The 57424-nt window shown below is 52.1% G+C and carries 56 protein-coding genes, 1 tRNA gene, 1 other RNA gene and 2 pseudogenes (1 of these 60 cut by a window edge); 25 read left to right on the top strand and 35 right to left on the bottom strand.

Going from position 1 to position 57424, the window contains the following annotated elements; all coding sequences use genetic code 11:
• The 3 genes from flgA to flgN all read left to right on the top strand — a co-directional run.
• Positions 1–475, top strand: partial view of a flagellar basal body P-ring formation chaperone FlgA gene (gene flgA / locus FDX11_RS01960; RefSeq protein WP_137397397.1) — the 3' portion only. Its footprint begins 185 nt before the window's first position; 475 of the gene's 660 nt are visible here — the last part of the coding sequence; its start codon lies off the left edge, out of view; it ends in the stop codon at positions 473–475.
• 93 nt (positions 476–568) lie between these two features.
• On the top strand, positions 569–862 hold the full coding sequence (gene flgM, locus FDX11_RS01955; RefSeq protein ID WP_042309206.1) for a flagellar biosynthesis anti-sigma factor FlgM: 294 nt from the start codon (positions 569–571) through the stop codon (positions 860–862).
• A 3-nt stretch (positions 863–865) separates the two neighbouring features.
• Entirely contained in the window at positions 866–1288 is a 423-nt protein-coding gene (gene flgN / locus FDX11_RS01950; protein WP_069323314.1) for a flagella biosynthesis chaperone FlgN, read from the top strand.
• Between the two features lie 83 nt (positions 1289–1371).
• Here the strand turns inward: flgN and murJ are convergent, their stop codons facing one another.
• The 4 genes from murJ to rimJ all read right to left on the bottom strand — a co-directional run bounded on the left by murJ (position 1372) and on the right by rimJ (position 5303).
• Entirely contained in the window at positions 1372–2907 is a 1536-nt protein-coding gene (murJ, locus tag FDX11_RS01945) for a murein biosynthesis integral membrane protein MurJ (protein WP_061381775.1), read from the bottom strand.
• Positions 2908–3113: 206 nt separating this feature from the next.
• Positions 3114–4037: a Gfo/Idh/MocA family protein gene (locus tag FDX11_RS01940; RefSeq protein ID WP_137397396.1), complete on the bottom strand. Its 924-nt coding sequence runs from the start codon at positions 4035–4037 to the stop codon at positions 3114–3116.
• Between the two features lies 1 nt (position 4038).
• Complete coding sequence (locus FDX11_RS01935; RefSeq protein ID WP_137397395.1) at positions 4039–4686, bottom strand: YceH family protein; 648 nt, start codon at positions 4684–4686, stop codon at positions 4039–4041.
• A 32-nt stretch (positions 4687–4718) separates the two neighbouring features.
• Positions 4719–5303, bottom strand: a complete 585-nt coding sequence (gene rimJ / locus FDX11_RS01930) for a ribosomal protein S5-alanine N-acetyltransferase (protein WP_006685101.1) — start codon at positions 5301–5303, stop codon at positions 4719–4721.
• Between the two features lie 259 nt (positions 5304–5562).
• On the opposite strand from rimJ, the gene mdtH reads away from it, so the two are divergent.
• The 9 genes from mdtH (at position 5563) to FDX11_RS01885 (ending at position 12308) form a co-directional block, all read left to right on the top strand.
• Positions 5563–6771 (top strand): multidrug efflux MFS transporter MdtH, encoded by a 1209-nt coding sequence (gene mdtH / locus FDX11_RS01925; protein ID WP_038639676.1) that lies wholly within the window; start codon positions 5563–5565, stop codon positions 6769–6771.
• Between the two features lie 114 nt (positions 6772–6885).
• On the top strand, positions 6886–7446 hold the full coding sequence (locus FDX11_RS01920) for a lipoprotein (RefSeq protein ID WP_042309216.1): 561 nt from the start codon (positions 6886–6888) through the stop codon (positions 7444–7446).
• Positions 7447–7551: 105 nt separating this feature from the next.
• Entirely contained in the window at positions 7552–8598 is a 1047-nt protein-coding gene (pyrC, locus tag FDX11_RS01915; protein ID WP_042309218.1) for a dihydroorotase, read from the top strand.
• 65 nt (positions 8599–8663) lie between these two features.
• Positions 8664–8909 carry a DNA damage-inducible protein I gene (gene dinI / locus FDX11_RS01910; RefSeq protein ID WP_006685106.1) on the top strand — a complete coding sequence of 82 codons (246 nt, stop codon included), beginning with the start codon at positions 8664–8666 and terminating at the stop codon, positions 8907–8909.
• Between the two features lie 340 nt (positions 8910–9249).
• On the top strand, positions 9250–9504 hold the full coding sequence (gene bssS, locus FDX11_RS01905; protein WP_003036154.1) for a biofilm formation regulator BssS: 255 nt from the start codon (positions 9250–9252) through the stop codon (positions 9502–9504).
• 114 nt (positions 9505–9618) lie between these two features.
• Complete coding sequence (gene solA / locus FDX11_RS01900; protein WP_137397394.1) at positions 9619–10734, top strand: N-methyl-L-tryptophan oxidase; 1116 nt, start codon at positions 9619–9621, stop codon at positions 10732–10734.
• A 54-nt stretch (positions 10735–10788) separates the two neighbouring features.
• Positions 10789–10902, top strand: a complete 114-nt coding sequence (locus FDX11_RS01895; protein ID WP_003036148.1) for a YceO family protein — start codon at positions 10789–10791, stop codon at positions 10900–10902.
• Between the two features lie 262 nt (positions 10903–11164).
• Positions 11165–11731, top strand: coding sequence for a cytochrome b (locus FDX11_RS01890; protein ID WP_137397393.1), 567 nt, complete (start codon positions 11165–11167; stop codon positions 11729–11731).
• 1 nt (position 11732) lies between these two features.
• The gene (locus FDX11_RS01885) at positions 11733–12308 is read left to right on the top strand and encodes a YceI family protein (RefSeq protein WP_079224682.1); all 576 of its coding nucleotides are present in this window, start codon (positions 11733–11735) and stop codon (positions 12306–12308) included.
• 47 nt (positions 12309–12355) lie between these two features.
• Here FDX11_RS01885 and FDX11_RS01880 read toward each other — a convergent pair whose 3' ends face one another.
• On the bottom strand, positions 12356–13408 hold the full coding sequence (locus FDX11_RS01880; protein WP_079224684.1) for a rhodanese-related sulfurtransferase: 1053 nt from the start codon (positions 13406–13408) through the stop codon (positions 12356–12358).
• 220 nt (positions 13409–13628) lie between these two features.
• Here FDX11_RS01880 and FDX11_RS01875 point away from each other — a divergent pair, with 220 nt between their 5' ends.
• Both FDX11_RS01875 and mdtG read left to right on the top strand, forming a co-directional pair.
• Entirely contained in the window at positions 13629–14549 is a 921-nt protein-coding gene (locus tag FDX11_RS01875; protein WP_038639653.1) for a Kdo(2)-lipid IV(A) acyltransferase, read from the top strand.
• A 154-nt stretch (positions 14550–14703) separates the two neighbouring features.
• The gene (mdtG, locus tag FDX11_RS01870) at positions 14704–15924 is read left to right on the top strand and encodes a multidrug efflux MFS transporter MdtG (protein WP_042309229.1); all 1221 of its coding nucleotides are present in this window, start codon (positions 14704–14706) and stop codon (positions 15922–15924) included.
• Between the two features lie 64 nt (positions 15925–15988).
• On the opposite strand, the gene FDX11_RS01865 is transcribed toward mdtG, so the two are convergent.
• The gene (locus tag FDX11_RS01865; RefSeq protein ID WP_079226180.1) at positions 15989–17320 is read right to left on the bottom strand and encodes a sensor domain-containing diguanylate cyclase; all 1332 of its coding nucleotides are present in this window, start codon (positions 17318–17320) and stop codon (positions 15989–15991) included.
• 689 nt (positions 17321–18009) lie between these two features.
• On the opposite strand from FDX11_RS01865, the gene FDX11_RS01860 reads away from it, so the two are divergent.
• Entirely contained in the window at positions 18010–18387 is a 378-nt protein-coding gene (locus FDX11_RS01860; protein ID WP_038643106.1) for a MysB family protein, read from the top strand.
• Here FDX11_RS01860 and FDX11_RS01855 read toward each other — a convergent pair whose 3' ends face one another.
• The 3 genes from FDX11_RS01855 to mdoG all read right to left on the bottom strand — a co-directional run bounded on the left by FDX11_RS01855 (position 18388) and on the right by mdoG (position 22748).
• Complete coding sequence (locus FDX11_RS01855; RefSeq protein WP_137397392.1) at positions 18388–18615, bottom strand: YceK/YidQ family lipoprotein; 228 nt, start codon at positions 18613–18615, stop codon at positions 18388–18390.
• Positions 18616–18691: 76 nt separating this feature from the next.
• The gene (gene mdoH, locus FDX11_RS01850) at positions 18692–21220 is read right to left on the bottom strand and encodes a glucans biosynthesis glucosyltransferase MdoH (protein ID WP_042309231.1); all 2529 of its coding nucleotides are present in this window, start codon (positions 21218–21220) and stop codon (positions 18692–18694) included.
• The gene (mdoG, locus tag FDX11_RS01845) at positions 21213–22748 is read right to left on the bottom strand and encodes a glucans biosynthesis protein MdoG (protein WP_087857802.1); all 1536 of its coding nucleotides are present in this window, start codon (positions 22746–22748) and stop codon (positions 21213–21215) included. The genes mdoH and mdoG overlap by 8 nt, the downstream gene beginning before the upstream one ends.
• A gap of 270 nt (positions 22749–23018) precedes the next feature.
• Between mdoG and mdoC the strand changes: the two genes are divergently transcribed.
• Entirely contained in the window at positions 23019–24179 is a 1161-nt protein-coding gene (gene mdoC, locus FDX11_RS01840) for a glucans biosynthesis protein MdoC (RefSeq protein ID WP_042309234.1), read from the top strand.
• Positions 24180–24199: 20 nt separating this feature from the next.
• Here mdoC and FDX11_RS01835 read toward each other — a convergent pair.
• From FDX11_RS01835 to csgB, 6 genes and pseudogenes are all read right to left on the bottom strand, one after another.
• A pseudogene (locus tag FDX11_RS01835) lies at positions 24200–25688 on the bottom strand (phospholipase D family protein).
• Positions 25636–26163, bottom strand: a pseudogene (ymdB, locus tag FDX11_RS01830) (O-acetyl-ADP-ribose deacetylase); the annotation flags it as partial. The pseudogenes ymdB and FDX11_RS01835, both read right to left, overlap by 53 nt.
• A 100-nt stretch (positions 26164–26263) precedes the next feature.
• Positions 26264–26584, bottom strand: coding sequence for a type 1 fimbrial protein (locus FDX11_RS01825; RefSeq protein ID WP_042309240.1), 321 nt, complete (start codon positions 26582–26584; stop codon positions 26264–26266).
• Between the two features lie 148 nt (positions 26585–26732).
• Positions 26733–27065: a curli assembly chaperone CsgC gene (csgC, locus tag FDX11_RS01820; protein ID WP_042309242.1), complete on the bottom strand. Its 333-nt coding sequence runs from the start codon at positions 27063–27065 to the stop codon at positions 26733–26735.
• 60 nt (positions 27066–27125) lie between these two features.
• Positions 27126–27575 carry a curli major subunit CsgA gene (csgA, locus tag FDX11_RS01815; RefSeq protein WP_042309244.1) on the bottom strand — a complete coding sequence of 150 codons (450 nt, stop codon included), beginning with the start codon at positions 27573–27575 and terminating at the stop codon, positions 27126–27128.
• 40 nt (positions 27576–27615) lie between these two features.
• Positions 27616–28071 (bottom strand): curli minor subunit CsgB, encoded by a 456-nt coding sequence (gene csgB / locus FDX11_RS01810; RefSeq protein ID WP_079224689.1) that lies wholly within the window; start codon positions 28069–28071, stop codon positions 27616–27618.
• 762 nt (positions 28072–28833) lie between these two features.
• On the opposite strand from csgB, the gene csgD reads away from it, so the two are divergent.
• The 4 genes from csgD to csgG are packed head-to-tail and all read left to right on the top strand — an operon-like array spanning position 28834 to position 31179.
• Complete coding sequence (gene csgD / locus FDX11_RS01805) at positions 28834–29484, top strand: biofilm master transcriptional regulator CsgD (RefSeq protein ID WP_042309248.1); 651 nt, start codon at positions 28834–28836, stop codon at positions 29482–29484.
• 4 nt (positions 29485–29488) lie between these two features.
• Complete coding sequence (gene csgE / locus FDX11_RS01800) at positions 29489–29881, top strand: curli production assembly/transport protein CsgE (protein ID WP_042309250.1); 393 nt, start codon at positions 29489–29491, stop codon at positions 29879–29881.
• Between the two features lie 25 nt (positions 29882–29906).
• The gene (gene csgF, locus FDX11_RS01795; protein WP_137397390.1) at positions 29907–30320 is read left to right on the top strand and encodes a curli production assembly/transport protein CsgF; all 414 of its coding nucleotides are present in this window, start codon (positions 29907–29909) and stop codon (positions 30318–30320) included.
• A 25-nt stretch (positions 30321–30345) separates the two neighbouring features.
• On the top strand, positions 30346–31179 hold the full coding sequence (csgG, locus tag FDX11_RS01790) for a curli production assembly/transport protein CsgG (RefSeq protein ID WP_003036082.1): 834 nt from the start codon (positions 30346–30348) through the stop codon (positions 31177–31179).
• A gap of 44 nt (positions 31180–31223) precedes the next feature.
• Here csgG and FDX11_RS01785 read toward each other — a convergent pair whose 3' ends face one another.
• From FDX11_RS01785 to ghrA, 4 genes are all read right to left on the bottom strand, one after another.
• Complete coding sequence (locus FDX11_RS01785) at positions 31224–31706, bottom strand: DUF1097 domain-containing protein (protein WP_042309254.1); 483 nt, start codon at positions 31704–31706, stop codon at positions 31224–31226.
• Positions 31707–31807: 101 nt separating this feature from the next.
• A complete protein-coding gene (locus FDX11_RS01780; protein WP_042309256.1) occupies positions 31808–32362 on the bottom strand; it encodes a molecular chaperone in 555 nt (184 codons plus the stop codon).
• Positions 32363–32385: 23 nt separating this feature from the next.
• Positions 32386–33123, bottom strand: coding sequence for a phosphatase (locus FDX11_RS01775; protein WP_042309259.1), 738 nt, complete (start codon positions 33121–33123; stop codon positions 32386–32388).
• Positions 33124–33209: 86 nt separating this feature from the next.
• A complete protein-coding gene (gene ghrA / locus FDX11_RS01770) occupies positions 33210–34148 on the bottom strand; it encodes a glyoxylate/hydroxypyruvate reductase GhrA (RefSeq protein WP_137397389.1) in 939 nt (312 codons plus the stop codon).
• 235 nt (positions 34149–34383) lie between these two features.
• On the opposite strand from ghrA, the gene FDX11_RS01760 reads away from it, so the two are divergent.
• The 3 genes from FDX11_RS01760 to FDX11_RS01750 all read left to right on the top strand — a co-directional run bounded on the left by FDX11_RS01760 (position 34384) and on the right by FDX11_RS01750 (position 35858).
• A tRNA-Ser gene (locus tag FDX11_RS01760) sits at positions 34384–34471 on the top strand.
• A 45-nt stretch (positions 34472–34516) separates the two neighbouring features.
• A non-coding RNA gene (locus tag FDX11_RS01755) (RtT sRNA) lies at positions 34517–34652 on the top strand.
• Positions 34653–35096: 444 nt separating this feature from the next.
• Positions 35097–35858 carry a hypothetical protein gene (locus FDX11_RS01750; protein WP_137397388.1) on the top strand — a complete coding sequence of 254 codons (762 nt, stop codon included), beginning with the start codon at positions 35097–35099 and terminating at the stop codon, positions 35856–35858.
• 238 nt (positions 35859–36096) lie between these two features.
• On the opposite strand, the gene FDX11_RS25065 is transcribed toward FDX11_RS01750, so the two are convergent.
• From FDX11_RS25065 to tssB, 16 genes are read right to left on the bottom strand one after another with little or no spacing between them, the layout of a single operon-like run.
• Entirely contained in the window at positions 36097–36234 is a 138-nt protein-coding gene (locus FDX11_RS25065; RefSeq protein ID WP_156107320.1) for a hypothetical protein, read from the bottom strand.
• On the bottom strand, positions 36234–36713 hold the full coding sequence (locus tag FDX11_RS01745; RefSeq protein WP_137397387.1) for an Hcp family type VI secretion system effector: 480 nt from the start codon (positions 36711–36713) through the stop codon (positions 36234–36236). The genes FDX11_RS25065 and FDX11_RS01745 overlap by 1 nt, the downstream gene beginning before the upstream one ends.
• Before the next feature lie 12 nt (positions 36714–36725).
• Complete coding sequence (locus FDX11_RS01740) at positions 36726–38072, bottom strand: VasL domain-containing protein (RefSeq protein ID WP_137397386.1); 1347 nt, start codon at positions 38070–38072, stop codon at positions 36726–36728.
• Between the two features lie 13 nt (positions 38073–38085).
• Entirely contained in the window at positions 38086–41625 is a 3540-nt protein-coding gene (gene tssM, locus FDX11_RS01735; protein ID WP_137397385.1) for a type VI secretion system membrane subunit TssM, read from the bottom strand.
• 14 nt (positions 41626–41639) lie between these two features.
• A complete protein-coding gene (gene tssA / locus FDX11_RS01730; protein WP_137397384.1) occupies positions 41640–43055 on the bottom strand; it encodes a type VI secretion system protein TssA in 1416 nt (471 codons plus the stop codon).
• 4 nt (positions 43056–43059) lie between these two features.
• Complete coding sequence (vasI, locus tag FDX11_RS01725; protein WP_137397383.1) at positions 43060–43743, bottom strand: type VI secretion system-associated protein VasI; 684 nt, start codon at positions 43741–43743, stop codon at positions 43060–43062.
• Positions 43731–46412, bottom strand: coding sequence for a type VI secretion system ATPase TssH (tssH, locus tag FDX11_RS01720; protein ID WP_137397382.1), 2682 nt, complete (start codon positions 46410–46412; stop codon positions 43731–43733). Before tssH ends, vasI begins: the two co-directional genes overlap by 13 nt.
• Before the next feature lie 8 nt (positions 46413–46420).
• Complete coding sequence (gene icmH, locus FDX11_RS01715) at positions 46421–47167, bottom strand: type IVB secretion system protein IcmH/DotU (RefSeq protein WP_137397381.1); 747 nt, start codon at positions 47165–47167, stop codon at positions 46421–46423.
• A 4-nt stretch (positions 47168–47171) separates the two neighbouring features.
• Positions 47172–48515 (bottom strand): type VI secretion system baseplate subunit TssK, encoded by a 1344-nt coding sequence (gene tssK, locus FDX11_RS01710; RefSeq protein WP_137397380.1) that lies wholly within the window; start codon positions 48513–48515, stop codon positions 47172–47174.
• A 2-nt stretch (positions 48516–48517) separates the two neighbouring features.
• Positions 48518–49036 (bottom strand): type VI secretion system lipoprotein TssJ, encoded by a 519-nt coding sequence (gene tssJ, locus FDX11_RS01705; protein ID WP_137397379.1) that lies wholly within the window; start codon positions 49034–49036, stop codon positions 48518–48520.
• Positions 49033–50310, bottom strand: coding sequence for a type VI secretion system-associated FHA domain protein TagH (tagH, locus tag FDX11_RS01700; RefSeq protein WP_137397378.1), 1278 nt, complete (start codon positions 50308–50310; stop codon positions 49033–49035). Before tagH ends, tssJ begins: the two co-directional genes overlap by 4 nt.
• Before the next feature lie 17 nt (positions 50311–50327).
• Complete coding sequence (gene tssG, locus FDX11_RS01695; protein ID WP_137397377.1) at positions 50328–51362, bottom strand: type VI secretion system baseplate subunit TssG; 1035 nt, start codon at positions 51360–51362, stop codon at positions 50328–50330.
• Positions 51329–53164 (bottom strand): type VI secretion system baseplate subunit TssF, encoded by a 1836-nt coding sequence (gene tssF / locus FDX11_RS01690; RefSeq protein WP_137397376.1) that lies wholly within the window; start codon positions 53162–53164, stop codon positions 51329–51331. The genes tssG and tssF overlap by 34 nt, the downstream gene beginning before the upstream one ends.
• Positions 53165–53169: 5 nt before the next feature.
• Entirely contained in the window at positions 53170–53595 is a 426-nt protein-coding gene (gene tssE / locus FDX11_RS01685; protein ID WP_137397375.1) for a type VI secretion system baseplate subunit TssE, read from the bottom strand.
• A gap of 5 nt (positions 53596–53600) precedes the next feature.
• Positions 53601–55076, bottom strand: a complete 1476-nt coding sequence (tssC, locus tag FDX11_RS01680) for a type VI secretion system contractile sheath large subunit (protein ID WP_137397374.1) — start codon at positions 55074–55076, stop codon at positions 53601–53603.
• Positions 55077–55096: 20 nt separating this feature from the next.
• Positions 55097–55594: a type VI secretion system contractile sheath small subunit gene (gene tssB / locus FDX11_RS01675; protein ID WP_137397373.1), complete on the bottom strand. Its 498-nt coding sequence runs from the start codon at positions 55592–55594 to the stop codon at positions 55097–55099.
• A 577-nt stretch (positions 55595–56171) separates the two neighbouring features.
• On the opposite strand from tssB, the gene FDX11_RS01670 reads away from it, so the two are divergent.
• Together FDX11_RS01670 and FDX11_RS01660 are read left to right on the top strand one after the other, a co-directional pair.
• Positions 56172–56690 carry an Hcp family type VI secretion system effector gene (locus FDX11_RS01670; protein ID WP_137397372.1) on the top strand — a complete coding sequence of 173 codons (519 nt, stop codon included), beginning with the start codon at positions 56172–56174 and terminating at the stop codon, positions 56688–56690.
• A 213-nt stretch (positions 56691–56903) separates the two neighbouring features.
• On the top strand, positions 56904–57424 hold a 521-nt coding region (locus FDX11_RS01660; RefSeq protein WP_249360710.1), incomplete at its 3' end, for a contractile injection system protein, VgrG/Pvc8 family.

The raw sequence follows: 57424 nt of genomic DNA, 5'->3' as shown, positions 1-57424 counted from the left end.
AAGCGTGTCAGGCAACGCGAAACTGTGGGGCAATGTGAACGTGCTGGCCCGCTGCGCCAACGAGAAACGTTATCTGCAGGTGAATGTGCAGGCCACGGGAAACTATGTGGTTGCCTCCGCGCCCGTCGCTCGGGGCAGCGCGCTAACCTCGGCCAGCGTGACGTTAAAGCGAGGTCGGCTGGACCAACTGCCGCCGCGCGCCGTGTTAGATTTGAATCAGGTGCAGGACGCGGTGAGTCTACGCGATCTCGTTCCAGGTCAGCCGATACAGCTTTCAATGTTGCGCCAGGCCTGGCGGATCAAAGCCGGTCAACGCGTACTGGTTATCGCCAACGGCGATGGTTTTCGGGTGAATGCCGAAGGTAAAGCGCTGAATAATGCCGCCGTCGCACAGAATGCGCGAGTGCGGATGATTTCAGGCCAGGTGGTGAGCGGCATCGTCGATTCTGATGGGAATATTCTTATTAACCTATAATAGGTTAAAGATTTTTTAGCGTGTGCCGATAGATAAACAACCAATGATTACAGCGGGCCGCTATAGCGTAACCCCTCGATGAGGATAAACAAAATGAGCATTGATCGTACCTCACCATTGAAGCCAGTCAGTACCGTTCAGCCACGTGAAACCAGCGATGCGCCGGTACAAAAAGCGCGGAAGGAAAAAACCACCGCGACAAACAGCACCAGCGTCATGCTGAGCGACGCCCAGGCCAAACTGATGCAGCCCGGCACCAATGACATCAATATGGAACGCGTCGAAGCATTGAAAACTGCGATCCGTAACGGTGAGTTGAAAATGGATACCGGAAAAATTGCCGACTCGCTTATTCGCGAGGCACAGAGCTACTTACAGAGTAAATAAAGTATGACTCGTTTGTCAGAAATACTTGATCAGATGACAACCGTCCTCAATGACCTGAAAACGGTAATGGATGCTGAGCAGCAGCAGCTCTCCGCAGGATATATTAACGGTAGCCAGCTACAGCGTATTACAGAAGAAAAAAGCTCTTTGCTGGCAACCCTTGATTATCTGGAGCAGCAACGCCGTCTGGAGCATGACGCCACGCGTAGCGCCAACGATGAGATTGCTGAACGCTGGCAGACGATCACCCAAAAAACGCAGCATTTGCGTGACCTCAACCAGCACAACGGTTGGCTGCTGGAAGGGCAGATTGAGCGTAATCAGCAAGCGATTCAAGTGCTGAAACCGCACCAGGAACCGGCGCTGTATGGCGCAAACGGTCAAACCTCTGCTGCGCACCGCGGCGGGAAAAAATTCTCTATTTAATGCCAGCCTGATCGTTCGCAGCTTTCAGGCCAGCGCGTTCTGCAGGCCGGATACGGCGTAACGCCGCCATCCGGCAATGTCTGTTACGCCGTCCGGCGCACAAACTCTTTCACTTTAAAGCCCAGCACAGCAAGTGCGGCGAAGTAAGCTGCAATCCCAGCCACCACGACGGCCATCAGACGCAGTAAACGCCACAACATCGTTCCCTGCGACCAGTCCGGCATAATATTGAGCATCCCGAACAGCACCGCTGACATCACCAGTACGGAAATCACCAGACGCGCCAGGAACCAGGCCCAGCCCGGTTGCGGGGTAAAGATTTTCTGTTTACGCAGTTGCCAGTAAAGCAGTGAAGCGTTCAGACATGCCGCCAGACCAATCGACAGCGACAGCCCGGCATGCTTCAGCGGCCCGATAAACGCCAGGTTCATCACCTGAGTCATAATCAGCGTCACTATCGCAATTTTCACCGGCGTTTTAATATCCTGGCGCGAGTAAAAGCCAGGGGCCAAAACTTTCACCACGATCAAACCAATCAAACCGACCGAGTATGCCACCAGCGCGCGCTGGGTCATGGCGGCATCAAAGGCGGTAAATTTACCGTACTGGAACAGAGAAACCGTCAGTGGTTTAGCCAAAATGCCCAACGCCACGGCGCTGGGTAATGCCAGCAGAAAACACAGACGTAGCCCCCAGTCCATCAGACGACAATACTCATCATGATTCCCGCTAGAAAAGCTTTTGGACAGCGATGGCAGCAGAATGGTCCCCAGCGCCACGCCAAGCACGCCGGACGGAAACTCCATCAGACGATCGGCATAGTACATCCATGAAACCGAGCCGGAGGCCAGAAACGAGGCGAATATGGTATTGATGATCAGTGAAATCTGGCTGACGGAAACCCCGAGTATCGCCGGCCCCATTTGCTTGACGACGCGCATCGCCCCCGCATCGCGGAAGTTCACGCGGGGCAGCACCAGCATGCCAATTTTCTTCAGATGTGGCAGTTGATAAACCAGCTGCAGCACGCCACCGACGGTCACGGCCCACGCCAGCGCCAGCACTGGAGGATTAAAATAAGGCGCGGCAAACAGCGCAAAACCGATCATGCTGATATTCAAAAAGGTCGGCGCAAACGCCGGAATAGAAAAGCGGTTCCAGGTGTTAAGGATTGCGCCGACCAGCGAGGCCAGTGAAATCAGCAGGATATAAGGAAAGGTGATCCGCAGCAGTTGGGTAGTCAACGCAAATTTGTCAGCGGTGTCGGCAAACCCAGGTGCAGTGACTAAAATCACCCACGGCGCAGCCAGCATCCCGGCAACCGTCACCACGGCCAGCGCCAGCGTCAGCAGCCCGGATACATAGGCAACAAACACGCGGGTAGCATCTTCACCCTGCTTACTTTTGTATTCAGCCAGAATAGGCACAAACGCCTGAGAAAATGCGCCTTCAGCAAAAATTCGGCGCAGCAGGTTTGGAAGTTTGAAGGCCACAAAAAAGGCATCGGTCGCCATCCCTGCGCCAAAGATTCTGGCGACAATCGCATCACGCGCAAAACCCAGCACACGTGAAAACATCGTCATCGAGCTGACGGCTGCCAGCGACTTTAATAAATTCATCTATGTTGTATTCCAGACCCTGAGGCAAATCCCCGTATAACCAACATCGCCATCCGGCAATGTCACTATGTCACTGTGCCTGATGGCGACGCCGCAGCGTCTTATCAGGCCTACAAGCCAGCCTATGGTTGAAAAGAGGTGTTATTTTGAGTTGGCATATAGTACCTGGATTACAATGAATTACTACCGCCAGTTGTTACAGGGGGTTATTCAGCCATCGCCTCCCGCCATAGCTTTTCGACAACACGCTGGGCCAGTAGCGCCTGCTCGCCTGTCGTCTGAGGAACCGTCTGATTTTGCACACACTCAATGAAATGCCGCGCACATCCGGCAAAACCTCGCTGTTCTAAGGTCGTTTGCCAGCCTGCTATCGGCTTGTGTACAACACCTTGCCCGCGTTCTTCCCGCCATTCCCGCATATCCGTGACGTCAATCAGGCCCCCATCGGTCACCGCCTGAACGCTCTCACGCTGGCTACCGGCCCGGCGATGCATGCTGGTTGTAATCTGTAGCTGATCGACAGAAAAATGGTGCTCGGCATAAAGCATTGCGCCAGAGTCATTAGTCAGCAGAGTGCCGCTATTTAACTGCGCGTTCCCGCCCGCCAGCCACAGCGCGGTATCGACCACGTGCAGATAATCGTCCAGCAGGGTGAAACGCAGGTCATGCGGTCCCACGCTGTCCGAACGATGCTTATCCATACGTACAGACGCTGCATTGCCCAGATGCGCCTTAAGATCCTGATACAGTGGCGCAAATCGGCGGTTAAAGCCGACCATCAACGTCAGTTTTTTCCGCGCGGCCAGCTCGACCAGTTGTTCAGCCTCACGCAGGTTTTCTGCCAGCGGTTTATCCACACACACATGGACCCCGGCATTCAGGAGTTCACTGACTACCGCAAAGTGCGTCGCGGTGCTGGAATGGACGAAAACCGCGTCGCAGGTTTTCGCCAGATTCACCAGGGAGTCAACGTAGGGTATGCGCCAGGTCTCACAGACACGCAGCGCTTTTTCCTGCGAAGGCGAAAACGCGCCTTGCAGCGTCCAGTCAGCGGAACTGCCCAGTACGGGCAGCCAGGCTTTTTGTGCAATGCCACCCAGACCGACAACGCCGATACGTAATTTAGTCACGTTAGTCTCCCAGGTGCGCCAACAAAGAATCCAGCCGCTGCTTAAGTTCCGCGACTTCTGTTTCCAGGGCTTCAACGCGCGCCTGCAGATCGCCAGACGCAACCAGGAGTTCATCTGCCGCAGCGATGGGCTCATCAACATCACCGCAAAACAGGTGCATATAGCGACTTTCACGTTTACCCGGCTCGCGCGCCAGACGGATCACATAAGGACCATCTTCACGGGTCGCCAGTTTTTCCAGCGTCGACTCCACTTCAGCCATATCGCTGAATTCGTACATTCGCGATGCACGGCTTCGCAGTTCGCCCGGCGTTTGCGCGCCACGCAGCAACAGCGTGGTAACCAGCGCCACCTCGCCCGCACTGAGTTTCAGATTGCCAAATTCAGAGTTGCAGAAACGCTGCTCATATTTCGTGACGCGATTTCCAAAGCCGCTCACCGTACGCAGAAAATGCCGCTTCACCAGGTTATCAAGCTGATCCTGCACTTCCGATTCCGATAGATTCATCACCGGTTCACGATTCGTTTTTTGATTGCAGGCGGTGACGACGCCATTGACAGAAAGCGGATATTGTTCCGGCGTGGTGACCTGTTTCTCTAACAAACAGCCAATCACGCGAGCTTCGGTGGCGGTTAATTCGTATTTCATCGTTTTCTCCATTACTCAGGCTAACCTGAAACTTAGCGGCCAGGGGTCCATTCTGATGTGGTCAACGCCGTCAGCACGTGATCGCGCCACTGCCCGTCAATCAGCAGGTAATCTTTGGCATACCCTTCTTTTTCAAAACCCAGTCGGGCCAGCAAGTCACCACTACGTTTATTGTGTGGCATATAGTTCGCCATAATGCGGTGAATATGCTGCGTGCGCTGCATATAACGAATGGCCGAGGTTAAGGCTTCGTACATCAGCCCCTGCCCCTGCCACTTTTGCGCAATGGAATAGCCGAGATAACAGGCGTGGAAAGATCCCCGCACTACGTTCGAGAAATTCGCGACGCCGATAATCTCTTTTTCTTCCGGATCGAGCAGCGCAAAATAATACGCGGTGCCTTGTTTATGAAACTCAGAGATCATACTCAGACGCGCCTGCCAGCCGGAGGGATAACAGTGGCTTTCATCGCGAATAGGTTCCCAGGGTTTTAAGAAATGACGATTTTCTGCGTAATAATCTGCCAGACGCCAGGCATCACGCTCGTGCACCAAACGCACGACCAGGCGGTCCGTGGTTAAGCGCACTTTTGGCACGTTACTGCGATAGCCAAACATTCTATACCTACTCCTTCCCGTAACGTCTTCAATACGCTATTCGCGATACTATACCTGTGCAAATATGCCCTTTGAAAAGAGCAAATTGCCATTTTTTGAATTATTCACACATTTTGATGAAAACTCTCTATCAAGACGGACTTTTGATAAAAAAATATTGTCCCGCCAAGGGTGGGAAAAGCGATGACGACACCGCAGAATAGGAGGTGCTTATCTTTTAAACTCTAACCAGAGTGACGAGTTTTTCCCGGGAGGGGAAATGTCGCAAGTCTCGCAGGCAAGGAACCTGGGTAAATACTTCCTTCTCATCGATAATATGCTGGTCGTGCTGGGTTTCTTCGTCGTTTTCCCGCTGATCTCAATTCGCTTCGTCGACCAAATGGGCTGGGCTGCCGTTATGGTCGGGATCGCGTTAGGATTGCGTCAATTTATTCAGCAGGGTCTGGGTATTTTTGGCGGCGCTATTGCTGACCGTTTCGGCGCAAAACCAATGATCGTCACCGGTATGCTGATGCGCGCCGCCGGGTTCGCCACCATGGGTATTGCCCACGAGCCGTGGCTGCTATGGTTTTCCTGTTTTCTCTCCGGATTGGGCGGCACGCTGTTCGACCCTCCCCGCTCGGCGCTGGTGGTCAAACTGATCCGCCCGGAAAAGCGCGGGCGTTTTTTCTCTATCCTGATGATGCAGGATAGCGCAGGCGCCGTGGTTGGCGCGTTACTTGGCAGTTGGCTGTTACAGTACGATTTTCGCCTGGTCTGCGCGACAGGAGCCATTTTGTTTGTTCTGTGCGCGGCGTTTAACGCCTGGCTACTCCCGGCATGGAAATTGTCGACGGTGAAAATTCCGGTGCGTGAAGGGATGGGCCACGTGATGCATGACAAACGTTTTGTCACCTATGTTCTGACGCTGGCGGGTTATTACATGCTGGCGGTACAGGTGATGTTAATGCTGCCAATCATGGTGAACGACATCGCTGGCTCGCCTGCCGCGGTGAAATGGATGTATGCCATCGAAGCATGCCTCTCGTTAACGCTGCTCTACCCGATTGCCCGCTGGAGTGAAAAACGTTTTCGCCTTGAACATCGCCTGATGGCCGGTCTGCTGGTAATGTCTCTCAGCATGATGCCCATCGGTCTGGTCGGCAATCTACAGCAGCTATTCACGCTGATCTGCACCTTCTATATTGGCTCGATCATCGCCGAACCGGCGCGTGAGACCCTGAGCGCCTCGCTGGCCAATGCACGGGCTCGAGGAAGTTACATGGGCTTCAGCCGACTGGGCCTCGCCATCGGCGGAGCAATTGGTTATGTCGGCGGCGGCTGGCTGTTTGATATGGGCAAAGCCCTGGCGCAGCCTGAATTGCCATGGATGATGCTCGGTATTATCGGCTTCATCACCTTCCTGGCTTTGGGCTGGCAATTCAGCCACAAACGCCCAACGCGCGGCATGCTGGAACCCGACGCCTGATAGCTAATCCGACGCTCGGGCACTTTTCAGTTTTTTCTGCTGGTGCCCGGGGCGCTGGTACTCGATGATGCTTTGTGTCACGATTACGCCACAAGCATCATGTTGAGGAACCCCATGAAAAAGCTTTTTTTTGCCGCTGCACTGATTGTCGGCGGCCTGTTGGTTGGTTGTAATCAACTTACGCAATACACGGTTAGCGAGCAAGAGATTAATCAGGCGCTGGCGAAGCATAATAACTTTTCAAAAGATATCGGTTTGCCCGGCGTTGCTGAAGCACACATCGTACTGAGCAATCTGGCCAGTCAGATAGGGCGTGAAGAGCCTAATAAAGTGACTCTGACGGGTGATGCCAACCTGGACATGAATTCCCTGTTTGGCAGTCAGAAAGCCACCATGAAGCTGAAGCTCAAAGCCTTACCGGTCTTCAATAAAGAGAAAGGCGCGATTTTTTTGCAAGAGATGGAAGTCGTGGACGCGACCGTGACACCAGAAAAAATGCAGTCGGTACTGCAAACGCTGATGCCGTATTTAAACCAATCGCTGCGTAATTACTTTAACCAACAACCTGCCTACATTCTGCAGGATGACAGCAGCCAGGGTGAAGCGCTGGCGAAAAAACTGGCGAAAGGTATAGAAGTGAAACCGGGCGAAATCATTATCCCCTTCACCGACTAATAAACCAGAGGGCGCTGATGCGCCCTTTTTTTTCGTGCAAACGAAAACGTTTCCGCTTATCCTTTGTTTCCGGCAAAAAAGACAATCCTCAGCCGGAGCATATTGATGACTGCACCATCCCAGGTTTTAAAGATCCGCCGCCCAGACGACTGGCATCTTCACTTTCGCGATGGCGACATGTTAAAAACTGTCGTGCCCTATACCAGTGAAATTTACGGCCGCGCCATTGTCATGCCGAACCTGGCACCGCCCGTCACCACAGTAGATGCAGCTATCGCTTATCGCCAACGCATTCTTGACGCGGTACCTGCCGGACACGACTTCACACCTTTAATGACCTGCTACTTAACGGATACGCTGGATCCCAATGAGCTGGAGCGTGGTTTCAACGAAGGCGTGTTCACCGCCGCGAAACTCTACCCGGCTAATGCCACCACCAACTCAACGCATGGCGTAACCTCTATTGACGCCATCATGCCGGTGCTGGAACGGATGGAAAAATTGGGTATGCCGCTGTTGGTGCATGGTGAAGTGACGCATGCGGATATTGATATTTTCGATCGCGAAGCACGCTTTATTGAGACAGTGATGGAACCGCTGCGTCAGCGTTTGACTGCGCTGAAAGTGGTGTTTGAACATATCACCACTAAAGATGCTGCCGAATATGTGCGCGACGGTAACGAGCTTCTCGCCGCCACTATTACGCCACAGCATTTAATGTTTAACCGCAACCACATGCTGGTCGGCGGCATTCGCCCGCACCTGTATTGTCTGCCAATCCTTAAACGTAACGTCCACCAACAGGCGCTGCGTGAACTGGTCGCCAGCGGATTTAGCCGTGCATTCCTTGGTACCGACTCAGCGCCACATGCGCGTCATCGCAAAGAATCCAGTTGCGGCTGTGCCGGGTGTTTTAACGCCCCGACCGCGCTGGGCAGCTATGCCACCGTATTTGAAGAGATGAATGCGCTGAGCCATTTTGAAGCCTTCTGCTCACTCAATGGCCCGCAATTCTATGGTCTGCCGGTGAATGAGACTTTTATTGAGCTTGAACGCGTGGAGCACCATGTCCCGGAGAGCATTGCGCTGGCAGATGACACACTGGTGCCTTTCCTGGGTGGCGAAACGGTACACTGGTCAGTAAAAAGCTAAAAAAAGTGTAGCCAACTGATTTGAATAACTGTATAAATAAACAGTATATTCAACAGGGGGCTATTATGCGTATTGAAGTCACTATTGCCAAAACTTCACCTTTGCCTGCCGGTGCGATTGACGCACTGGCAGGTGAACTCTCCCGTCGTATTCATCATCATTTTCCGGATAACGAAGGTAACGTTACTGTCCGTTATGCCGGGGCTAACAATCTGTCGGTAATTGGCGCGACCAAAGAGGATAAAGAACGCATCAGCGAGATCCTGCAGGAGACCTGGGAAAGCGCGGATGACTGGTTTATCAACGAATAAATAATGATATGCAGTGATGTTTGTTTGCCGGGTCGCCCCGGCTTTTTTATACGCACAGTTTTTAAAACAAATGCAGATTCAACCTTGCCGGCATTTAATTTAATATTAATTTCCTGGTCATCTTTTAACCAGAACAACAAAATAATTGTGCAACTTGCTAAAAAAAAATGAATGACATGTTGTTTTATTAGTCAGATAACGCTGAAAACCAAAAATTTATGCGCAGCCCTCTTTAAATTTTCAATGAATACCCTTATTTATTGATATACTGAAGTTGCTTCAGAAAAAAATGCATTGAACCTCGAAAACCGTTGTCTAGTAACACGAATTAGGGGGCATGATGGAAAAGAATAATGAAGTCATTCAGACTCATCCGCTTGTAGGATGGGACATCAGCACCGTTGATAGCTACGATGCGCTGATGCTGCGTTTGCACTACCAGACCCCGAATCGACCGGACCCGGATGGGACTGAAGTTGGACAAACGCTCTGGTTAACCACTGATGTTGCCAGGCAATTTATTTCGATATTAGAAGCAGGAATCGCCAAAATTGAATCCGGCGATTACCAGGTAAATGAGTATCAGCGCCATTAAATCTGATACATCCAACCATCAAAAGGCACCTTAACGGTGCCTTTCTTATTTCCAGGTTGAATATTCCGGGTCAGTTATTTACCCTGCTACTATCGCGATTGCAGAGAGAAGCGGATGAAATACGACTTAATCATTATTGGCAGCGGTTCCGTGGGTGCCGCAGCCGGATACTATGCCACTCGCGCCGGTCTGAACGTTCTGATGATCGATGCGCATATGCCACCGCATCAACAGGGGAGCCACCACGGCGACACACGATTAATTCGTCATGCATATGGCGAAGGTGAAAAATACGTTCCGCTAGTGCTGCGCGCGCAAACATTGTGGGATGAACTTTCGACCCAAAATGAAGAATCGATTTTTGTTCGCTCCGGTGTGATCAACCTCGGTCCGGCTGATTCAACCTTCTTAGCTACCGCAGCGCAAAGCGCGAAACAGTGGCAACTCAACGTCGAACATCTTGATGCCGCCGCCATCATGGCTCGCTGGCCCGAGATTCGCGTACCTGAAAATTATATTGGTCTGTTTGAAGCTGAGTCAGGCTTTTTGCGTAGTGAGTTAGCGATTAAAACCTGGATCCGCCTGGCTGAAAAAGCGGGCTGCGCACAGCTGTTTAAATGCCCGGTCACGGCCATTCATCATAGTGATGATGGCGTCACGGTAGAAACCGCCGACGGTGACTACCACTCCAAAAAAGCCCTGGTCAGTGCCGGGACATGGGTGCAGGCATTAGTACCGGAACTGCCGATACAGCCAGTGCGCAAAGTGTTCGCATGGTATCAGGCCGATGGGCGCTACAGCGTTAAAAATAACTTCCCGGCCTTTACCGGCGAATTACCAAATGGCGATCAGTTCTACGGTTTTCCGGCAGATAACGATGAACTAAAAATTGGTAAGCACAACGGCGGACAGGCAATTCACGCTGCCGAAGAGCGCAAGCCGTTTGCTGCTGTGGCCAGCGATGGCTCCGAAGCCTTCCCATTCCTGCGTACAGTTCTGCCAGGCATTGGCTGTTGTCTGCACGGTGCATCCTGCACTTACGATAATTCGCCGGATGAAGACTTTATCATTGATACGCTACCTGAGCATGACAATACCCTGATCATCACCGGACTGAGCGGGCATGGCTTTAAGTTTGCCTCCGTACTGGGGGAAATCGCAGCAGATTTTGCGCAGGACAAAGCGCCAGCCTTTGACCTGACGCCATTCAGGTTGAGTCGCTTTAAGTAATAATGCATTAATGGCCTCATGGTGAGGCCATTTTTAATGACAGGAATAACATTGATGCGGCGCATCTTTCATTATCTGGTAAATAATATTCGTGAGCATCTTATGCTTTACATTATTTTATGGTCGCTGCTGGCAATTATGGATGTGATATATATTATGTTTTTCTGATCGTATCTGGCTGACATTAATTGACAAAAACTGATAATTACTTAATTTTCATTGCAATAAACTGAACAAGAAAAACCCCATTCGCACCGTGTAATAAAGCCATCCCCTCGCACATTCCCTCTAATCATTTGATGATTATGTTCATACTCAATCAATTTAATTGATTTAAAAATAAATATCATCACCATTGTTATTTATTAGTTGCATTAATGTCTTTTACACGCCATTTTTATTCACTCCTGAAATATCTCGCGGTGTTCTTATGCAATACACTAATAGTCCACAGCGCTATGGCGTGGTGTCAGTCGCGTTACATTGGCTGGTTGCGATTGCTGTATATGGCATGTTTGCGTTGGGTTTATGGATGGTCACGCTCAGCTATTACGATGGCTGGTATCACCAGGCCCCTGAACTGCATAAAAGCATCGGAATCCTGCTCATGATGGGACTGGTCATCCGCGTTGCCTGGCGGTTGTTCTCCCCTCCTCCTCCTGCGCTGACAAGCTATTCCCGTTTAACCCGCATCGCAGCGGCAATGGGCCACCTTACACTGTACGCCCTGCTCTTTTCGATTGTTATCAGCGGTTATCTGATCTCGACCGCAGATGGCAAAGCGATAAGCGTATTTGGTTGGTTCGATATTCCCGCCACTCTTGCCAACGCGGGCGCTCAGGCCGACCTTGCCGGCAGCTTGCACCTGTGGCTTGCATGGAGCGTGGTGGTTTTATCGCTTCTTCATGGGCTTATGGCCCTGAAACATCACTTTATCGATCACGACGATACCCTGAAGCGCATGTTGGGAAAATCGTCATCTGACTATGGAGCTTAAAATGAAAAAAAACCTGCTGGGATTGACACTCGCCTCTCTGTTATTCACGGCCGGCTCAGCCATGGCGGCAGATTACAAAATTGACAAAGAGGGACAGCATGCCTTTGTTAATTTCCGTATTCAGCACCTGGGTTACAGCTGGTTGTATGGCACGTTTAAAGATTTCGACGGTACATTCACCTTTGATGAAAAAAATCCTGCTGCCGATAAGGTCAACGTCACCATCAACACCAACAGTGTTGACACCAATCACGCCGAACGTGACAAACACCTGCGCAGCGCAGAGTTCCTTAACGTGGCCAAATTCCCGCAGGCGACCTTTAGCTCCACCAGCGTGAAGAAAGAGGGGAACGACCTCGATATCACCGGTAATCTGACCCTGAACGGCGTCACCAAACCGGTTACACTGGATGCGAAACTGATCGGTCAGGGTGGCGATCCATGGGGTGGCACGCGCGCCGGTTTTGAAGCGCAAGGCAAAATTAAGCTGAAGGACTTCAACATCACCACCGATCTCGGCCCTGCTTCGCAGGAAGTCGATTTAATCATCTCAGTGGAAGGTGTGCAGCAGAAGTAACGTATGAGTGTTGCCGGATGAGGTGACAGCCATCATCCGGCAAAATTTTATTGCGCGGGATCCGGAATACCCAGTTTGGTATTCAGACGACCGCGGGATTTATTAAAGATTTTGTTGCCATTTTCACGCCCGGCGCGACGACGTCGTTGCTCTTCTTCTGGCAACTCACTCTCTTCGCAGCACAGCTCACTGCAGCAGCCTTTATACTGCTGCGCGCAAGCCGGGCACTGAATAAACAGCAGATGGCAGCCATCATTTTTACAATTAGTGTGGCTGTCGCATGCGGTTCCGCACTGATGACAATGCGCGATAACATCTTCAGAGATCCTTTCGCCCATGCGCTCATCAAAAACGAAATTTTTGCCGATGAAACGTACCGGAAGCCCCTGTTCACGCGCCTTGCGGGCATATTCAATAATACCCCCCTCAATGTGCCAGACTTTGCTAAATCCGTTGTGCTTCATCCAGGCGCTGGCCTTCTCACAGCGGATCCCGCCCGTGCAGTACATAACGATCTTTTTATCTTTATGCTCCTGCATCATTTCAACCGCTTTCGGCAACTGGTCACGGAACGTGTCTGCCGGGATCTCCAGCGCATTCTCGAAGTGCCCCACTTCATATTCATAGTGGTTGCGCATATCAATGAATACCGCGTCAGGGTCGTCCAACATGGCGTTCACTTCAGCCGCCTTCAGGTAGTCACCCACGTCGCTGGCGTTAAAGTCAGGATCATCAATCCCATCCGCCACAATGCGTTCGCGAACTTTCATGCGTAGCACCCAGAATGATTTTCCGTCATCGTCCAGGGCGATATTAAGGCGTAATCCATCCAGGGCAGGATCGAACGCATACAGCTGTTGGCGGAATGCATCCACGTTGCTTTGCGGCACGCTAATTTGCGCGTTAATGCCTTCATGGGCAAGATATACACGCCCGAACACATTCAACGCAGTGAACAGTTGGTACAGCGCATCACGCGTATGTTGCGGGTCATCGATGGTGAAATATTTATAAAACGAGATCGTCGTGCGCGGCTCAGTCTCGGCCAGCATTTTGGCTTTGAGCGCGTCGTTTGAAATGCGGTTGTGTAACACTGGCATGGTGTACGTATCCTGCAAATTGGGAGTAAATGAAAATCGGCGGCATAATAAAGCAAACATCGCCAATTTACATCCACACATTTTACGCTACATTTCATACTTCACGATAAAAACACAACAACAATTGCCGATTTAATCACCGTTCTCCCGTCACAAATTTTTGATACGCGCGAAAAAATGCGACAATACAGGGAATTGGTCGTTTGAAGACAGGATAGACATGACGAATTTACCCAAGTTTTCGGCTGCACTACTGCATCCACGTTATTGGTTAACCTGGCTGGGTATTGGCATCCTTTGGTTAATCGTGCAGTTACCCTACCCGGTACTTTATAAGTTGGGCTGTGCATTAGGTCGTCTGGCGTTACGTTTGATGAAACGCCGGGCAAAAATCGTTTCACGTAATCTGGAGCTGTGCTTCCCGCAGATGAGTGAGCAGGAACGCCAGCAGATGGTCGTCAGGAACTTCGAGTCCGTCGGCATGGGCGTGATGGAAACCGGGATGGCCTGGTTTTGGTCCGATAAGCGCATTTCACGCTGGACAGAAGTGATTGGTATGGAACATATCCGTGACGTTCAGGCGCAAAAGCGGGGGATCCTGTTAGTCGGCCTACACTTTCTGACCCTGGAACTGGGTGCGCGTCAGTTTGGTTTGCAGGAGCCAGGTATCGGTGTGTATCGTCCTAATGACAACCCACTGCTCGACTGGTTACAGACCTGGGGCCGCATGCGCTCTAATAAATCAATGCTTGATCGTAAAGACCTGAAAGGAATGATTAAAGCGTTGAAAAAAGGCGAAGTGGTCTGGTATGCACCGGATCATGACTACGGCCCTCGCGCCAGCGTGTTTGTACCGCTGTTTGCCGTTGAACAGGCCGCTACGACCTCCGGGACCTGGATGCTTTCACGCATGTCGAATGCCTGTCTGGTGCCATTTGTTCCTCGCCGTAAGCCCGACGGTAAAGGGTATCAACTGATTATGCTACCGCCAGAGTGTTCACCGCCGTTAGACGACGCGGAAACCACGGCTGCATGGATGAATAAGATCGTTGAACAATGCATCATGATGGCCCCAGAACAGTATATGTGGCTGCATCGTCGCTTCAAGACTCGTCCTGAAGGCGCCCCTTCCCTGTACTAACACGCGGTTGCAGTCCAGTGGGCTGCAACCCCTCCTTACTCGCTTTAGGTTTAACTGCTATCCGCATTGCAGCAACTATCAACCGGGCGCATAATTAGTCTGCTTACTTATATTCAATCGATAGCGCATACAGCGCCTCACACTGCGGATCGTTATGTCACCCTCAGATGCCCCCATAAACTGGAAACGCAACCTCACCGTTGCCTGGTTGGGTTGTTTTTTAACCGGCGCAGCATTTAGCCTGGTCATGCCCTTTTTGCCCTTGTACGTTGAGAGTCTCGGCGTCACGGGCCATAGCGCCCTGAACATGTGGTCAGGTCTGGTGTTCAGCATCACCTTTTTGTTTTCAGCTATCGCCTCCCCTTTCTGGGGTGGCCTTGCCGACCGCAAAGGGCGAAAAATCATGCTGCTGCGTTCCGCGTTGGGTATGGCTATTGTGATGCTGCTGATGGGGCTGGCGCAAAATATCTGGCAGTTCCTGGTTTTGCGCGCGCTGTTGGGTCTGCTCGGCGGTTTCATTCCCAACGCCAATGCGTTGATCGCCACCCAGGTTCCACGCAATAAAAGCGGCTGGGCGCTGGGAACGCTCTCTACCGGCGGCGTCAGTGGCGCACTGCTCGGGCCGCTGGCAGGTGGACTACTCGCTGACCAGTATGGATTGCGTCCCGTATTCTTCATTACCGCCAGCGTACTGCTGGTCTGTTTTATCCTGACGCTATTTTTTATCCGCGAGCGTTTTCAGCCGGTAAGCAAGAAAGAGATGCTGCACATACGTGAAGTCGTGGCCTCGTTAAAAAATCCCAAATTGGTGCTGAGCCTGTTTGTCACCACCTTAATCATTCAGGTGGCGACCGGTTCCATTGCGCCAATCCTGACGTTATACGTGCGGGAATTAGCCGGAAACGTCAGTAATATCGCGTTCATTAGTGGGATGATTGCCTCCGTACCCGGCGTAGCGGCGTTAATCAGTGCCCCAAGGCTTGGCAAACTCGGTGACCGGATTGGCCCGGAGAAGATCCTGATCGTCGCACTGATTATTTCCGTGCTATTGCTGATTCCAATGTCATTTGTACATACGCCCTGGCAATTGGGCGTTCTGCGTTTTTTATTGGGTGCTGCCGATGGCGCTCTGCTCCCGGCGGTGCAAACGCTGCTGGTCTATAACTCAACCAATCAAGTTGCCGGGCGTATTTTCAGTTACAACCAGTCATTTCGCGACATCGGTAACGTAACGGGACCATTAATGGGGGCGGCAATATCCGCCAATTACGGCTTTCGCGCGGTTTTCTGCGTGACCGCGGGGGTTGTACTGTTTAACGCGATCTACTCGTGGAATAGCCTGCGCCGTCGCCGAAGCGTTGAGCTCGCTGGATGATTTGTCTATATTGCCTGAATCCGAAGAGTAAACTTTGCGTTTTCAGGCAGTATTCATTTTACTTTTAATGATAATAGTAACACACCTTATTCCTGCCAGAGTTTTTGGCGTCATACAACGCAGCATCGGCATAAGAAACAACTTTATCCGCCGAATCATCATCAGCTTTGCTACAATATACACCGATGCTGATCGTCATCTTTTCTTTTAAATCATAGGCATTGGGTATGGTCGTTCCATGCTCAACATTTCTTCTGATTCGTTCTGCAACGACAAGAACTTCATCTTTATCCTTGCACTTAAGAAGAATAGCAAACTCTTCACCGCCAATGCGTGCAAAGATATCCGAGTCTCTAATTGACTTGTTGATTATATCAACAATACTTATTATTACCCGATCCCCCTCCTGATGCCCATAGGTATCGTTAATTCGTTTAAATTTGTCGATATCCAGGACCATTACGCAAACCACGCCTTTCGCTAGCGATGTTTTTAACGATCTATAGAACAGCTTTCGGTTGTATATTTTGGTCATGGCATCTTTGATAGCCGAATCCGTTTCTTTTTTTAGAATAATAAAAGTGTTATACATTAATATCGATATTATACAAAGGGTACTGATCACCTCAATCCCTCTGCTGATATACCAAATATACATACTATATTCATCTAAGCTTAATAGCAGTACATTAGTTAATATTCCTGAGCAACACAGTAAGCCGATACTTTTCCATAAAATATTATGTGTTTTAGTTTTAATGACCAAATATAGCAGAACCATCCCCCAGGCAACAATCAGTGAATAAATGTAGCCAATATGCCAGTGTACGGTTACGTTGTCGGGTTTTAAGCTCGTAATCTCAAGGGTCATGCCCGGATTATAACTGGCCAGGCTATGCGCCAGTACAGCGATAGCCAACATTATTAAAAACGCTACCGCTATATAGCATGGTTCTCTTTCTTTAGTTTCAATTACTGTCGAAGATGCTTTATAAGATTTCAAGGATACAAATAACAAGGCAATAAAACTAAGTTGGCGAAAATAATAGAATATAGCGATATCGTTAGTTCTTTTTTCTATCGAAGTGTGATCATTAATTAAATCCTGAACGATATAAATAGTTTCCACAAAGAAAATATTATTGCTAAGAAACGCCATGCCTAAGATCATAAGACACGTTAGATCTTTCCTGCATAAATACTGAAACAACATAAAAAGGAAAATAATTCCATATAAAAAGAACAAGCCTACTATGATAATCAAATATATTGTTTGCGGAACGCTCTGTATTGTTAATTTAAACTGCGTAAGACATAACCCACCAAGAATATAGCTGATTAAGCAAGTTATATAGAACGCCATCAACTTCCTGTTATTTGAATTACTGTTTTCCATAACATCCTTAGGAGTATTCTTGAGTTGGCATTTTATATAATAAAGCATAAGCATTTGCAATCTATATAGCCGTACAACTTCAGTGATATTTATTCATTTATTATTTAATGATTTTTTATCCATTTATAACACCCGGTATTAATCATCTATTATTAAGTATCTTTTTTTAAAACGCCTCACGCCATTAACAGATGTTGCACATGGCGGATACTTAGTCATTACTTTTACGCTTCTTGAGTTCAGTACCCCTCAATAATTACCTCTGTGATTTTTTCACATTAATAAATATTTTTTCCTTTATTTTAATAAGGTTAGACATCCTCTCATCAGAACAATGGGCATTGGCACAATCAAAAACTCGAATAAATACGTATTAAATCTGAAGATTCATTTATATAACAGTATCGTTTATTTATTTGATTTTCATTACGCCACAGCTAACCACACACATTACCTTTTTTTCTCAAATTCGCGGTCGTCCATTACGCCAACTTCAGTATCTCGCATTGTAAATTTTTCCATACCAATCGAAGACGTCATCATAAAACCTTGTCGTCGCTACCAACGGCTGGCATTCATTTGGGTTAGCTCTGCAGTCAATGGGTTTGACGCTCCGCGGATCGAGGTCTATAGATTGAATCATCACCATTTATTGTTCACCTTAGGAGAAGATTATGGCAAAGAATGACATGTATTTTTATGCCACGCTGGAAGAGGCTATTGATGCTGCTCGTGAAGTGTTTCTGGCAGATAACCCGGGGCTGGAGGCTGACGATGCCAGTGTTCAGCAGCTAAGCGTACAAAAATACGTGCTACAGGATGGCGACATTATGTGGCAAGCAGAATTCTTTGCCGATGAGGATGATGTCGATGGTGAATGTCTGCCAATGCTAAGCGGTGAAGCGGCGCAAAGCGTTTTTGATGGTGATTATGATGAGATTGAAATTCGTCAGGAGTGGCAGGAAGAAAACACGCTTCACGAATGGGACGAAGGTGAATTTCAGCTGGAGCCTCCCCTTGATACCGAAGAGGGTCAGACCGCAGCCGATGAATGGGATGAGCGATAATTACTCGTAAGGTCCATGGTGAATGTCGAGCGGTAACAGCAGCGTATCAAACACCAGCGAAAACGGCAGGTCGAGGATGGTGACGTAGCGCCATGCGGAATCCCGGACATCCCACTGTACGCCTGGATAGTATTGGTTGCCGTGCCCTTGTCCTGGGATGGTCCGGCTAATAATGCTGCCGCATCCGCTCAGGAACAAGACCATCATCGCCACTGCCACTATTCGCATCTGGTACCCCATGACTCTTTTTATTAAGTATAAAAAAATACCGGCACCAGGCCGGTATTTTCACATTACAGAACGCTTATTTTTTCCTGAGCGCTAACGGATTCAGGGTCAGACCCTGATAGTAATTCACCCACGAAGAGTACTTATCAGGTGAATTCCAGACGCGATAATGTAAACGCGCCATGGTCACCGGATCGCTTAACAGCACAAGGCGACGATCGCGATTCAGTTTCTCCGGCGTTTCGTTCAGCGCCTGCTCCACATGACGGTCGCGTGCAATCTCAAGAACGTTACTGGCGCGGTGGCGCGCAGTCGCCATTGCCGTCGCCAGCGCGTTAAACGACGGGTTAAACACCGCATGCATAAAGCCGTCGTCCAGCGTACGATTACGGTTCATCACCAGGTAGTTATCTGTATCCACCAACACCTGTGGCGGAGAGTACTCTTCCGGGATCAGGAACAGCTTCCAACGTTTGGTTCGTAACCCAACCGTAGAACGACTGGAAATTACGGAAACAAACGGCGAGAGGATCAGCGAGAAGACAATCGGCGCCAGCCAGAACAGAAAACGCAGATCCAGCCAGGCCATACCCACCGCCCACACCAGCCCCAGCAGTAGCTGAGAACCGTGACGCATAAACGCTTCCCCCCACGGGGTTGAATCGTCATCACGCTGCGGCGAATTCCACACCACTTCCCAACCGAGGAATGCGCTCACCACGAAAACGGTATGGAACAGCATACGCACCGGCGCCAGCAGCACAGAGAACAGAACCTCCAGCAGCAGCGACAGCGTGACGCGAATAAATCCACCGTACTCTTTCGTCCCTTTACACCAGATAAGCAAAATGCTCAGCAGCTTCGGCAGGAACAGCAGCACCATGGTGGAGGCAAACAGCGCGATCGCCAGTTCAGGTCGCCATTGCGGCCATACCGGGAACAGCTGCCGCGGTTGCAGGAAATACTGCGGCTCCGTCAACGCATGGACTACCTGCAAGGCGGTAGACAGCGCGAGGAACATGAACCATAACGGCGCTGACAGATAGGACATAACGCCGGTCAGGAACACCGCGCGGTGAACCGGGTGCATCCCCTTGACCAGGAACAGACGGAAGTTCATCAGGTTACCGTGGCACCAGCGACGGTCACGCTTGAGTTCATCCAACAGGTTTGGCGGCAGCTCTTCATAAGAACCCGGCAGATCGTAAGCGATCCACACGCCCCAGCCGGCACGACGCATTAATGCCGCTTCCACGAAGTCATGGGAGAGGATCGAACCGGCAAATGAGCCTTCACCTGGTAACGGCGCCAGCGCACAGTGTTCAATAAACGGCTTCACGCGAATGATGGCGTTATGACCCCAGTAGTGCGATTCACCCAACTGCCAGAAGTGAAGCCCGGCGGTAAACAACGGGCCATAAACACGGGTCGCGAACTGCTGGCAACGCGCATACAGCGTATCCATACCGGAAGCCTTCGGCGAAGACTGGATAATCCCGGCGTTCGGATTTGCTTCCATCAGACGTACCAGACCGCTGAGACAGTCTCCGCTCATCACGGAGTCAGCGTCGAGCACTACCATATAGCTGTACTGATTCCCCCAACGGCGGCAGAAGTCATCGATGTTCCCGCTTTTGCGCTTCACACGACGACGACGACGACGGTAGAAAATCTGCCCTTCGCCCTGCACTTCAGCAATCAGTTCCATCCACGCTTTTTGTTCCGCTACGCAGATATCTGGGTTGTAGCTGTCGCTCAGGATGTAAACATCAAAATGCTCAGCGTTGCCCGTGGCTTTAACCGACTCCCACGTGGCGCGCAGCCCCGCGAATACGCGGTCAACGTCCTCGTTACAGATAGGCATAATCAGTGCGGTACGGTGTTCAGGATTCAGTGGTTCATCCCCTACCGTTGAGGCGGAGATACTGTACTTATCTCGCCCAATCAGCAGTTGCAGGAAGCCCATCAGCGCGGTCCAGAACCCCGCAGAGACCCAACAGAAAAGTACGGCAAACAAAATCAGAATGCCGGTCTGTAGCATGTAGGGCAGCAGTTGCATAAAGGACACCCACAGGTCCTGCCCCATCATGTCGACCGGATTTATGAATGCCCAACCCTGGTACGGAAGGATCGTCTTCATATACCAAGTTGCTACGACCGTTTGCGCCAGCGTTAAGATCAACAGCGTATAGCGGCGGATTGTGCCAACGGTACGCCATTTTTGCTCGCTCTCTTGTTCTTCTTTCGTCAAACGCGAAAGATAACGCGGAGTCACATCACGTCCACGCAGACGATCCCAAAAACGACCAACCGGGTTGGTACGCCAGGGATCGGGGAACATCGAAGTACGCGTTGCTTTTGGCATCGCCTGAAGCTGATCGCGTCCTTCATCGTCCTTAACCAACTGCTCTTTCGCCAGAGAATCTGGCCATGCTTGCTCAAGGCGAGCTTTCACTGAACCCTGCGGTGAATCATCTTCGCGCGAGTAAGTACGATGCTCGGCATCCAGCGCCTGATGAACGGCGCGGATGTCAGTTTTCGGCAGTGCCGCTTTTTCGATATCCGAAAGCGGCATTGCGTCAATATACTCAGTTGTCTTATTCATTGGCAGGTAACTGGTAGCTCCAGGTTTCACTCAACGTCTGATCGGCATTGACCAGAGCTGCTCGCATTTCAGTGGTTTTCTTCACGTCTTTCACCTTCACGCGCAGCATCAAACGCCAACCTTTAGTGACCGGGTTGTAACGCACGGTGTTTTCAACGATCTCGCCGTTGTCGCCAATGCTGGTTTGTGCGGTAACCGGGGTATCCTGCGGCAGCTTTTTCATGTCTGCGCCGGTAAAATCCACCACAAACGCGATAGTACCGTCTGGCTGACGAATCAGATTGGATTGTTTAACATCACCCGTAGAACGACGAGTCTGCTGTACCCAGGCATTTTCCGGCGCATGAAGCTTGTCTTCATCACGCGTGAACGTCAGGGAGTACTTGAAGTTCATCTCTTTGCCCGCTTCAGGCAGTTGATCCGGCGTCCAGTACGCGACGATATTATCGTTCGTTTCATCGTTAGTCGGAATTTCAACTAACTCAATCTTACCTTTGCCCCAGTCACCTTTTGGCGTGATCCAGGCGCTCGGACGCAGGTCGTAACGATCGTCAATATCTTCAAAACGCGAGAACTGACGACCACGCTGCAACAGACCGAAACCTTGCGGGTTTTCCATGGCAAAGCTGCTCACCGCGAGATGTTTCGGGTTGTTCAGCGGACGCCAAATCCACTCGCCGTTGCCAGCGTGGATAGACAAACCATTAGAGTCATGCAGTTCCGGACGATAGTTCGTTGCCGGAGATGGCTGGTTTGGGCCGAACAGGAACATACTGGTTAACGGCGCCACGCCCAGCTTGCCCACTTTGTCGCGCAGGTAAACTTTGGACTGAACATCAACAACCGTGTCGCGCCCCGGAATAATGACAAAGCGATACGCTCCGGTTGCGCGCGGAGAATCCAGCAAGGCGTAGATGGTTAAACGTTTGTCAGTCGGTTTCGGACGTTCGATCCAAAACTCACGGAAGCGGGGAAATTCTTCACCAGAAGGCAGAGCGGTATCGATCGCGAGACCGCGCGCAGAAAGACCGTAGACCTGGCCTGCGCCGAGAACACGGAAATAGCTGGCACCGAGCATGCTGACGATTTCATCGTTTTTATCTTTGCTGTTGATCGGATACAGCACCTTGAACCCGGCGAAACCGAGATCTTTTACCGTGTCTTTATCATGCTGAACATCGCCAAAATTAAAGTAATCCGGGCTATATTTGATTCTTTTCACCGCAGTGGCGGTAACTTCGTTGATTTTGACCGGCGTGTCGAAGTACATACCCTGGTGGTAGAACTCGAGCTTAAATGGGGTCTTGAGATTGCTCCAGTAAGCTTTATCGCGATTAAACTGGATCTGCTGATAATCCGCATATTTCATGTCGCGGAAAACGGAGGGCAAGTTACTTTTTGGCGCCTCATAGCCTTTACCGGCTAAGGATTGAGCTTGTTTTGCAACATCATCAATGCTGAACGCCCAGCTCGATGATGTGTACAGCGTTAACATGACTGCTGCACCCAACCAACGCATTTTCATCATTTGTAGTTTATGTTTCATAATTAGTAAGCACTTCCCCCTTTGTGTGCTTATATTGATCCGATCCATTTTAATGGATAATCGGGCATTCCGACAACTGAATCCCTGTATTGTTCGCGCGCTGGCTCATGCTTTAAGCAGCTTTGTCTGCTGTTTTCACTTTGCGTGCTTATCCTGGAGACAGGTTGTTGGACTTCGTGTAGGGTTGGCCTCGAATGTAACCATTATTCGTCTTAGGGATAAGACGAAAAGTCTGAGAATACGTAACTGTCTATGAGCTCTGTATCACCACCACGTGAATATTTTCTTGACTCCATCCGTGCCTGGCTAATGTTGTTAGGGATCCCCTTCCATATTTCTCTGATCTATTCCACCCATACCTGGCATGTGAACAGCGCAGAGCCATCGTGGTGGTTGACCCTTTTTAACGATTTTATCCATGCATTTCGCATGCAGGTCTTCTTTGTTATTTCGGGTTACTTTTCGTACATGTTATTTTTGCGCTATCCGCTAAAGCGGTGGTGGAAAGTACGTGTAGAACGCGTGGGAATCCCCATGCTGACGGCGATTCCATTGCTGACGCTGCCGCAATTTATCATGCTGCAATACGTGAAGGGCAAAGCAGACAGCTGGCATACTCTCAGCGGGTACGAAAAGTACAACACGCTGGCCTGGGAGCTTATTTCCCATCTGTGGTTTTTACTGGTTCTGGTGGTTTTAACGACCGTAAGCATGTGGGTATTTACCCAGATGAAAAATAAGACAATGCGTAGCGAAGGGGCTAACCCCTCTTCTGTGTCGATGAGCAAATTAACGCTGATTTTTATTTTATTGGGTATCGGTTATGCCGCCGTCAGGAGGGCGATTTTCATCCTCTACCCTTCAATTCTCAGCGATGGCATGTTTAATTTTATTGTTATGCAAACGCTGTTCTATGTGCCTTTCTTTATGCTCGGCGCACTGGCGTTTATCAATCCTACTCTGAAAGCGCTGTTTACCACGCCATCGCGCGGCTGCACGATAGGCGCAGCATTGGCGTTTGTCGCGTACCTGCTTAATCAACGTTATGGCAATGGCGATGCGTGGATGTATGAAACCGAATATGTCATCACCATGGTCATGGGGCTGTGGATGGTGAACGTCGTCTTTTCGCTTGGTCACCGTTTGTTGAATTTCCAGTCGGCTCGCGTGACCTATTTTGTCAACGCATCGCTGTTTATCTATTTAGTGCATCACCCTTTGACGCTGTTTTTTGGCGCGTATATCACACCGCATATCTCATCGAATCTGCTGGGCTTTTTCTGCGGCCTGCTGTTTGTGGTCGGGATTGCGGTGATACTGTACGAAATCCATTTACGCATACCGGTGCTGAAGTTTCTCTTCTCGGGTAAACCGCCCGTTAAGCAAGATAAAAATAAAGCTGTGGCCGGTTAATTTTTCTCTCATTACGTGGTTCAGAGCAGCCACTCAATGGGTAACACAGATGCAAGCTTCACCAGAACCCGCTTCCAGAATCCTGTGGCGGGTTCTTTTTTCAGTACCTGTTCGCTGCCGGAAGCGCGATCCACCCAATTAATTCTGCCCCAGCGGTCGAGGCGTAGTTGCCAGGCCATGTCACGCTGGCTCTGCATAAAACGTTTATGGATCACTTCAGCCAGCACTTCACTCTCAATCACAAACCCCATTTCCGTATTAAGCAGCGTTGAACGGGGATCAAAATTAAGCGAGCCGATAAATACTTTTCGGCCGTCAATACTGAAGGTTTTTGCATGCAGGCTGGACCCTGAATTACCGGTTAATCCGCGGTCGTGGACCACTGAAACGTGTTCGCGGGTAGGTTTAAGTTCGTATAATTCTACGCCGTAGCGCAGCAGTTTCTTTCGCCATCGCGCATAGCCCGCATGAACAATAGCCACATCATTCGCCGCCAGCGAATTGGTTAAAATAGCAATCTTGACGCCTTTCCTTACCATTCTCAAAAGCTGTGCTACCCCGGCGCGAGTTGGCACAAAGTAGGCGGAAATAATATCAATTCGCTCGCCAGGCGACCCCATCACATCAAACAAACGCTGCGGTAATAACGAATGGCGCGGCGCTTTCCCTTCACCTTTGGCTGGATCATCACTCAGCAAACGCGTTTTCGCCCAAATCAGCGGCAGCGACTGTTGATCAAGACTGGTCATAAACTGGCTGGTCTCCAGCTTGTGCAGATAGCGGCGAGTAATATCATCGTTATACCAGGATTCAGGCAGTTCGATACGCTGCAAGGAATCTGACTCCGACATCTCAAGTACGTTTTGTAACGTTGAAACAGAACGGCAGTGCCAGTAACGCTCAAAATCATCCGCAACATCTTTGACAACTGGCCCAATAGCCATGACGTCCAGATCGGAAAACAGCGGTTGCTCACCCGCCCCAAAATAGGCATCACCAATATTACGCCCGCCCACGATGGTCACCACACCGTCAGCGGTATAACTTTTATTGTGCATACGCCGATTAAGCCGGGCAAAATCGGTCAAATAGCCGAGGGCGCGCAGGATACGAAAGGAAAAGGGATTAAACAGACGAACTTGTATATTAGGATGGCTGTCCAGTAGCCGCAGCGTGTCATCAAGACCCGGCGTGTTGTTGTCATCCAACAGCAAGCGGACCTTCACTCCACGTTTCGCCGCAGCCAACAGGACAGAAAACAACAATAGCCCGGACATATCGTTCTCCCAGATGTAGTACTGCACATCCAGTGTACGTTCCGCCATTTCTGTTAGCCGATAACGAGCAGCAAAGGCATCCAGGCTGTCATCCAACGTAAGAATGCCACAGTCTCCAGGGTGGTTAGCGCAAAGTGGCGTGATAGCCCGCTCAAGTCGTGTCATATCAGTCCGTTATTGTCACCTTGCTGGGCAAGTAGTCTCTTGTAGAGTTGAGCGTTTTCTTCGTCAAAACAAACAAAGTATATTTGATCAGGAAGCGTACGACGGGTAATAAATTTCAACACCGTGTTTACCGCTATTTCTGCCGCTGCTGCGCGGGGATATCCGTAGGCTCCGGTACTGATTGCCGGAAATGCAATGGATTGATACCCATTGGCCAGGGCCAGTTGCAGCGTATTCAGATAGGCCTCTTCGAGACGTTCAGCCTCATGATGCTCTCCACCTTGCCAGACGGGTCCAACGGTATGAATAACCGATTTTGCAGGAAGTGCCCCCGCCAGCGTGATAACGGCATGACCGGTCGGGCATTGTCCCTGTTGCTGAATAACCTGTTTACAAGCCTCCAACAATGCAGGTCCGGCAGCGCGGTGGATCGCGCCATCAACACCACCGCCTCCCAGTAGCGTTGAATTCGCCGCGTTGACAATCACATCAACTGCGATCGTCGTAATATCGCCGTGTAATACATGCACGCGTGATTGCATAACTTCCCCCTGACAAAACACGATTCGTTAAGTGTACAGCAGGGTTTTCCTTGAAATGTCACTTTTTAACCACAAGTTTGCATGTCTAAGCCAGAATGGTTCATTTATATTCAATGTTCAGAATCGCCATGTTTTTCTGTTCATTGAGGTAATGCATTTTTACAGTGGCAATTTGCTGCACATTCTGAGGGGCTGTCGTGACCTGTTGATGATTGTAGAGGGTATTACGGGTAGAGCCATTACGTATACAAGACAATTCGATCTGTTGTTGTCGAGTGCTAACGTCGCAGGGCGCTTCAACTATTGCACCGCGAAAATGAATAACCCCGCCAGACGAGATTTGCTGTGCCACTGCGGGGAGAGTAAAAAAAGATAACGTACAAAAACTGGCGCTAAAAATACGTTTAAAAAATGTACACATAAGGGTTCCTCAATGATTAGTCATCCTTGAGGGATCTGAATGATCCTTCACCGCTGCGAGCTACGATCAAATAAAACGTTGTACGTTTCTATATTCATAGAACAGCACCGCATTCCCAGCCACACCCTTAATGCAAATACGGCAAAAATTATGGCTGACTGGTTGAGTCAGGCCATTGTTGTGACAGATGCAGAGACTGCCCATCCGAAACGGTAACGATAATTTTGACCGAATCCCCAGGTGAAATATTAAAGCTCAGTTTAGTTAGTTCAATCGGCCGATTAGCGGGGACCGAAAGGCTTGTTTTCTGCTGCGATTGGCTTTGTCCCCCCTCCCCCTTACGAACGGCAAGAACTTGTACCTCACATACGCAGGGTTGAGTTAACGTCACCTGTGGAATAATGGTGTACATATCGCCTTGCTGGGTCGTATTGAATGTTATTTGATTTGCCAGCGCGGCAATGAGTAATAACGTATGCATCATATTCTCCCGAAAAAAAACAGGGCTCACGCCCTGTTTATTATCAGTCAGAAAACTGAATTAGTGTTGGTTAGCTGTGGCGTTGTTGCCAAAGCCAACTTGACGAATCAGCACATTGGAATCAGAAGCGGTCTGATTAACCAACGCACCGTTACGGCCACCGAACTGGGTCACGCTAATATCAGCATTTTTTGCATTCCACTGATCGATAGTGGCGCTGTTCTGGAAGCCGGTCTGTTTCAGGTTAATGGTACTGTCATCAGCACCTTGACCTACAACAGCCCCGTTTCCACGCCCGTGTTGTGTGATGGTGACATCTGATTTACGCGCATCACTTTGCAGAGCATTCGCTACGTTGCCTGTCCCATATTGGTAGATGCTCATTGAAGAATCTGGGCCATAGTTATTACCGCCGCCATGATGATTGCCGCCCCATTGCGGAACAACACCAGCCAGAGCACTGCCAGAAACTACGATTGCTGCGAATGCTGCCACTTTTAAAAGTTTCATGGTAAACCCCCATCGGATTGATTTAAAAGTCGTTAATGGATTAGCGTTGAGTTACGCGAATTGCCATATGCGACTGTCTCTGCACCACAACTGCTGTTTTTTGTGTACCATACTGGGTAATATTTGCTTTATTACCAGAGCCTTTCTGGATAATTACCGCTGTATTACCATAAGAACCTTGTTTAATACTCGCGTCATTGGAACTACCCACCTGATCAATATATGCAAAGTTATATGATCCCGTCTGGTCTGTTTTCGCCCGGTTACCAGAACCTTCTTGCGAAATGACCGACAGTAGCTTCGAGCCGCCCTGACGAATATTTGCACTGTTCGCAGTGCCGACCTGACCAATAATGGCTGCCTGATTAAATGAAGACTTACTTAATTCATTTACCGCAAAGTTATATTCTGAATTAGCTAAATCATAACTTGCTGCGGATGCAATCCCAGGCACACCCAGTATTGTAAACATCATAAATAACAACTTGTTTTTCATGTTGTCACCCTGGACCTGGTCGTACATGAAGTTAAATTAGTTACCACTCAAATTGTTGTTAACATGACTTACATTTGTTAACGCCACGTTACGATGAAGAGTATGTCCGCTGAAACATTTTAAATAACTCACCCGCCAGTGGTATTTTTATATTTGGATTCACCCCAAAGTATTAATTAACAACAAACAATACCGTTACCGCCTTGAATTTAATTTCTTTTAAAGCCTTAAGAGTGAATTTCTATGCAGAGGCAGAAAAAGCGCATCCCCCTCCATTTCCGGGCTTCGTAGCATCGTGCTGCGATAGACATCGGTACAAGTCGTGACAAGCGTCATTTTTTTCAATCTAAAATTGTCCAACTTAAACTCAGGCGAGACAACCTGAATTCATCAGGAATTCAAAGCCGAAAAATTTTAATTTTTTTTATTTTAAATCAATGAGATATTATAATTTGTATGATTTTTTAAATCTATGCAATAAGCCTAAAATGTACAACTTTACTATCAAATCTAAACTCAATTAAAACCCCAAAATCACATTTTAATATATAAATTTACATTATGTAACATGTTTAACACTTGCTTTAAGATTTGTAATAGCTAGATTGAAAACAGTTGAAGTCCATTTATTTTGATATTTTTACCCCGTTGGGTCGATATTTTATTTCTACACAGCAGTGCAACATCTGTCAGTACTTCTGGTGCCTCTATTTTAGTAGAGACAGCTGTCAGGTGTGCGACTAAAAAAAGTGGAGTTTCATCATGTTTAATGAAGTCCATAGTATTCATGGTCATACATTATTGTTGATCACTAAACCTTCGCTGCAGGCAACTGCGTTATTACAGCACTTAAAGCAATCACTGGCGCTAACCGGAAAATTGCATAATATTCAACGATCTCTGGATGATATTTCCTCCAGCTGCATTGTTTTAATGGATATGATGGAGGCAGATAAAAAACTGATCCATTACTGGCAAGATAATTTGAGCAGAAAAAACAACAATATAAAGACTTTATTGTTGAATACCCCAGATGATTATCCCTATCGGGATATTGAAAACTGGCCGCATATCAATGGTGTATTTTACGCAACCGAAGATGAACAACGTGTAGTCAGCGGCTTGCAAGGTGTGCTGCGCGGCGAATGCTACTTTTCGCAAAAGCTCGCCAGCTACCTGATCACACATTCCGGTAACTATCGTTACAACAGCACGGAGTCGGCATTACTGACTCACCGTGAAAAAGAGATCCTTAATAAACTACGTATCGGTGCCTCAAATATTGAAATCGCGCGCTCACTATTTATCAGTGAAAATACGGTGAAAACACATCTTTATAACCTTTTCAAAAAGATAGCTGTCAAAAATCGTACGCAGGCGGTTTCGTGGGCCAATGATAACCTCAGGCGATAAAGCCATGAAACGCTATTTGACCTGGATTGTGGCAGCAAATTTAGTCCTTGCTGCCGGGAATCTACACGCGGCTGTAGAAGTGGAGGTTCCCGGACTATTGACTGACCACACGGTCTCTTCCATTGGCCATGATTTTTATAGGGCCTTTAGTGACAAGTGGGAAAGCGAGTACACAGGAAACTTAACCATTAATGAAAGGCCCAGTGCACGTTGGGGAAGTTGGATTACTATAACGGTCAATCAGGACGTTATCTTCCAGACCTTTTTATTCCCGACGAAAAGAGACTTCGACAAAATAGTGGTCTTCGCATTGGCAGAAACTGAGGAAGCATTAAATCGCCGGCAAATAGATCAAACACTATTAAGCACAAGCGATTTAGCGCGTGATGAATTCTAAAACATGATTTTGTCCGGAGGCTTTCATGCGTGTCAAACATACAGTGGTTTTGCTCATGCTAATTTCACCATTAAGTTGGGCCGGAAACATGACGTTCCAGTTCCGCAACCCAAACTTTGGTGGCAATCCAAACAACGGTTCTTTTTTATTAAATAGCGCCCAGGCGCAGAACTCGTATAAAGATCCGAGTGGTGATGATTTCGGGGTTGAAGTCCCATCAGCACTGGATAATTTTACTCAAGCTATTCAGTCGCAAATACTCGGTGGTTTACTCACTAATATCAATACCGGTAAACCGGGGAGGATGGTAACCAATGATTTTATCATTGATATCGCCAACCGGGATGGGCAACTGCAATTGAATGTCACGGACAGGAAAACAGGGAAAACGTCGACTATTGAAGTTTCGGGTTTGCAAAATCAGTCAACCGATTTCTAAATTATAGCCACGAAAGGAAAAAATCATGCAGCGCTTACTTATCATGGTGGCAGTAATTTTACTCAGCGGATGCTTAACCGCCCCGCCTCAAGAGGCCGCTAAGCCGACGTTAATGCCCCGAGCCCAAAGCTATAAAGATTTGACGCATCTACCTATGCCTACAGGTAAGATATTTGTGTCGGTATACAACATTCAGGATGAGACTGGCCAGTTTAAACCTTACCCGGCAAGTAACTTCTCTACCGCCGTTCCGCAAAGCGCCACGGCTATGCTCGTCACCGCATTGAAAGATTCTCGTTGGTTCGTCCCGCTGGAACGTCAGGGGTTACAGAACTTGCTTAACGAACGAAAAATCATTCGCGCGGCTCAGGAAAACGGTACGGTTGCCATTAATAACCGGATCCCACTCCAGTCCCTGACCGCTGCAAACGTCATGGTGGAAGGGTCAATTATCGGTTATGAAAGCAACGTTAAATCAGGGGGAGTCGGCGCGCGCTATTTCGGTATTGGCGCCGATACGCAATACCAGCTTGACCAGATAGCGGTAAACCTGCGCGTGGTTAACGTCAGTACCGGTGAAATCCTCTCATCGGTGAATACCAGCAAAACCATTCTGTCTTATGAAGTGCAGGCTGGGGTGTTCCGCTTCATTGACTACCAGCGTCTGTTGGAGGGTGAAATTGGTTATACCTCTAACGAACCGGTTATGCTTTGCCTGATGTCAGCAATTGAAACCGGCGTTATCTTCCTGATTAATGACGGGATAGATCGCGGATTGTGGGATTTGCAGGATAAGAAACAAGTTGATAATGACATCCTGGTTAAATACCGCCATATGTCGGTACCGCCAGAATCCTGATAGATCGTTACGGCATAAAAAGCGTGAGGGGATCCTCACGCTTTTTATTTATTGGTCAACGTCGGCGATATCCGACTTTCACGGCGTGACGCCAGCCACAATCCGCTATTTTTCATCGCATAGCCGAATACCAGGCCCAACGCCAAAGATGGCACGACCAGTCGCCAGTCTCCCTGCCCTGCAAACGTTGCACAAGCACCAATAAATGTGCCCGGCACAAATGAAAGCAACCATTGCTTTGCCTGTATACACATCATAAACGCGACAATTCCCGTCATGACATAGCCAACAATATCCATATGTGGGGCAAGCGCACTGCCGTTAATAATCACCAACGCCCACACAACACCGCTTAGCAGCGTACACGCCGAGATCCACAGCCCTTTCAACCCACCTTGCGGACAGGCAAAGTAGGCTGTGCAGCCCAGAAAACCAGCCCAGCTGAGTAAACCGAGAGAAACGGCCACCCATCCCCAGATCCCGGAGAGAATGCCCGTTGTGATTGCAATTGAGAGAAGTATATTCATGCCGCGCATCTTAGCAGAAAAACGGCATGGGAATGCGATCGCGCACACAATTTATGCAAGTTGATAAATTGAGTTGCAGTTTAATGTGATTAAAATCACATTTATTCGTCTGTATCTTCCTGCAATTCGTCCCACATCGCACCAATCGCATCGCGCGTCAGAGGCGCTATAGTACGCCAGAATGGGGTATTCGCATGCGCTTCAACTTTCCCCAGAAACGTGCCGCACCAGGGTAACAGGTAGTCCACAAACAAGGTTTCAAGCGCTTCGCTTTCATCTTCCGCAGACTGATCTTCAAGCCATGAAGCCGCCAGCAACAGCGTGCCAATATGATCTGCCGGCGTATCTGCCAGCGGCATTCCCCGGGCAGAAAGGAATGCACGCACATCCGATTCTTTCGCCCCTTCTACCCAGGCGCTACGATAAGGCGGCACCGCACAATCGTCTCCCACAAATAACGCGTTGTAATCCGCAGCCAACTGAGGCATATCGCAACTCTTCTGCAGACGAGCCAACAGTTCGTCCTGTTCCAGCGGCCAGTTGGCGGAAAGTTTACCTTCGCTAATCAGGGTAAACAGAGGAACCAGTATAGGGTCCTGAGGTTGGCGGTAAAACAGCGAGCCCAGTACACGACACAGGATAGAAAACTCGTTCATTGATATATTCCAGTTAGTAACAATTACAGTTCAGCAAATTCCGCGATCGGCTCCATGCCTCGCGATTCCAGAAACGTCAGCAGGCGTTTTGGCGTAACGTTTAAAATTCGGTCTTCCGGGAAATTCACATCATCCAGAATTTTACGGCATTCACCGAAATCTCCTAATGTGAAAGCGGTATGTGAATCTGACCCTAACGCGACCCAGCCGCCGGCATCACGCACAGCTGCAGCAACCGCGCGGCAATTGTCCTCACTGCCCTTACGCGAATGCAAAAACGAAGAGTTGTTGATTTCCAACGCAACCTGATATTTTGCCGCGGCCTGAGCAATCGCAGTGATATCGACGGGATATTTCGGATTCCCGGGATGGCTGATAATGTGTACGTTGCCACTGGCCATGGTGGCTATCATCGCCTGCGTATTCGTGTCTTTATCGTGTGGAGCGAAAACCGGCTCATGAAAGCCTGCGATAATCAAATCCAGGGAAGTAAACATCGGACCTGAGCAGTCAATTTCACCTTCAATATTTTTAATATTCGCTTCAATTCCGCGCAGGATCCCTACGCCGTCCACGATTCGAGGCCAAATGCGCATATTAATAAAGTGCCAGTGGTGAGGCGCATCCGCCATGTCCGGTCCATGATCGGTAATGGCAAACAGCTTGATGCCTTTGCGACGGGCTTCAGCGATGTAATCACTTAAGGTGCTGTAGGCGTGGGTGCTGGCGACGGTATGCATATGCAGGTCAACGGGATACATAACTCTCTCCTGTAGTCATTTTCCGTCAAGGATAGCAGGTATCGCCGCCATTTATTAGCGGAAACCCGGCACTTGCCGGGTTAGCATTAGTACCCCCGTACGCGATCGACCTGACCCGTAACGGCTTTGCCACTTTCCAGACTCAAAATCGTACGGGAGATATAATCCACCGCTTCCGCCGGACGGGTAACAGCGGCGATGTGCGGTGTCATCGCCACTCGCGGATGTTTCCATAGCGGGCTGGTTTCCGGCAGCGGTTCACGGCTATAGACATCCAGCATGGCGCCTTTCACCTTGCCGCTGTCCAGCGATGCCAGAAGATCGTCTTCTTTGAGATGAACGCCGCGCGCCAGGTTCAGCACATAAGCGCCATCCTGTAACTGGCTGAGTAAACCTGCGTTAATGATGCCCACGGTTTCTGCCGTATTGGGTAGAAGGTTGATAAGCACGCGAGTTTGGCTCAAAAACGCGCCCAGCTCTTCGGTACCAGCAAAGCTTTCCACGCCAGGCCAGGATTTACGCGTGCGACTCCAGCAGCGCAGCGGGAACCCCCATGACTGTAAACTCTCGGCAACTTTCGCACCTAAAACACCGGCCCCCATTATCCCGATGGTGAACTCATCGCGGGTATACTCTGGTAAAGGTTGCCATTTCGCCTGGTTTTTTAATGCCTGGTAATCATCAAAGCGACGAAACCAGTGCAGCACCTGACTTACCGCATATTCCTGCATTTGCAGGCCCATACCCGTATCTTCCAGACGAAAAAGCGGGATCGAGGTATCCAACATCTCCGGGTGAGCGTTTAGTTTACTGAGAATGGAATCGACGCCCGCACCCAGTGCAAATACGGCTTTTAATTTTCGTCCTGCGAGCATTTCAACCGGCGGATGCCAAACCAGCGCATAGTCAGCATGCGCATTATCACCCGCTTTCCATTCACGGACGTTCGCGCCTGGTATTGCTTTTGCCAGCGCATTAATCCACCAGGTTGTATCGAATGTTGGGTGATAAAAAATTATGTCCATCTTTTCTCCTGAGCATTGCTATGCGGAACTTTCTCGCACTTATTATCATCATTTTTCGAGGGAACCTCAGAGTAGCAAATTTTAGGGTGCTGGCAAAAAAAACAATTCCCGCTTATTTAAGCTCCAGATTGTTTGAAGTTTGTGTAAATGCACGTTTTTTTCAAAAAGTTGATTGACGTCGGGGCGGTATTTCCCTAAATTAGCGCCCGTTCCGGTAGCACAGGAACAACAATATGGTGAGGTGTCCGAGTGGCTGAAGGAGCACGCCTGGAAAGTGTGTATACGGCAACGTATCCGGGGTTCGAATCCCCGCCTCACCGCCATATCTTAAGAAGAGCTCGTACGCAAGTACGGGCTTTTTTTTCGCATATTGCACGCCAGCGGGGGGGATGAGAAGCCCCGACCGGGGTTCGACAACTGGCGCAGCCAGTTGGACAGATGACGAGCCCGCGAGGAATCTACCCGCAGGGCGAGCAAAGCGAGTCAATCCCCCCCTCACCGCCTTATTTTAAGAAGAGCTCGTACGCACTCCACAGTGCGACGCTGGGTTCCCATATAGCGCATAACGCCATATCTCACTGTCTGAAATTCCGTCATTTGCTTTCTTTTTATACTATTAACGGTTTCATCAATCGTTACCCAGGCAGGCATGACGGAATTGTTACTATGATAAGGAAGAAAACTCATATCACATTCTCCTGTTTTATCTTCCAGAGGAACTCAACATCGTCGTTAGTTAATACACACAAGAACACCACAGACAAATAAAAATCGGGTAATAGAATTATCCCAAAACACATCAAAGATAAACAATAAATATTAAATAAGATCATTTTATATGACCTATGAATATAAAAACAATCCTCCTGAATTTATCAATAACAGGATATAATAACAATCGGAGTTTTATAACCACATGAATTCCCATCATACATTCCAGGAAAATATATGAAAACCTGTTCAATAATATATTTATGCGCAGCAATATTTTTATTGAGTGGCTGTGTTCGCTCCCCAATTGACGCAAAGAAAAAGGATGTTTCCATAAAGGAGAGTGGCATCAGTAAAAATGCTTCCAACCAGTTAACAGATAAAGATATCTTTGGCAACGAGACCACACTTGCCGTTTCAGAAGAAGATATCCAGGCCGCACTGGAAGGTGAGAAATTCAGCGTACCGCTGAACTCCGCTGTCATCCTGGTCCAGTCCGGCAACCGCGCTCCAGAGATGGTTATGCAACAGGAAATGAGTCGGTATTACCGGATATCGACATTTTCAGGTATCCCGGACCGGCAAAAAGCGATTTCCTGTAATAAGGTAAAAAATGAGGAAGGGGAAGCCGCCACCAGCGAAAATATGAACTATATGCAAGCACTACGCTATATTGCGGCAAAAGGACAACAAAAGGTAGTCATCGTATACTGGGACACACTACAGTCAGGTAAATATGACACCACAACCAAAACCCTGGTCTGGTCAGATTATCGAAACGAAAAATTGTCCAGTACAGACTCGCTGCGTTACCTGGTGCGTTTCGCCCTGGTAGATGTAGCAACTGGAGAATGGGCGACCTGGTCTCCGGTAAACTATGAATACAATTCCCTTCAACCGATGACCGGAAAAACATCAGTGACAGACCAGCAAATAGTTCAATTAAAGCAGAAAACATTCGCCGCGGTGGTTAAGGATATGGTAAATCGCTATCAGTAACCAGATGCCACACCTTTACGTTGTCTGCCGCCAATTACCTGTGGCGGCAGCCAGCGGTATGAAAATATCCTGTCCTCTAACCCATCTCTTTTTCCGGACCAGAAACCGTGCCATTGCCCGCGACGCAAATGGGCCCTGACCTGCCGCCCGTTAATGGAACTGACTCCTGCGATATCAATTCCGCTCTGACTGTTAAGTAACAGGCAAAGACGTTTCTTATTATCAGCCATACCCTGATTTACCGCCAGTCAGGAATTTCTTTCCCCTTCATTAAGCGGACATTTTCAATTCCACTGACAGCATCCGGATAGCATTTATAAAAAGTATCAGCAATCCCCGCAGGATCCGATATGTGATGTTCTCCAGATACCGCCATCAGAATATCCGCTCGCTCCACAGGCTGTATGCACTCGTACCAGCAACGCAGTGCTCCTGAGTAATACTCTCGTAGCTGAACGAAATAACCTCTTCCGGCTGCCCCTGACTATTGAGGATGGTATGAGGCACCTGTAACGTGATTCTGGCTATTCTGGCGTTGATCAGTTTTACCCGATAATACAATTCATTAATCCCAAACCGGTTAGTCCGGTAAAACTCAAAATCACAGGTCAGGCATTCATTCTCATTAATCGCCTTGCTCAATAGTGGAGTAGATTTATCCACCGGTTTACTCATATCCAGCGTTTGATGATTAACGTTTTGCGCCCGGCTCAGTCCATGTTTGAGACTTGTCACCATAATCTGATCCAGATGCGCCGGCTGCGCTTTATTTCCGATGGATGCCAGCGACGAACATCCTGCTGAAATCAGCCCCTGAAGCTGTCCGTTTAATGTCAGATACACAAGATTTGCCATAGCAATACTCCTTTATTTTCCTGGTTTACCGTCCGGCGTTTCCGGCGTCTGGCTCTGCGACAACAGCAGCCAGCGACTCAGCACCCCGTCCAGCCGTTCGTTGATCTGTTTTTCCAGCATCCCGGTATTTTTTCCGGCAGACTGCGCCTGCTGGTACTGTGTCAGAAGGTATTCCAGCGGCGTGTCCTGATTCAGCGAGCGCTCAGCCTGGTAAACCACGGTTTTGATATAAGAGAGCGTGAAGCCTTCTTTCGCCTGCTCACGCTGAACCAGCAGTTCGGCAAACGAACGCAAATCTGCCCGCGTCTGCTGCCAGCCCAGCATCTGCGGGCTGTTCGCCGCGCGACCTTTCAGGGTGTCGTTCCACGTGGTGGTGGCCTGCTGCTGCTGCAGACTCTCCGGCCAGCGGCTGTCGGCCATCCGGACCATTCGCTGACCGGCTTCCAGCGGCTGCAACGGCGAAGCACCGGCCAGTTGCTGTAGCCGTTGCGGGTAATCGCTCAGTTGTGGCGATGCCAGCCAGACTGTTGCCGCCCCCTGCGCCGTATCACGTGCCGCCGCCACCTGCTGTTGCAGAGGATAAACCTGCCACCACCAGACGACAGCCGTGACAACCGCGCTACAGAGTATCCCGGCGATAAAACCTTTGAGGGTGTTTCCCGATATCCCCCGGGTCCGGGACGATACTGCGGCTGCCTCTTCGGGGACGACTACCCTCACCTCTGGCAGTTCCGGCAACGGCGGTACGGGAGCGCCAGCCGTTTCCATGCTCTCCGGCATATACATCAACGTGCGAACCGTGGTTTTCGCCGCCGCGTTTGCCGTTTTCTCTCTCGGCTGAGGCTCGCAGCGTTTTCGCGTGTTCTGCACAAAATAGAGCAGATTTTCCACCCGGGGGATGCGCTTAAGCTCCACCTGCTGGAGTTTGTCGCAAATCACCTGCAGCGCCCGCTCCACGCGATACAGCAGCGGCAGGTCCGCTTCGGAAAAAGCCAGCTGCTGGCGCAGAATATTGCCGGTCCGGGCGTTGAACCAGTCCAGCATTTCCGTGCGCGCGGCCCCACCCTGCGGCCAGAACTTATCCCATTCGCGGCCAATCATCGCCGCCAGCAGCTCCACGCCTTCGCAGAACCCGGCCAGCCCCTGCGTACGCGTGCGCGCCAGCGTGTAGTAGCTGGCGGTATGCAAATCCACGCCGTTGGACTTAAAAATGGTCAGCGCCAGCGACTCCACCAGCATCCAGTTCATCTCCAGCTGCGCCGGGTGGCTGGCCTTGTTGATCTCCTCGCGCATGGCGCTGAACTCCGGCAGACCGCGCGGATCCTGGCCGGTGATAATCGTCTGAATATCCGTACTCATCGTCGTCACCTCCTCAGTACAACGTATCCGGCAGCCGGAACTGGCTGAACAGCCCGCCGGCAAACGGGTTGTCCTGCGTATCGGTGTGGACACGGTAAGTCATGGTGCCGCCGTCCACTCTGAAGCGGGCGGTAAAAGTGCCGTCCTGCACGCTGGTGAGTTGCCCTGCGCCAAACAGGCGGAACTGCGCCCACGGGCCACTGAAGGCAATACTGCGCGGCGAGGTGTTGCCCCCCGCGCCCACCAGCGTCAGCTTGCTCTCATTGCCTTCGCGCATATTGTTCGGCCACACCAGGTGCGCCGTGTAGTTGCGCCCCTGAGCGTAATCCACCAGTTGTCCGTCCAGGTTCAGTACGCTGCGCCGCTTGTTGCCCGACAGCGCCACGGTTTCCACCGCGAACTGCGCCCCCAGCCCGTTCTGCGGGCTGAAGAAGATGTCGCGGATCTTCTGCGCGGTATCGAGCTGGTTCAGGACATCTTCACGGATCACCACACTGTCTTCCCCGTTCAGCCCCTGGCTGTTTTCCACAAACAGTTGCAGGTTCTGCTGGTAGAACGTATCCAGCACGCCTCCCGGTTTAAAGAAGCGTTCAAACGCATCCAGCGAGGCATCTTCTTTCGACCGGGCGTTAAACGGATATTTATCCGCCAGCTGATCGTTGAAGGTTTTCACCACATTGTCGCGCCAGTCCACCTCCATATAATGGACCGCCTCTATCATCACCACATGCCACGCCTGCTCCGCCAGCTTACCCACCCACCGGTTAAGCGGCGCAGGCAGGGTTTTCGCCATCTGGCGGGTGGCGAAAATCGGATCGCTGCTGTTCTGATCCAGCCGGAGCTGCACCGCCTTCAGGGCCGATTTTCCCGGCACCGGCGCGTTCTGTATCGCCAGCAGATAGCGGTGCAGTTCGGTCAGTTGCTGATAGACCGCCTGCAGGGTGCTGGCTTTGTCCTTCTGCTCTTCCAGGGTACTGTTTTCGGGCGCAAACTCATGCCCCAGACGGTTCAGCAGTTGCCAGTCAGGTTCGGCCTGCGCCTGGGCGCGTTCCTTGTCGCTCAGCTTTTCAGACAGGAGCGGCGGACGGGTATTGTCACGCAGCGCCGTCAGAACCCGCTGAAAAGGCTGATCGCCGCTGACAATCTGCTCCAGCGCACCGGTCAGTTCCGCCAGATTTTCATATCCCCGGACATTCAGGTTATCCATGCCAGCCCGCCAGGTGGCGGTGTAATCGCTGATATACTGCTCAATAAGCTGGCGCTGAATTTCCGTCCGGTCAGCCTCGCTGTAGGTCACATTGTGCGTCAGGGCCAGCACCCAGGAATCCATGGCGGTCAGCTTCACCAGCTCCTCACGCTGCTTCACAAAATAGCTCTGCAGGCCGTAACGGGTCAGAAACTGCGGAACGATCAGCTTATTGTCGTCGGTGGAAATAAATGTCTGATCAAACGTCGGTCCGGTCTGATCGCGCAGGCTGAGATCGGCGGGCAGTACGCCCAGCGCCCGCGTTTTCAGGCTCTGGTATACCCGCTGATAAACCGGCAGTTTACTCAGCTCTTTCTGCGCCGCGGCGACGGGTTTACCATAAGGTGCCCACAGGCTGACCGCGTCGGCATCACCCTGCTGGCGCTGCGCATGCCAGTCAGTGTGCGCCAGCGCATAATCAAGATGGGACATCAGCTGCGCCTGAACATCACGCTTCCCGTGAAACTGTTCGCTCCAGCGTTTCGCCATAAACTGCTTCACCACCGCATCATTGCGCCCACTCTTGTCCTCCAGCATGCGGATGACACGCAATGCGGCGAGTTTCTCTTCCGACTCCGGTGGCGCACTGTTCATCTGCTTCACCAGCCCGTTCAACAGGGCCGGAAGGTAACGCTGCTCCAGCAATTTAAGATACGTCTGCTCCACGTAAGGCCCGACCCGCGTTCCCTGATAGAGCCCCATATCCGCCAGCCAGCTTCTGTCGCCCCAGTCGCCGTAGGCCAGCGTGGCATCACGCACCGGGTTCAGCAGCGGGAGTTGCAGATAACCGCTGTCATCCATGCCCTGCGGCGGCGGCACCGCCATAAAGGACTTCGCCTGCGCCAGCACGGTCTGCCCGGCGCGGTAGTTTTCGTTATACCCGTGATGCCAGCCCCAGATAAGCAGTAACCCTGCCACCGCGCCGCATCCGGTAAAGAGACTCATCCGGTGACGAGACTGGGTCAGCCACAGGCGGTTTTCCCCGGCCAGGTTCGGCTCGGCCAGCAGCACCTGCGGGAACAGCTCACGGGTAAAGTACGGCGTGGTATCGACCAGCGGCCAGGCAACCATGGAACTCTGTTCCAGCCCGTACTGGCGGGCGGCGGACTGGGTAAAAATGTCATCCATCTGTCCGCGCTGCAGGGAAGAGGTCAGATAGACGCCGCGCAGGCAGATATCCTGGTGCTCACCGTCCAGTAACGCTTCCAGCAGTCGGGCAATTGTCTCCCCGCCCCCCAGCATCTGGCGGGAGAAACTGAACGCCGCGCTGCGTGCCGCCGGGGCGGACTGGCTGAGCATCTGGTCCGCCAGCGCCAGGTTCATTTGCTGTCCCCAGGACTGCCAGAAGGTATCCAGCTCACGGCGCCAGTCGTCGCGTTCATGGGCATTGCGGGTGAACGTCACCCCCAGAATACTGTCGCGCCCGTTGCGATCCAGAGCTCGGAACCAGGCGGCAAACCCGGCCAGTAGATCCAGCTTGGTCAGCACGATATAGACCGGCAGACGGGAATGCAGAGTCTGGCGGATCGCCTGCAGCTGGCCGCGCAACGTCTGTACCAGATGCTCGTGGCGTCGTTTGTCGGTGGTCAGTAAATCAGGCAGATCCAGCGTCAGGATCAGGCCGTTAAGGGGCTGGCGCGTGCGTTTCTGCAGCAACCATCCCAGCCAGTGCTCGCGCAGGCGACGGTGTAACTGGTTGCCGTCATCCGGATCTGCCAGCACGCCATCAGTATCAAAAATCACCGCCTGTCTGCCGACATACGGCGTGATAAAGACCTGCTGGTCGGCTCCCCGGCTGGCGTCCGGCGTATAGATCACATCTGCCGGAAAGCCTTCGCGCAACAATGTTGTTTTGCCGCTGCCCGCCGGACCGGTCATCAGGTACCACGGCAGTTGCCACAGATAGCGACGACTGTCCAGATGGCGCTGCAGCCGCAGCAACCAGCGGTCGAGGTAACGCTGCTGAACGTTGACGGCCACGGTAAGCGGATCCACCTCTTCCTGACGCTGCTGCTTCTGCTGTTTTTCCACCCGCTGCAGGCGTTTCACCACGCTGACGGTCAGCCAGATGAGGGCCAGCAGCACCCAGACCGCCGTCGCCAGCCAGCGACTGGTCAGCGGTTTCAGCCAGTATGTCTCGTAGAACCGCCACGTCGGGCCTTTCCACCAGACCCATACCAACAATATCACCCACGCCAGCGCCAGCAGCCAGGCCACGGACACTTTAAGTCGGGGCATCGCGGGCCTGAGCATAGATGCCAGCCCGCTGAACAACGGGGGTATACGGGGAGTCGGTATTCTGAACACAAAACGCTCCTGTTTTATTCGCTCGTCGTTTCCGTCGCGAGTTTCGTTTCGAGTTGTTCCAGCAACGCCGGTTCCCAGTCAGACAGCATCGTGTGCAGTCCAGCCTTAAACAGCATCCGGTAATGGTATTGTGCAAGCTGCGTCATGCCAGCGGCTTCCTGCAGTTGCGCCGTCAGGTACTGGCGATAAAACTGCGCGCGCGGCGTATTACCGAGCTGCTTTTCAGCCAGCGCCAGCGCCGCCTCCAGCCCCTGCTCCTGCCAGCACTGCCAGACCTGCTGCGTCATATCATCCGTGGCAACCGCAACGGCGGCAGGTTTCTGCGGCTCATCGGCCAGCCACTGCCGGGTAGCGTCGCTGATAAACGGCGAACGGTCGTTAAACAGCAGGGAAGCAAGCGCAGGCAGACGCGCCACAAAACGACGAACCTCATCACGCACCGCCTGCGCCACGTCGTCGTGGCCGAGCAGCTGCGCTATCTGCGCAGAAAGGTGATGGCCGTCCAGCCAGTAGGGTGCCAGCAGCAGGCTCTGCTCAACCTGCTGCCAGAGCGTCATATCCGCACGGGCAAGACGAGCCTGGTAGTCAGCGACCATATCGGCAGAGACCGCCGCCAGTGGCGTGCGACCGTCGCTCTCCGCCTGCGGGGCAGAGGTAATGTTCTGCCACAGAGCGTGACGGCGCAGGCGGTATCCCTGCGGCGAATCAGGCTGACGTTCGCAGAGAATGCCAGCCACCTTCAGCAGCGTGTCACGCCAGGCTTTATCGTCATGGCTGTCGATGTTCACCACCGGCGCAGGTGCTGTAGCTACAGGAACCGGCACGGCTGTCGGGACGCTGGCGCGGGTGACGTCGCCCGCAGGCTGCGTGGACGTAGTCATCGCGGGTGAACTGTCACGAAACACCCGCTGGTACTGAGCGAACAGGTCATCGGTGGACGAAGCCAGTTCCGGCATTCCGCACGCCTGCCAACACTGTGCCAGTTTTGCCAGTTCCCCCAGCAGAGCATCACGCTGCTCCGGGGTGGATGTGGCAGCAAATCCCCCCATGCCGGGTTCAAAGCGTTTCAGGATCTGGTCGGCAAAGCGCTTTTTATTCGCGGCGCTCTGCGGCCAGGCGATGGTCCAGTAATGGGTGACGTATTGTGTCAGTACGCTGAGCGCAAGTAGCGGGTTACCTGCATGTTGCAGGGTGCGCAGCAGGTGTGACACCAGGCGAAAATCCTTACTCTCCGAGGCCAGAAGCTGCAGCCCCTGCCGCTGGAGTTCCGGGACATCAAGCTGCGCGTGGTTCAGCGAACCCAGCTTGACAATTTCACCGTCGATATATTCCCACTGCGGGTTTTCATCGCTGAGTTTACTGGCCAGTTTTTCTTCCGGCAGCGCTTCCAGCAGATGCGCCAGCCAGACGTCCGGGTTATGTATATCCATATCGTTATTCCCCCGCCCAGTGGCAGGCTTCACGCAGCGGCGCGAGAGTCTGCGCCAGTCCGTCAATGTTAAAGGTCAGTTGTCCGGAGCTTCCGTTCCCGGTTTCCATGGTTAACGTTTTTGCGTCGAACAACTGTTTAATCTCGTCAATTCCCGCCAGCCCCCGGCTGGCCTCCAGCAGATAGCCGTTTTCACGGACAAACCAGTGCGAACGTAACAGCCCGTTGTCTGTTTTCAACGTCACCGGAATATCGCTATCCTGCCGGGGTGATGCGAGCGCCACCTGCATCCGGGTGATATTGTCGACACAGCTGAACATCAGCACCGGGCGCGGCGGCAGGCTGCCGATAGCAGGCGTGGTGATAATCACCGCCGGACGCTCACCTTCGGTACGGGTCAGCAGCAGCGCCGTGGAGTTATCCGCGCGCTGCGCCTCCTGCTCAAAGGCTCTTTTGCGCGCCTCGCCGTCATAGCGCGCCTTCACCAGCGCCCCGGCAAAGCCGGTGTCAGGCTGCGGTGACATAATGCGGTCATAGCAGTCCAGACGCTCCAGGGCGGCAGGCTGTTTCCGACAGGCCGACATTGCGTTAAGCGTGGTCTGCGCATCCGCCGTCTCACTGGCATACACCGGTGAAACAGTCAGCAACAGGGGCAGCAGCCAGCAGGCAGAAGGTCTCATACCGTGCATTCTTCCTCTGTTGCCGCCTCCTCCACGTCGGCAGTAAACACACCGTCCTGCACATCTAGCGTGATACAGGCGACAGCCGTATTCGCCGCCATCTTCTGCAACAGCAGCAACGAGAGCGGCGGCAGCATATCGCCGTCAATAACCGACTCCAGCATGCGCGCCCCGTTTTCGGCGCGGGTAACGCGCTGCATAATTTCATCGGTCACGCCCGCTGTAATCACCACATCCGCGCCGAAGCGGGTGCGCAGCACGTTATCCAGACGGGCGAGTTTTCCGGCAATAATGGTGGTCAGCGTTTCGCGTGACAGTGGCAGATATGGCACCACCTCCATTCGCGCCAGCAGCGCCGGTTTAAAGAAGTCCGCCAGCACCGGATACAGGGCCTCCTGCATGACGTCCAGATTGTCCGCATGTTCGACAATCACCTGATAACCGAGGTTGGAGGTCAGGAAGAAAACGATGTTTTTACAGTCGATCAGTCGCCCTTCGCCGTCAGCCATCTCGCCTTTGTCGAAGGCCTGATAGAACAGGTTGAGCACGTCAGGGTGCGCTTTCTCCACCTCATCCAGCAGCACCACGGAATAGGGTTTCTGGCGAATCGCTTCGGTCAGCACGCCGCCCTCGCCATAGCCGACATAGCCCGGCGGTGAGCCAATCAGGCGTGAGACGGTGTGTTTCTCCTGGAATTCGCTCATATTGATGGTGGTAAGGTACTGACGCCCGCCGTAGAGCAGCTCAGCCAGTTGCAGAACGGTTTCTGTTTTACCCACACCGCTGGGACCGGCCAGCAGAAACGCGCCGAGCGGACGCCCCGGACGACGCAGATCGGCCCGCGCCGTCAGCAGGTGTTTATGCAGATGCTGAATCGCCAGGTCCTGGCCCTTAATGGTCTCGCCCAGCCACTGCGGCAGATCGGTAATGACCGACATTTCATTCTGCGACAGGCGATTGAGCGGGACGCCGGTCCATTCAGCAATGACCGCCGCGATTTGCTTTTTGTCCACATGCGGTGATACCAGCAACTGCGTATGGTGCAACGTGTCCAGCTCAGCGCACAGGGACGCCAGACGTTCCGCAGCCGCGGTTGTCTCTTCCGGTACGGTATCAGCCTGCGGTAGCACGTCGTCGTTTGCCGCATCGTCCTCATCCTGCGCCTCTGCTTCCGTCAGTAATGTCTGACGCAGGGCGATAATCTCCTGTACCAGCACCTGCTGCTGATGCCACGCGGCATCCAGCGCCTGAAGCTCTGCCTGCGCCGTTTCATACTGCGTGTGAACCTCATCTCGCCTGCCACCGTCCGGACGCAGACCGATGCGGATTTCCCGCTCAAGCTGGCGGATCTCCGCCTCGCACTGCTGGCACAGGGTGGTCAGCGCTGAGATTTGTTTAGGCGGCGAGGACAGATTGATTGCCACGCGGGCGCAGGCGGTATCCAGTACGTCGATAGCTTTATCCGGCAGCTGACACCCGGAGAGATAGCGCTCGCTTAACGTGGCAGCCGCCTGCAGCGCGTCGTCGTCAATCAGCACACCGTGCGCCTGCTCGTACACCGCCGCCAGCCCGCGCAGAATAATGGTCGCTTCTGCCGCTGTCGGTTCGCTCACCTTCACTAACTGGAAGCGGCGCGACAGGGCAGCATCTTTCTCGAAGTATTTTTTGTATTCGCTCCAGGTCGTGGCAGCAATGGTTTTCAGCTCGCCGCGCGCCAGCGCCGGTTTCAGCAGGTTGGAGATATCCAGCCCGCCCTGCTGGTTGCCCGCGCCAATCAGCGTGTGAGCCTCGTCGATAAACAGAATGACGGGGACCGGTGACTGAATCACTTCCGCCATCAGCCCCTTAAAACGCTTCTCAAACTCGCCCTTAACGGAAGCACCCGCCTGCAACGCCCCCAGATCCAGCGTCATGACATCGGTATTTTTCAGTTTGTCCGGCACCTGACCGGCGACAATACGCAGCGCCAGCCCTTCGATCAGCGCGCTTTTGCCCACCCCCGCCTCTCCCACCACCACCGGGTTGTTCTTGCGACGGCGGCAGAGAATATCGATCATCAGGTCGATTTCTCTGTCCCGGCACAGCACCGGGTCGAGCCTGCCGAGGCGGGCGTCTTCAGTCATGTTTTTGGCGTAACGGGCAAGGAGACTCTCTTCTGAACGCACTGCCGTGGGAGCCGTTTTATCCGCATTCAGCATGACCGACTCCGCCGACTCCCGCGTCCAGTCGGCAAAATCCTGGCGTAACCGGTCGCGGTTAATCCCGGTCAGCAACCGGGCTGCGGCAGGCGGCACATAGCGCGACGCAGAATGCAGCAGTGCCAGCAGCAGGATACCGCCGCGCAGCTCGCTGGACTGCATTTCCGCCGAGGCCAGCAGCCAGCCATCGCGCAGCCATTCAACCAGCAGCGGCGAGAATACCGGATAGCTGTCGGTATGGCGCATGGTGGCGTAATGCTCCACCGTCAGCGCCTGTCCCAGCTCATCCACGCTTATCTCTGCCCTTTCCATAATCACCCGCAGGTCGCAGCGCGGAATGGCCAGCATCTGGGTCAGCACATGGCTGACGGTGATTTCGGTGGCCTGCTGGCTCATACAGGCCGTGGCGGCCATTTCCAGCGCCTGACGGGAGAACGGGTTCAGCCGTTTAACCAGCGTGGAGATATCAATCTGAATCATGGGTGTCCTTACCTGGCAAGCAGCCGGTTTAACTGGTGAAGAATGTCCTGCGTCTGGCCGTCAAGGCGCAGCAGATAAAACAGATACACCAGGGCGAGCACAACCATGCCGCCCAGCAGAAGGTGTCTGACGGTCAGGCGTTTTATCAGCCGGTAGCGTCCCCCCTGCGCGACCTGATTCTGGTGTAGCAGCGGAAACGGCGCATCGCCGCGAAGCGGACGCAGCACGTGGTGCAGGCGGCGGTATATCTGTTCAAACTCGTCCTGACTCTGCTGCGCCACTTTGTAGCGCCCGCGAAAACCGAGTGAAAAGCAGAGGTATAAAAACTCCAGCAGATCCTGATAGCGTTTTGGTTCACGCATCAGGCGCTCCAGCAGGATAAACACCTTCTCCCCGCCCCAGGCCTCGTTGTGGAAATGGACCAGCAGCGACTGCCTGATCCACTCGTTTTTGTTTGACCAGCCGTTGCCGAGCGCCGCCTCATCAATAAAGGTGCAGAGGATGTAACGAAACGACACAATCACGCCCGGCTCATAGCCCTCCTCCTGCAGCAGTTGCTCCACCGCCTGCACGTCGGTCACCACCTGCGCAAACAGGTGTTCCGGCATATTCAGGCTGTTCATCCCCGACAGGCGCATCACCATGCCCAGCAGCGGCGTGGCGGCATCGATCATCGGATTCAGACTGTTGCCGCGCAACGGCAGGCGATACTGGCGGCCGGAATCCGGTTCAGACGGCAGGACGAATTCGCTCATCGTCTTATCCTCTTATCGCCCACAGTTGCATATCCAGCTCCGGGAAGGTCCCGGAAATATGCATCGCCAGCGCGCCCGCCTTCACCACGTCCTGCCAGGCGGAGCTGCCTTTCTCCAGCTCAAAGTAGACATAGCCATCGTGGTACGGCAACTGACGGGGGGCCGCTGGCAGCGCGCGCAGGGGAATGCCCGGCACCTGCACGCTGACCATATTGCGGATTTTGTCGGTGGCGGCGATTTTCGACTGCTGGGTAAACTGGAGGATTAGCTGGGCATGCGGCATCCGGGCGCGAACCGCCAGCACAAAGACACCGGACTGCAACAGGCCCGGATCGTTCACCGTAGCCAGATAAACGCCCTCGGTAAAGATCAGCGGCAGGTTCTGCGCACGGGGCTGCAGGACAATATTGAGCGCCCGACGCAGTTCCGGGATCACCGTTTTAAAAGACTGCGTTAAATCGCGATGGTCATAAGACTCGACGACACAGGGGAGACGGCTGTTTTCGGTAAAGGTCATCAGCTCACCCAGCAGGCTGACCAGATCCAGATAAAAGGTTTCCGGGTGCAGGGTATGCAGACGCGCCCGGTGCGAAAAATGCATCTGCCAGCGGTTAAGCATCTGCAGCATCATAAACTCGGCAACGTCGGCGATCCCGCTCTGCTCCGGCGAACCAATACGCTTCGCCAGATCGGCGGCGCGGGTGGCGATCAACCCCTGCACGTCACCGACAAAGCGGTTCAGAACCGGGCTGACGCGCAGCGTCTGGCAGGTCGGGATGAAATCGTCATCCAGTACCAGCGCGCCGCCGGACTGAAAACTGCGGATACGGCACAGCGGGAGCACCACCATCGCACTGAGATCTTCCGCGCCACTGACGATTTTTGGCCCCAGTTGCCCCAGCGTCAGCGACTGCATATCGCCGTCATTGCTGTGCACGTCACGGACATCGGTGCGCACCACGCTGTAGCGCTCCGAACTCTGCCCCGCGCTGCGAATGCCCTGCACTTCGCTGATGTTATGGGTGGCGACCGGCAGCGCCAGATAAATATCGTGACTTTCCGGTGTGGTGAGTTCCCGTGGCTGATACGGCTGCGGCAGCAGATCCTGCTCAGGAATGCGGAACACGGTGCCGTCCGGCAGACAGCCCACCGCCCGGTCGATCATCACCTTGCCCTGCGCCAGCAGTTCAGTATTCAGCGACAGCCCGGTAAATCCCCAGGCAAAATCACCCAGCGCATCCAGCCGCTCGCACAGCATCGCGTCGTTATGGCGCTGCTGCTGCTGAAAGTGCTGGGGCAGCGCAAACATCCCTTCCTGCCAGAGCACCCGGTTTTTCATTGTGGCCATCGTTATTTGTCCTCGGTCTTCATTTCAATACTGTTCTGGCGTACGTGCACCAGCAGGCGGTAGTGATGCCCGGTTCCTTCCACCGGCACGATTTGCTTCCATTCGCTGGCCTGGTCGTCGGAAAAATAGGCGACGATGCCAATGAACTGCGTTTTTGCATCCAGACTCACGTCAGGCAGCGTTTTGAGCGTGTCCGGCAGCAGGGTGAAATCCTGGTGATCGAGATAGTTTTTCCCCAGCGCTTCCGGCAGTGGCGTGGACACCATCAGGTCGTAATCCGCCGCCTGAAATTTTGAGTCATCGGTCAGGTACACCAGTTGCACATCAACCGGGGCAGGCTCGCCCTCGCCGTTCAGGTTGCTGTCCGGCTCGGTCAGCAGCGTGAGGGTGACCGCAGAAGACTGCTGTTTCAGATCGCCAACCTGAATACCGGGATCGGCAATCACCTGGCCGATCTTTTTGGTCATCGTGCAGCCACTGACGCTGAGCGCCAGCATCAGCATGACAAAAAAGCGTCTCATGCTTCCGGTTCCCGCTGCTTCTCACGCAATACCCGGTCATACACCTGGGCATAGACCTCGTTAAACAGCATGGCGAATCCCTGCTGCCTGTCCGAAGCCAGTTCGGCGTAATAGTGGCGGTACATTTCCCATGCCCCGGCATCGTCCAGCTCCCGGCGCAGCTCATGGCTGCGGCGATACTGCACAAAGCGGCGCAGCAGGCTCTGCGGCGAGACGGCCTCCAGCATCACCCGCAGCGCTTCGGCTATCGCCGCCCGGTTGGCCTCTTCGTGGTGGCGGACGTTACGCAGGCTCTCGCGAATGGCGGCAGGCGCCGCCAGATGCACCGGACTTTTGCCTTCGGCGAACATCACTTCCAGCGCCGTGGCGTAGTCAAGATTCAGGCGCAGCGGGTTATCTTCCAGCGGGCGCAGGTGTTTGTCCGACAGACTGTTCTGGCTGTGCTGTAAATCCAGCAGCCCCTGAATCGCGGCCTGCAGGGCGCGTCCGCTCTCTTCCAGAAAGGCGTCGGCGTCCTGCGAATTGTGCACGCTGAGCGAACTGCCCAGCCCGCGCAGCAGCGGCGTTACCGCCAGATGTTTCTGCGCCGTTTGCGCCGCAGTAAACTCATCTTCATCACGCGGGTCCGCATATACCGGGGGCAGATCCATAAAAGAGGTGTCCAGTCCACCATTGGCCTGCAGATCCGACAACGGCACGGTCCGCTGCCCGTAAGTCGCCGGTGCGGCGGTCAGACTTTCACTCTCTAACACCTGTAAAGGGTCGGAGGAAAAGCTGTTGACCACCGTGGACGTCAGCTGGTGACGCTGCTGCAGCCCCGGATATTCCGGCTGGCCGTCGGTAGAAATCAGCGCCTCCACCAGACCGTCACGCTGCGTCACAATGCTTTCCGGCGTCGCCATCTGCTCGTCATAGCTGATGCGTTTGCCTTCGTGCAGAAAGACTTTTAATGCCAGCGCGCCCAGACTGATTTCATCCCCCTGACGCAGACGTACCAGCCCAGCGTCGGAGGCCACTGGCGCCAGGTTTATCATCAGCCCCGGCATCAGGCTGCGCAGGCAGAAAGCGCCGTCATGCAGCACAATGGCGCAGGCGCGCCCGGCAACCGAACCGGCCCGATCCTGTACAGACCAGTGGCACCCTTCCGCATGGCCTATCTCGCCGCCGTCACCGGAAAACAGGCATTTTGCGGCGCGACCGCTTTCCAGTTCATTGCCGTTCATTACCTGAAGCGTCAGCGACAGTGTGGAAGACTTTGATTTTTCCTCAGCCATATATGACTCCATGTAATTTATTCCCTGATGTGGAGAGTGACGGACGGTGGCGTTTTCGGTTGCCCGATAAAGGCGGTACGGCCCAGGCAGGCACGCGAACGGTCGCCCAGTTGCATCCCCTGGGCCTGTTCCGGCGCCAGATCCAGGCGCAGATCCCAGGCAAACTGATCGCGTAGCAGAAAGGATATAAACGCCGACAGCGCCTTGTGATTATCCCCATCCGGTAAAAACGAGAGGTAGCGCGACATGGAAAGGTTGCCAATCCGCAACAGGAATTTACCGCTGCGATCCAGAACATGCCTGCCCAGCGTAAAATTAACGCCAATCACCGAACGGCCAGCCACGTGCCCTACCGTTTTATGCTTAAGATGGCGCACACCCAACTGGTTTTGCTGCCGGGGATCAATAGCCACCCGGCGTAATTGCCAGCTTTCAATGGCGACATCCGGTAAATCAAAACAGTGAGAGACCAGATTGCATATCACATCCGGTGAGCGTCCCGGCGTAGCCAGCACCCCGGCATAGGCCAGCATCTTGCTGTGGTTAATGGCAAGCATATCGCGCACGTTCTGGTTACCCAGCCCGACAAGGGAATACATGCGCTGTGAAAATGCATCCGTGCCGCCGTTGCGAAAACAGATGTAGTAGCGGTATTTACGCCAGGCGTGGTAGACAAACTGCGTCCAGCGGTGGCTGAATACATCAAGAAAATCTTTCAGCCCTTCTTCATTCTGCGCAGATTCCCGTGCCATCCGATCAAGGTAATAACCCGGAAGCGGCGACTGGCTGCCGGAAAAACCGAGAAATGTTGAGAACAGTGTGAACTGCCCGTTATCTCTGCGCGTGAGCGACGTCAGATCGCTCCCCGGAAAAGCGATGCTGGCATCAGATTTAAACAGTACCACCTCATCTTCCGGCTCAGTACGCAGAGACGGTTCACTCCCCGGTTCGCCATAGCGGCGATAGAGCGATTCCAGCAGGACATAAAAACTGATATCCCGCACATCCGCCGGGAAATCTACATCAGAGCGTGCTGGCCACTGTTCTGCCATACCCATGTCTCCCGGCTTTCCGTGTTAACAATTTTCAGATGGTGAAATGAATTGATGCTGGCATAGAGTGCAAAAAAGTGCGTAAGCACGCTTCCCAGCAGGTAAATTTCCCCCTCACAGACAAACGGCTCAGGGTTGATCCACAGCGTGGTGGACAGCCCTCTGACCGGTACGCCTTTAAACAGCCAGTCAATGGGCTGGGTTTCCATCTTCTCAATGGCGTCCAGCTTTTGTCCCGACAGACGGGCCTGCTGTGGATGATGGATCCCCGGCAAATCGAAGGTACGCAGGATCTGCAACAGCGCATCGCGATCCAGCAGGGAGAGATAATTCAGGTTCATACTGGAAATCAGCGACCAGTGCATATCGCCATCCGTGACCGGGTACAATGGCCGCGTAGGGCGCGTGACGTTGCTGAAGCTGGCTACGGCCGGATTTTTACCCACGGCCACGCAGATATCGCCAGTGTGCAATTCCGCAGGCAACATCCGATTGGTACAAACCAGCGCCACGCTGAGCGCTTCACCACTCAGTCGCGCAGGATCAGGCAGATTGCCATCGGCATGAACAAAGGCAATGTCATGTTCAAGGCCACGATGGAACAGAGAGGTTTTTGTCCGGTGATGCCAGTAAACCACTTCACGCTGGCGGCTGTACTCAATCTGATGATTAAAGCTCTCAAACTCGGGCCAGAAGCGCAGTGGATCAGCGTTTGTCTGTCCGGGGACCTCTCCGGAGGCAACAACTTTACTGGCGACAGACTGCACCTGAAAAATATCGTAAGCATCCGGATGCTGATGGCTGGCCCTTAACGGATACTGGGGGGAACGACCATCCGGACTGACAGGCTCCGCCTGATGCAGGAACAGATTGACCGCCGGAATGCAGAAGAGATGCAGGGAATCCTGGCGTAATTTTACATTCACCGGTAGTGGCTGATTGAAACGCAGACGCAGCGTAAACGCACCGCCGTGAAAATCATCCGGCAGCGATATGGCATCACGCAGATGAAAGAAAAAAAAGCTTTCCGGGTAGCAGAAATACTCCTGAAGTACACGATAGCCGTTATGAACATTTTTAGGCCACGGCAGCAGCGCATCCTCACGCTCAAACCCGGCAGCATCCAGCCATAAATCCGGTAACGCAATGCGACGATCGCCCACAATCAGTTCAGCATCCATCAGACGTTCGCTGAACCACAAATAAAGCTGGTAGCGTGTGTAATCATCGTCGTTACCCAGCCAGAAACTGATTTTGTTTAAATCCAGCGCGTCGGAGGACACACCGTTTTTGGTCACAAACGCAATATCAATGATGCCTTCTTCAAGGCTACTCGCATTACGCACATCGTGGATCTGCAAAGGCTGCAGCCACGTGTCGCGGGCCAGCGTAAAATGGCAGACAGACGGCGGCATAATGTCATCGTTACTCAGGATTTTTCGCCCTGGTGCGGCCCCCCGGACCACACCTGAGCTGACCAGCTCCTCACGTAAAACCTGTACCGGCGCTTTTATATTGTCTTCAGGTCTGTATTTAATGACCGTCATGGACGGGACCGGGCGCAGATAGTTGGGCCACAACATGCGGATGATGCCGTGCGTAAACTCCGGAAACTCATCTTCCAGTTTTTGCCGCAGCCCCCCTGACAGAAAAGCGAAAGCTTCCAGCAGACGCTCCACATCCGGATCGCCTTCCTTTTCCGCCAGAAAACGGGCCAGATACGGTTTGTCCTTCGCCAGCAGTTTCCCCAGTTGACGCAGATAATCCAGCTCTTCCTGATAGTAACGTTCTTCAAAAGCCATTTGTTTTACTCCACCCGGTAGCGCTGACGGTTATCCAGCAGGATCTCAAACTCCAGCAAATCTCTGGCATCGCGAAAACTCACCTGCGCGACGATATGAAAACGTAACTCCTGCGGGGCGGCATCATCCGGCACCGCAGCGCCCACCGTCACATCAACAAGCCGGGGCTCGTAACGGAGAATACAGTCACGTATTCCCCGGCCAATTTCCTGACGAAAATCACTGGAGACCAGCGCATCATCATTCAGATCGGGAATGCCCAGCTCCGGCGAACCATAGCAACTGCCGGAACGGGTATTCAGAACGTTTTCCAGGTTGCGTCTGATGGACTGTAACAACTGCCCTGGTGACGATAAGCGGCGCGACGATCCGGCCGCATTCCCCACCCGCTCAAACAAACTTCCCTGCATCCCGATATCCCGTTCCATCATGATGATTAATCCCGGTCCAGACGGCCAACGAGAGACAGTTCAAAACTGGCGCCCATATATTTGAAATGCGGACGCACGGAGAGCGCCACCTGATACCAGCCCGGTTCACCTTCCACATCCAGCACTTCAATTTTCGCCTGACGCAGTGGCTTACGGCTGCGCACTTCAGCTGGCGGATTTTCCTGATCGGCCACATACTGGCGGATCCAGGTATTCAGTTCGCGCTCCAGATCGCCACGCTCTTTCCATGACCCAATCTGTTCACGTTGCAGAACTTTGATGTAGTGCGCCAGACGGCTGATGATGAAGAGGTAAGGTAACTGGGTACCCAGCTTGTAGTTGGTCTCTGCTTCTTTCCCTTCCGGGGTATTGGGAAAAACTTTCGGCTTCTGTACCGAGTTTGCCGAGAAAAAGGCCGCATTATCACTGCCCTTACGCATCGTCAGAGTAATGAACCCTTCCTCCGCCAGCTCAAATTCACGACGGTCAGTAATCAGTACCTCAGTCGGGATTTTGGCCTGCAACTGCCCCATCGCTTCATACAGATGGACCGGCAGGGCTTTAACCGCCCCGCCATTCTGAGGACCGATAATGTTCGGGCACCAGCGGTATTGCCGGAAGCTCTCCGCCATATTGGCAGCCAACAGGAATGCGGTATTGCCCCAGAGATAATCATCATGACTGCGGCTGACATTTTCCCGGTAATTGAAGCTCTTCACCGGATTGTCGCCCGGTGCGTAAGGCTGACGCAGCAGGAAACGTGGGGAAGTGAGGCCGAGATACCGGGAGTCTTCTGACTCGCGCAATGCGCGCCATTTGGTATAGGCCGGCCCTTCAAAAATCGCGCCAACATCTTTAATACCCGGCAGCTCAGTCCAGGAATCCAGGCCGAGAAACTCCGGCGCAACGGATGACAGGAACGGCGCATGCGCCATGGCGCTGACCGCACTGACGTACTTCAGCAATTTGAGATCCGCCGCATTATTTTTGAACGCATAATTACCGATAACTGCCGCCACTGGCTCGCCGCCAAACTGGCCGTAACCACTTGAATAAACGTGCTTATAGAAACCAGACTGGGTGATTTCCGGGGCGAATTCGAAGTTATCCAGCAACTCTTCTTTGGTGGCATGCAGCAGGTAAATTTTGATGTTTTCGCGCGGATCGGTACGCTCAACCAGCAATTTCAGGGAGCGCAGCAGTGATTCCAGTTCCTGAATCACCGGGTCGTGAAGGATCAAATCCATCTGGCGACTTGTTCGATCGTCAATATCCGCAATCATGGCGTTCACCGCCAGAATATCGACTGACTCCGCTTCGTTCTGCAGCAGGGCCGAGATAAATGCGGTCACGCCCTGGCGGGCAATACCATAACTTTCAGACTCAGGCTGAAAACGGCTCTGCGCCATAATATTGTCCAGCAATGACGTTCCTGCTTCTGGCGCGGCACTGACGGGAGCAACTTCTTCCTGTAAAGACATAGTGAAATCCTTGTGCAAAGTTATTTCTGGCTGGCCAGCCCCAGTTCCTGAATCAGCTGTTCGCGGGTTTCCTCGTTATCCAGAAGAGCCTGCAGCTGAGCGCGAAATGCCGGGATATTGCCCATCGGCCCTTTCAGGGCGACCAGCGCCTCACGCAGCTCCAGCATTTTTTTCAGCTCAGGCACCTGGCTGGCAATGCTGTCCGGCGAGAGATCGGCCATCGAATTGACTTTCAGGCTGATATCCATACGCGCGTCAGCCTTTTCACTAAGCACCGACGGCACGGAAACGTTCCGTTCAATACCAGACTGGGCCAGCACCGCATTTAATGTATTTCGGTCAACTGCGACTGGCTGGCGTTCATCCAGAGGGGTGTCATCCGGCCTTCCCAGTAAATCCCCGGTAACCAGCAGGCTCAGCGGGAGCTCAACCTCAGACGTCTGGCCGTCTGTTTTCGGGACGTAGCGAATGTTAATTCGCTCTTTGGGAGCGATACTTCCGTCTTTGTTATTACTCATAAAATATTCCGTCAGATTATGTTTCACATATTATATTTGAGCCACAAAATACCTTCCCCATTTTATTAAGGAAATACTCAAAATACGGTTTTGCGATATAAAAAACATGATGCAGAATTAACTTTAAAGCGTATGATACGCCAGAAGATAAATTTTAAAACCACTTTTAAAAAAAGAAAAGAGATATATCCATTTGTGACGACTTGCACAGAAACGGTTCTGTCCGACATGATATCCATAAATATCGCATGATGCATTGCGCAACAATAAACACGTAACACGATGAATAAGTTATGAAAAAACACAATCACATAAAATTCATTATTCACAAGGAATATAAATCAATAGGTTTTTATTGATAAATCACAAAGTCAGAAATGATAAAACAAAGTGGGTTTAATCGGGATAAATAATATTTATTCTTGATGCAACAATGCCAAAATAAATAATAAAAGCATCAGCAACAAGTGATGGACCAACCCGCTATGAATATGGATAACCCTCCGGTTCATTACTATTTGGTGACCCGGGGGAATAGCAACAAAACACTTACAAACACCCAAAAGGAGCTACAAAGATGCCAACTCCATGTTACATCTCAATTAAAGGACAAACCCAGGGACTGATCACCGATCGCGCGTTTACCGCTGAATCTGTCGGTAACATTTACGTGCAGGGTCATGAAGATGAAATGCTGGTGCAAGAATTCAGCCACAACGTCACTGTCCCGACCGATCCGCAATCCGGCCAGCCAAGCGGCCAGCGTTCTCACAAACCGTTTATCTTCACCGTGGCGCTGAACAAAGCGGTTCCGCTGCTGTACAACGCACTGGCTTCCGGTGAAATGCTGCCAACCACCGAACTGCACTGGTATCGCACCTCTGTCGAAGGTAAGCAGGAGCACTTCTTCACTACCCGCCTGACCGACTCCACCATTGTCGATATCGACTGCCATATGCCGCACTGCCAGGACGACGCCAAGCGTGAGTTCACACAACTGGTTAGAGTTTCTCTGGCTTACCGCAAAATTGAGTGGGAACACGTTTCAGCAGGCACCTCAGGTGCTGATGACTGGCGTGCGCCGCTGGAAGCATAAGAGTCAATCCACAGCATCCTGCCGTCATGGCAGGGTGCTGTTTTTGTCCGGGGCCGGAGAAAAAATCTGTGCCAGCAATGAGTTACGTTTCATATATGGGAGATGGCGGATGCCGGAAACTTCGGCGGTAGCGTGTCTGAAACGGCGGTCCTCCATTACCACTGCCACAAACGGGCCGTGGTTCCTTTTCGCCAATGAATCCAGGATAAGGTTATGTCACAAAATGGCCTGCGTTTTACGCTGGATGTGGACGGATTAATGCCGACGGCAACCGCTGTCGTCAGCTTCACCCTCTACCAGAATCTCTCCACACCCTTTTTGCTCACGGTCGATATTGCCAGCGACCGGTCCGGCCTCACCGCCGTCAGTTTTCTCGAGAAAAACGCCACACTGACCATCTGGCAGGGTAACACCCCACAGCGCTATCTCCATGGCATCATCACCGGGATGGAAACCGGGGAAAACAATGACTGGCAGATGAACTACAGCCTGACTATTTCGCCTCCGCTCTGGCGCTGTGGCCTGCGACAGAACTTCCGCATCTTTCAGCAGCAGGATATCCAGGCCATTTCCACCACCCTGCTCACCGAAAACGGCGTCACCGACTGGGTGCCTTCTTTTTATGAATCCCATCCCCCGCGGGAGTTCTGCGTCCAGTACGGCGAAACTGACCTCGGTTTTCTCACCCGACTGTGGGCCGAAGAAGGCATTTTCTTCTTTGACTGGTTCCACCC

The sequence above is a fragment of the Citrobacter sp. wls714 genome (genome assembly GCF_005281025.1).
Taxonomy (GTDB): domain Bacteria; phylum Pseudomonadota; class Gammaproteobacteria; order Enterobacterales; family Enterobacteriaceae; genus Citrobacter; species Citrobacter werkmanii.
Note: the sequence above shows the minus strand (reverse complement) of the source record. Positions and strands in the feature narration are given on the sequence as shown.

Excerpts from the sequence above, each read along its gene's own strand:
- flgM (WP_042309206.1), top strand. The coding sequence starts at position 569 with ATGAGCATTGATCGTACCTCACCATTGAAGCCAGTCAGTACCGTTCAG.
- flgN (WP_069323314.1), top strand. The coding sequence starts at position 866 with ATGACTCGTTTGTCAGAAATACTTGATCAGATGACAACCGTCCTCAAT.
- murJ (WP_061381775.1), bottom strand. The coding sequence starts at position 2,907 with ATGAATTTATTAAAGTCGCTGGCAGCCGTCAGCTCGATGACGATGTTT.
- FDX11_RS01935 (WP_137397395.1), bottom strand. The coding sequence starts at position 4,686 with ATGAAATACGAATTAACCGCCACCGAAGCTCGCGTGATTGGCTGTTTG.
- rimJ (WP_006685101.1), bottom strand. The coding sequence starts at position 5,303 with ATGTTTGGCTATCGCAGTAACGTGCCAAAAGTGCGCTTAACCACGGAC.
- mdtH (WP_038639676.1), top strand. The coding sequence starts at position 5,563 with ATGTCGCAAGTCTCGCAGGCAAGGAACCTGGGTAAATACTTCCTTCTC.
- FDX11_RS01920 (WP_042309216.1), top strand. The coding sequence starts at position 6,886 with ATGAAAAAGCTTTTTTTTGCCGCTGCACTGATTGTCGGCGGCCTGTTG.
- pyrC (WP_042309218.1), top strand. The coding sequence starts at position 7,552 with ATGACTGCACCATCCCAGGTTTTAAAGATCCGCCGCCCAGACGACTGG.
- dinI (WP_006685106.1), top strand. The coding sequence starts at position 8,664 with ATGCGTATTGAAGTCACTATTGCCAAAACTTCACCTTTGCCTGCCGGT.
- bssS (WP_003036154.1), top strand. The coding sequence starts at position 9,250 with ATGGAAAAGAATAATGAAGTCATTCAGACTCATCCGCTTGTAGGATGG.
- solA (WP_137397394.1), top strand. The coding sequence starts at position 9,619 with ATGAAATACGACTTAATCATTATTGGCAGCGGTTCCGTGGGTGCCGCA.
- FDX11_RS01895 (WP_003036148.1), top strand. The coding sequence starts at position 10,789 with ATGCGGCGCATCTTTCATTATCTGGTAAATAATATTCGTGAGCATCTT.
- FDX11_RS01890 (WP_137397393.1), top strand. The coding sequence starts at position 11,165 with ATGCAATACACTAATAGTCCACAGCGCTATGGCGTGGTGTCAGTCGCG.
- FDX11_RS01885 (WP_079224682.1), top strand. The coding sequence starts at position 11,733 with ATGAAAAAAAACCTGCTGGGATTGACACTCGCCTCTCTGTTATTCACG.
- FDX11_RS01880 (WP_079224684.1), bottom strand. The coding sequence starts at position 13,408 with ATGCCAGTGTTACACAACCGCATTTCAAACGACGCGCTCAAAGCCAAA.
- FDX11_RS01875 (WP_038639653.1), top strand. The coding sequence starts at position 13,629 with ATGACGAATTTACCCAAGTTTTCGGCTGCACTACTGCATCCACGTTAT.
- mdtG (WP_042309229.1), top strand. The coding sequence starts at position 14,704 with ATGTCACCCTCAGATGCCCCCATAAACTGGAAACGCAACCTCACCGTT.
- FDX11_RS01865 (WP_079226180.1), bottom strand. The coding sequence starts at position 17,320 with ATGGAAAACAGTAATTCAAATAACAGGAAGTTGATGGCGTTCTATATA.
- FDX11_RS01860 (WP_038643106.1), top strand. The coding sequence starts at position 18,010 with ATGTATTTTTATGCCACGCTGGAAGAGGCTATTGATGCTGCTCGTGAA.
- FDX11_RS01855 (WP_137397392.1), bottom strand. The coding sequence starts at position 18,615 with ATGCGAATAGTGGCAGTGGCGATGATGGTCTTGTTCCTGAGCGGATGC.
- mdoH (WP_042309231.1), bottom strand. The coding sequence starts at position 21,220 with ATGAATAAGACAACTGAGTATATTGACGCAATGCCGCTTTCGGATATC.
- mdoG (WP_087857802.1), bottom strand. The coding sequence starts at position 22,748 with ATGATGAAAATGCGTTGGTTGGGTGCAGCAGTCATGTTAACGCTGTAC.
- mdoC (WP_042309234.1), top strand. The coding sequence starts at position 23,019 with ATGAGCTCTGTATCACCACCACGTGAATATTTTCTTGACTCCATCCGT.
- FDX11_RS01825 (WP_042309240.1), bottom strand. The coding sequence starts at position 26,584 with ATGTGTACATTTTTTAAACGTATTTTTAGCGCCAGTTTTTGTACGTTA.
- csgC (WP_042309242.1), bottom strand. The coding sequence starts at position 27,065 with ATGCATACGTTATTACTCATTGCCGCGCTGGCAAATCAAATAACATTC.
- csgA (WP_042309244.1), bottom strand. The coding sequence starts at position 27,575 with ATGAAACTTTTAAAAGTGGCAGCATTCGCAGCAATCGTAGTTTCTGGC.
- csgB (WP_079224689.1), bottom strand. The coding sequence starts at position 28,071 with ATGAAAAACAAGTTGTTATTTATGATGTTTACAATACTGGGTGTGCCT.
- csgD (WP_042309248.1), top strand. The coding sequence starts at position 28,834 with ATGTTTAATGAAGTCCATAGTATTCATGGTCATACATTATTGTTGATC.
- csgE (WP_042309250.1), top strand. The coding sequence starts at position 29,489 with ATGAAACGCTATTTGACCTGGATTGTGGCAGCAAATTTAGTCCTTGCT.
- csgF (WP_137397390.1), top strand. The coding sequence starts at position 29,907 with ATGCGTGTCAAACATACAGTGGTTTTGCTCATGCTAATTTCACCATTA.
- csgG (WP_003036082.1), top strand. The coding sequence starts at position 30,346 with ATGCAGCGCTTACTTATCATGGTGGCAGTAATTTTACTCAGCGGATGC.
- FDX11_RS01785 (WP_042309254.1), bottom strand. The coding sequence starts at position 31,706 with ATGAATATACTTCTCTCAATTGCAATCACAACGGGCATTCTCTCCGGG.
- FDX11_RS01780 (WP_042309256.1), bottom strand. The coding sequence starts at position 32,362 with ATGAACGAGTTTTCTATCCTGTGTCGTGTACTGGGCTCGCTGTTTTAC.
- FDX11_RS01775 (WP_042309259.1), bottom strand. The coding sequence starts at position 33,123 with ATGTATCCCGTTGACCTGCATATGCATACCGTCGCCAGCACCCACGCC.
- ghrA (WP_137397389.1), bottom strand. The coding sequence starts at position 34,148 with ATGGACATAATTTTTTATCACCCAACATTCGATACAACCTGGTGGATT.
- FDX11_RS01750 (WP_137397388.1), top strand. The coding sequence starts at position 35,097 with ATGAAAACCTGTTCAATAATATATTTATGCGCAGCAATATTTTTATTG.
- FDX11_RS25065 (WP_156107320.1), bottom strand. The coding sequence starts at position 36,234 with ATGGCGGTATCTGGAGAACATCACATATCGGATCCTGCGGGGATTGCT.
- FDX11_RS01745 (WP_137397387.1), bottom strand. The coding sequence starts at position 36,713 with ATGGCAAATCTTGTGTATCTGACATTAAACGGACAGCTTCAGGGGCTG.
- FDX11_RS01740 (WP_137397386.1), bottom strand. The coding sequence starts at position 38,072 with ATGAGTACGGATATTCAGACGATTATCACCGGCCAGGATCCGCGCGGT.
- tssA (WP_137397384.1), bottom strand. The coding sequence starts at position 43,055 with ATGGATATACATAACCCGGACGTCTGGCTGGCGCATCTGCTGGAAGCG.
- vasI (WP_137397383.1), bottom strand. The coding sequence starts at position 43,743 with ATGCACGGTATGAGACCTTCTGCCTGCTGGCTGCTGCCCCTGTTGCTG.
- tssH (WP_137397382.1), bottom strand. The coding sequence starts at position 46,412 with ATGATTCAGATTGATATCTCCACGCTGGTTAAACGGCTGAACCCGTTC.
- icmH (WP_137397381.1), bottom strand. The coding sequence starts at position 47,167 with ATGAGCGAATTCGTCCTGCCGTCTGAACCGGATTCCGGCCGCCAGTAT.
- tssK (WP_137397380.1), bottom strand. The coding sequence starts at position 48,515 with ATGGCCACAATGAAAAACCGGGTGCTCTGGCAGGAAGGGATGTTTGCG.
- tssJ (WP_137397379.1), bottom strand. The coding sequence starts at position 49,036 with ATGAGACGCTTTTTTGTCATGCTGATGCTGGCGCTCAGCGTCAGTGGC.
- tagH (WP_137397378.1), bottom strand. The coding sequence starts at position 50,310 with ATGGCTGAGGAAAAATCAAAGTCTTCCACACTGTCGCTGACGCTTCAG.
- tssG (WP_137397377.1), bottom strand. The coding sequence starts at position 51,362 with ATGGCAGAACAGTGGCCAGCACGCTCTGATGTAGATTTCCCGGCGGAT.
- tssF (WP_137397376.1), bottom strand. The coding sequence starts at position 53,164 with ATGGCTTTTGAAGAACGTTACTATCAGGAAGAGCTGGATTATCTGCGT.
- tssE (WP_137397375.1), bottom strand. The coding sequence starts at position 53,595 with ATGATGGAACGGGATATCGGGATGCAGGGAAGTTTGTTTGAGCGGGTG.
- tssC (WP_137397374.1), bottom strand. The coding sequence starts at position 55,076 with ATGTCTTTACAGGAAGAAGTTGCTCCCGTCAGTGCCGCGCCAGAAGCA.
- tssB (WP_137397373.1), bottom strand. The coding sequence starts at position 55,594 with ATGAGTAATAACAAAGACGGAAGTATCGCTCCCAAAGAGCGAATTAAC.
- FDX11_RS01670 (WP_137397372.1), top strand. The coding sequence starts at position 56,172 with ATGCCAACTCCATGTTACATCTCAATTAAAGGACAAACCCAGGGACTG.